The organism is Streptomonospora arabica (assembly GCF_039531585.1).
Taxonomy (GTDB): Bacteria; Actinomycetota; Actinomycetes; order Streptosporangiales; family Streptosporangiaceae; genus Streptomonospora; species Streptomonospora halophila.
In genome coordinates this window covers 628,992-686,397 of record NZ_BAAAQI010000002.1, presented here as the reverse complement: position 1 = coordinate 686,397, position 57,406 = coordinate 628,992, and the positions used below count along the sequence as shown (strand labels likewise).

General features: G+C 71.7%; 51 protein-coding genes, 2 tRNA genes and 1 other RNA gene (1 of these 54 running past the window's edge). 32 read left to right on the top strand and 22 right to left on the bottom strand.

The features are described from left to right. Nucleotides 1-266: 266 nt before the first annotated feature. Nucleotides 267-2,315 (bottom strand): chromosomal replication initiator protein DnaA, encoded by a 2,049-nt coding sequence (gene dnaA, locus ABD284_RS06145; protein WP_344141448.1) that lies wholly within the window; start codon nt 2,313-2,315, stop codon nt 267-269. An 808-nt stretch (nt 2,316-3,123) separates the two neighbouring features. Between dnaA and rpmH the strand changes: the two genes are divergently transcribed. The 8 genes from rpmH (at nt 3,124) to ABD284_RS06105 (ending at nt 8,751) form a co-directional block, all read left to right on the top strand. Further along, entirely contained in the window at nt 3,124-3,267 is a 144-nt protein-coding gene (rpmH, locus tag ABD284_RS06140) for a 50S ribosomal protein L34 (RefSeq protein WP_311544463.1), read from the top strand. 215 nt (nt 3,268-3,482) lie between these two features. Continuing rightward, nucleotides 3,483-3,923, top strand: coding sequence for a ribonuclease P protein component (gene rnpA / locus ABD284_RS06135; RefSeq protein ID WP_344141447.1), 441 nt, complete (start codon nt 3,483-3,485; stop codon nt 3,921-3,923). Further along, nucleotides 3,920-4,228: a membrane protein insertion efficiency factor YidD gene (gene yidD, locus ABD284_RS06130; protein ID WP_344141446.1), complete on the top strand. Its 309-nt coding sequence runs from the start codon at nt 3,920-3,922 to the stop codon at nt 4,226-4,228. Before rnpA ends, yidD begins: the two co-directional genes overlap by 4 nt. A gap of 28 nt (nt 4,229-4,256) precedes the next feature. Continuing rightward, nucleotides 4,257-5,192, top strand: coding sequence for a membrane protein insertase YidC (gene yidC, locus ABD284_RS06125; RefSeq protein WP_344141445.1), 936 nt, complete (start codon nt 4,257-4,259; stop codon nt 5,190-5,192). A gap of 134 nt (nt 5,193-5,326) precedes the next feature. Then, entirely contained in the window at nt 5,327-5,827 is a 501-nt protein-coding gene (locus ABD284_RS06120) for a Jag family protein (RefSeq protein WP_344141505.1), read from the top strand. A 236-nt stretch (nt 5,828-6,063) separates the two neighbouring features. Beyond that, on the top strand, nt 6,064-6,783 hold the full coding sequence (rsmG, locus tag ABD284_RS06115) for a 16S rRNA (guanine(527)-N(7))-methyltransferase RsmG (RefSeq protein ID WP_344141444.1): 720 nt from the start codon (nt 6,064-6,066) through the stop codon (nt 6,781-6,783). A 176-nt stretch (nt 6,784-6,959) separates the two neighbouring features. Then, the gene (locus ABD284_RS06110; RefSeq protein WP_344141503.1) at nt 6,960-7,790 is read left to right on the top strand and encodes a ParA family protein; all 831 of its coding nucleotides are present in this window, start codon (nt 6,960-6,962) and stop codon (nt 7,788-7,790) included. A 25-nt stretch (nt 7,791-7,815) separates the two neighbouring features. After that, complete coding sequence (locus ABD284_RS06105) at nt 7,816-8,751, top strand: ParB/RepB/Spo0J family partition protein (protein ID WP_344141443.1); 936 nt, start codon at nt 7,816-7,818, stop codon at nt 8,749-8,751. A 283-nt stretch (nt 8,752-9,034) separates the two neighbouring features. Here ABD284_RS06105 and trxA read toward each other — a convergent pair whose 3' ends face one another. The 8 genes from trxA to ABD284_RS06065 form a co-directional block, all read right to left on the bottom strand. After that, complete coding sequence (trxA, locus tag ABD284_RS06100) at nt 9,035-9,361, bottom strand: thioredoxin (protein WP_344141442.1); 327 nt, start codon at nt 9,359-9,361, stop codon at nt 9,035-9,037. Between the two features lie 69 nt (nt 9,362-9,430). Further along, a complete protein-coding gene (gene trxB, locus ABD284_RS06095) occupies nt 9,431-10,363 on the bottom strand; it encodes a thioredoxin-disulfide reductase (protein ID WP_344141441.1) in 933 nt (310 codons plus the stop codon). A gap of 240 nt (nt 10,364-10,603) precedes the next feature. Continuing rightward, nucleotides 10,604-11,518 (bottom strand): hypothetical protein, encoded by a 915-nt coding sequence (locus ABD284_RS06090; RefSeq protein WP_344141440.1) that lies wholly within the window; start codon nt 11,516-11,518, stop codon nt 10,604-10,606. Further along, nucleotides 11,515-12,135, bottom strand: a complete 621-nt coding sequence (sigM, locus tag ABD284_RS06085) for an RNA polymerase sigma factor SigM (protein ID WP_344141502.1) — start codon at nt 12,133-12,135, stop codon at nt 11,515-11,517. Before sigM ends, ABD284_RS06090 begins: the two co-directional genes overlap by 4 nt. Before the next feature lie 8 nt (nt 12,136-12,143). Then, on the bottom strand, nt 12,144-13,694 hold the full coding sequence (locus ABD284_RS06080; RefSeq protein ID WP_344141439.1) for a protein kinase family protein: 1,551 nt from the start codon (nt 13,692-13,694) through the stop codon (nt 12,144-12,146). Between the two features lie 248 nt (nt 13,695-13,942). Then, complete coding sequence (murJ, locus tag ABD284_RS06075) at nt 13,943-15,820, bottom strand: murein biosynthesis integral membrane protein MurJ (protein ID WP_386699720.1); 1,878 nt, start codon at nt 15,818-15,820, stop codon at nt 13,943-13,945. 79 nt (nt 15,821-15,899) lie between these two features. Continuing rightward, nucleotides 15,900-17,678 carry a murein biosynthesis integral membrane protein MurJ gene (gene murJ / locus ABD284_RS06070; RefSeq protein ID WP_344141438.1) on the bottom strand — a complete coding sequence of 593 codons (1,779 nt, stop codon included), beginning with the start codon at nt 17,676-17,678 and terminating at the stop codon, nt 15,900-15,902. A gap of 61 nt (nt 17,679-17,739) precedes the next feature. Next, nucleotides 17,740-20,271 carry a DUF6049 family protein gene (locus ABD284_RS06065; protein ID WP_344141437.1) on the bottom strand — a complete coding sequence of 844 codons (2,532 nt, stop codon included), beginning with the start codon at nt 20,269-20,271 and terminating at the stop codon, nt 17,740-17,742. 309 nt (nt 20,272-20,580) lie between these two features. On the opposite strand from ABD284_RS06065, the gene ABD284_RS06060 reads away from it, so the two are divergent. Beyond that, nucleotides 20,581-22,128 (top strand): CCA tRNA nucleotidyltransferase, encoded by a 1,548-nt coding sequence (locus tag ABD284_RS06060; RefSeq protein ID WP_344141436.1) that lies wholly within the window; start codon nt 20,581-20,583, stop codon nt 22,126-22,128. A gap of 80 nt (nt 22,129-22,208) precedes the next feature. Here ABD284_RS06060 and ABD284_RS06055 read toward each other — a convergent pair whose 3' ends face one another. The 4 genes from ABD284_RS06055 to ABD284_RS06040 form a co-directional block, all read right to left on the bottom strand. Next, nucleotides 22,209-23,489, bottom strand: coding sequence for an MFS transporter (locus ABD284_RS06055; RefSeq protein WP_344141435.1), 1,281 nt, complete (start codon nt 23,487-23,489; stop codon nt 22,209-22,211). A 184-nt stretch (nt 23,490-23,673) separates the two neighbouring features. Then, nucleotides 23,674-24,372: a hypothetical protein gene (locus tag ABD284_RS06050; RefSeq protein ID WP_344141434.1), complete on the bottom strand. Its 699-nt coding sequence runs from the start codon at nt 24,370-24,372 to the stop codon at nt 23,674-23,676. A 174-nt stretch (nt 24,373-24,546) separates the two neighbouring features. Next, nucleotides 24,547-25,626 carry an inositol-3-phosphate synthase gene (locus ABD284_RS06045; protein WP_344141433.1) on the bottom strand — a complete coding sequence of 360 codons (1,080 nt, stop codon included), beginning with the start codon at nt 25,624-25,626 and terminating at the stop codon, nt 24,547-24,549. Between the two features lie 87 nt (nt 25,627-25,713). Then, nucleotides 25,714-26,343, bottom strand: a complete 630-nt coding sequence (locus ABD284_RS06040; RefSeq protein WP_344141432.1) for a PadR family transcriptional regulator — start codon at nt 26,341-26,343, stop codon at nt 25,714-25,716. A 776-nt stretch (nt 26,344-27,119) separates the two neighbouring features. Here ABD284_RS06040 and ABD284_RS06035 point away from each other — a divergent pair. The 7 genes from ABD284_RS06035 (at nt 27,120) to ABD284_RS06005 (ending at nt 33,916) form a co-directional block, all read left to right on the top strand. Beyond that, nucleotides 27,120-29,717, top strand: a complete 2,598-nt coding sequence (locus ABD284_RS06035; protein WP_344141430.1) for a transglycosylase domain-containing protein — start codon at nt 27,120-27,122, stop codon at nt 29,715-29,717. 3 nt (nt 29,718-29,720) lie between these two features. Then, nucleotides 29,721-31,079, top strand: a complete 1,359-nt coding sequence (locus tag ABD284_RS06030; protein WP_344141428.1) for a glycosyltransferase family 87 protein — start codon at nt 29,721-29,723, stop codon at nt 31,077-31,079. A 90-nt stretch (nt 31,080-31,169) separates the two neighbouring features. Beyond that, complete coding sequence (gene rpsF / locus ABD284_RS06025) at nt 31,170-31,460, top strand: 30S ribosomal protein S6 (protein ID WP_311544445.1); 291 nt, start codon at nt 31,170-31,172, stop codon at nt 31,458-31,460. A gap of 92 nt (nt 31,461-31,552) precedes the next feature. Then, entirely contained in the window at nt 31,553-32,116 is a 564-nt protein-coding gene (locus ABD284_RS06020; protein WP_344141427.1) for a single-stranded DNA-binding protein, read from the top strand. Nucleotides 32,117-32,223: 107 nt separating this feature from the next. Then, nucleotides 32,224-32,460, top strand: coding sequence for a 30S ribosomal protein S18 (rpsR, locus tag ABD284_RS06015; protein WP_040273181.1), 237 nt, complete (start codon nt 32,224-32,226; stop codon nt 32,458-32,460). Nucleotides 32,461-32,485: 25 nt separating this feature from the next. After that, a complete protein-coding gene (rplI, locus tag ABD284_RS06010) occupies nt 32,486-32,932 on the top strand; it encodes a 50S ribosomal protein L9 (RefSeq protein WP_311544442.1) in 447 nt (148 codons plus the stop codon). A 162-nt stretch (nt 32,933-33,094) separates the two neighbouring features. Further along, complete coding sequence (locus ABD284_RS06005; RefSeq protein WP_344141426.1) at nt 33,095-33,916, top strand: peptidoglycan recognition protein family protein; 822 nt, start codon at nt 33,095-33,097, stop codon at nt 33,914-33,916. A 57-nt stretch (nt 33,917-33,973) separates the two neighbouring features. Here ABD284_RS06005 and ABD284_RS06000 read toward each other — a convergent pair whose 3' ends face one another. Then, nucleotides 33,974-35,323 (bottom strand): MATE family efflux transporter, encoded by a 1,350-nt coding sequence (locus tag ABD284_RS06000; protein WP_344141425.1) that lies wholly within the window; start codon nt 35,321-35,323, stop codon nt 33,974-33,976. Between the two features lie 342 nt (nt 35,324-35,665). Here ABD284_RS06000 and dnaB point away from each other — a divergent pair, with 342 nt between their 5' ends. The 3 genes from dnaB to ABD284_RS05985 all read left to right on the top strand — a co-directional run bounded on the left by dnaB (nt 35,666) and on the right by ABD284_RS05985 (nt 38,977). Then, nucleotides 35,666-37,585, top strand: a complete 1,920-nt coding sequence (gene dnaB / locus ABD284_RS05995) for a replicative DNA helicase (RefSeq protein ID WP_344141424.1) — start codon at nt 35,666-35,668, stop codon at nt 37,583-37,585. Between the two features lie 292 nt (nt 37,586-37,877). After that, nucleotides 37,878-38,414 carry an SRPBCC family protein gene (locus ABD284_RS05990; RefSeq protein ID WP_344141423.1) on the top strand — a complete coding sequence of 179 codons (537 nt, stop codon included), beginning with the start codon at nt 37,878-37,880 and terminating at the stop codon, nt 38,412-38,414. Nucleotides 38,415-38,518: 104 nt separating this feature from the next. Continuing rightward, nucleotides 38,519-38,977 (top strand): pyridoxamine 5'-phosphate oxidase family protein, encoded by a 459-nt coding sequence (locus ABD284_RS05985; RefSeq protein ID WP_344141422.1) that lies wholly within the window; start codon nt 38,519-38,521, stop codon nt 38,975-38,977. A 128-nt stretch (nt 38,978-39,105) separates the two neighbouring features. Here ABD284_RS05985 and ABD284_RS05980 read toward each other — a convergent pair whose 3' ends face one another. The 5 genes from ABD284_RS05980 to upp form a co-directional block, all read right to left on the bottom strand. Then, entirely contained in the window at nt 39,106-39,312 is a 207-nt protein-coding gene (locus ABD284_RS05980; protein WP_344141420.1) for a hypothetical protein, read from the bottom strand. A 395-nt stretch (nt 39,313-39,707) separates the two neighbouring features. Continuing rightward, nucleotides 39,708-40,226 (bottom strand): PH domain-containing protein, encoded by a 519-nt coding sequence (locus ABD284_RS05975; RefSeq protein WP_344141419.1) that lies wholly within the window; start codon nt 40,224-40,226, stop codon nt 39,708-39,710. 13 nt (nt 40,227-40,239) lie between these two features. After that, on the bottom strand, nt 40,240-40,404 hold the full coding sequence (locus tag ABD284_RS05970) for a hypothetical protein (RefSeq protein ID WP_179768322.1): 165 nt from the start codon (nt 40,402-40,404) through the stop codon (nt 40,240-40,242). 155 nt (nt 40,405-40,559) lie between these two features. Continuing rightward, entirely contained in the window at nt 40,560-40,781 is a 222-nt protein-coding gene (locus tag ABD284_RS05965) for a three-helix bundle dimerization domain-containing protein (protein ID WP_344141418.1), read from the bottom strand. Nucleotides 40,782-41,248: 467 nt separating this feature from the next. After that, complete coding sequence (gene upp / locus ABD284_RS05960) at nt 41,249-41,890, bottom strand: uracil phosphoribosyltransferase (RefSeq protein ID WP_344141416.1); 642 nt, start codon at nt 41,888-41,890, stop codon at nt 41,249-41,251. 321 nt (nt 41,891-42,211) lie between these two features. Between upp and ABD284_RS05955 the strand changes: the two genes are divergently transcribed. The 8 genes from ABD284_RS05955 to ABD284_RS05920 all read left to right on the top strand — a co-directional run bounded on the left by ABD284_RS05955 (nt 42,212) and on the right by ABD284_RS05920 (nt 50,943). Then, complete coding sequence (locus tag ABD284_RS05955; RefSeq protein WP_311544430.1) at nt 42,212-42,709, top strand: tRNA adenosine deaminase-associated protein; 498 nt, start codon at nt 42,212-42,214, stop codon at nt 42,707-42,709. A gap of 87 nt (nt 42,710-42,796) precedes the next feature. Beyond that, nucleotides 42,797-43,282 (top strand): tRNA adenosine deaminase-associated protein, encoded by a 486-nt coding sequence (locus ABD284_RS05950; protein ID WP_344141415.1) that lies wholly within the window; start codon nt 42,797-42,799, stop codon nt 43,280-43,282. Between the two features lie 26 nt (nt 43,283-43,308). After that, the gene (locus ABD284_RS05945; protein ID WP_344141500.1) at nt 43,309-43,788 is read left to right on the top strand and encodes a nucleoside deaminase; all 480 of its coding nucleotides are present in this window, start codon (nt 43,309-43,311) and stop codon (nt 43,786-43,788) included. A 10-nt stretch (nt 43,789-43,798) separates the two neighbouring features. Beyond that, a tRNA-Ser gene (locus tag ABD284_RS05940) sits at nt 43,799-43,883 on the top strand. 425 nt (nt 43,884-44,308) lie between these two features. After that, entirely contained in the window at nt 44,309-44,815 is a 507-nt protein-coding gene (locus ABD284_RS05935; RefSeq protein WP_344141414.1) for a hypothetical protein, read from the top strand. Nucleotides 44,816-45,327: 512 nt separating this feature from the next. Beyond that, a complete protein-coding gene (locus ABD284_RS05930; protein WP_344141412.1) occupies nt 45,328-46,023 on the top strand; it encodes a class I SAM-dependent methyltransferase in 696 nt (231 codons plus the stop codon). A 591-nt stretch (nt 46,024-46,614) separates the two neighbouring features. Continuing rightward, the gene (locus ABD284_RS05925; RefSeq protein WP_344141411.1) at nt 46,615-47,886 is read left to right on the top strand and encodes a styrene monooxygenase/indole monooxygenase family protein; all 1,272 of its coding nucleotides are present in this window, start codon (nt 46,615-46,617) and stop codon (nt 47,884-47,886) included. A gap of 189 nt (nt 47,887-48,075) precedes the next feature. Next, nucleotides 48,076-50,943: a beta-ketoacyl synthase N-terminal-like domain-containing protein gene (locus ABD284_RS05920; protein ID WP_344141410.1), complete on the top strand. Its 2,868-nt coding sequence runs from the start codon at nt 48,076-48,078 to the stop codon at nt 50,941-50,943. Nucleotides 50,944-51,229: 286 nt separating this feature from the next. Here ABD284_RS05920 and ABD284_RS05915 read toward each other — a convergent pair whose 3' ends face one another. Next, nucleotides 51,230-51,589: an STAS domain-containing protein gene (locus tag ABD284_RS05915; protein ID WP_344141408.1), complete on the bottom strand. Its 360-nt coding sequence runs from the start codon at nt 51,587-51,589 to the stop codon at nt 51,230-51,232. Nucleotides 51,590-51,923: 334 nt separating this feature from the next. Between ABD284_RS05915 and ABD284_RS05910 the strand changes: the two genes are divergently transcribed. Continuing rightward, nucleotides 51,924-52,370: an STAS domain-containing protein gene (locus ABD284_RS05910; protein WP_344141506.1), complete on the top strand. Its 447-nt coding sequence runs from the start codon at nt 51,924-51,926 to the stop codon at nt 52,368-52,370. Nucleotides 52,371-53,078: 708 nt separating this feature from the next. On the opposite strand, the gene ABD284_RS05905 is transcribed toward ABD284_RS05910, so the two are convergent. Further along, nucleotides 53,079-53,163, bottom strand: a tRNA-Ser gene (locus ABD284_RS05905). Between the two features lie 173 nt (nt 53,164-53,336). Between ABD284_RS05905 and ffs the strand changes: the two genes are divergently transcribed. The 3 genes from ffs (at nt 53,337) to ABD284_RS05890 (ending at nt 56,402) form a co-directional block, all read left to right on the top strand. Further along, an RNA gene (gene ffs / locus ABD284_RS05900) (signal recognition particle sRNA small type) lies at nt 53,337-53,432 on the top strand. A 157-nt stretch (nt 53,433-53,589) separates the two neighbouring features. Beyond that, nucleotides 53,590-55,785, top strand: a complete 2,196-nt coding sequence (locus ABD284_RS05895) for a DNA polymerase III subunit gamma and tau (protein ID WP_344141407.1) — start codon at nt 53,590-53,592, stop codon at nt 55,783-55,785. Nucleotides 55,786-56,039: 254 nt separating this feature from the next. Continuing rightward, nucleotides 56,040-56,402, top strand: coding sequence for a YbaB/EbfC family nucleoid-associated protein (locus ABD284_RS05890; RefSeq protein WP_344141498.1), 363 nt, complete (start codon nt 56,040-56,042; stop codon nt 56,400-56,402). Nucleotides 56,403-56,510: 108 nt separating this feature from the next. Here ABD284_RS05890 and ABD284_RS05885 read toward each other — a convergent pair whose 3' ends face one another. Continuing rightward, complete coding sequence (locus tag ABD284_RS05885; RefSeq protein WP_344141406.1) at nt 56,511-57,254, bottom strand: DUF6882 domain-containing protein; 744 nt, start codon at nt 57,252-57,254, stop codon at nt 56,511-56,513. Between the two features lie 140 nt (nt 57,255-57,394). Here ABD284_RS05885 and recR point away from each other — a divergent pair, with 140 nt between their 5' ends. Further along, on the top strand, nt 57,395-57,406 hold the 5' portion of the coding sequence (recR, locus tag ABD284_RS05880) for a recombination mediator RecR (RefSeq protein WP_344141405.1). Its footprint extends 588 nt past the window's final position; the window shows 12 of its 600 coding nt (coding positions 1-12); the start codon lies at nt 57,395-57,397; its stop codon lies beyond the right edge, outside the window.

Sequence of the window (57,406 nt, the reverse complement as noted above, 5' to 3'; positions counted from 1 at the left end):
CGGCCGATCCACAGGTTTTCCACCGGCTGCGCACAGGGGCGGGGGATGGCCGGAGACCCCGGCGCACCCGGCGCCCACAGCTCATCCCCAGACCGTCCCCAGGTTGTCCACCGGATCGGGGCGGTTATCCGCAGGCTTATCCACTGGTTTTCCACAGACAATCCGGACTACTTGGGGATAACTTCGATGAGACCCCCGTGAAATCGGCGCGCAGAAAAATTCCACGCCGGCTCCGGCCCCGCAGCCGCCCGGCGGCGCGCGGCCGGCTATCCGTTGCGCGACTGCTGCTTGATCCGGTTGGTCAACTCGGTCACCTGGTTGTAGATGGACCGGCGCTCGGCCATGAGCGAGCGGATCTTGCGGTCGGCGTGCATCACCGTGGTGTGGTCGCGGCCGAACTGCTGGCCGATCTTGGGCAGCGAGAGGTCGGTCAGCTCGCGGCAGAGGTACATCGCGATCTGCCGGGCGGTGACCAGCACGCGCGAGCGGGAGGTTCCGCACAGGTCCTCGGTACTCAGCCCGAAGTACGAGGCGGTCTGGGCCATGATCGCCGATGCGGTGATCTCGGGGCCCTCGTCGTCGGGGATCAGGTCCTTGAGCACGATCCCGGTCAGGTGCAGGTCCACCGACTGCCGGTTGAGGCTCGCGAACGCGGTGACGCGGATCAGCGCCCCCTCCAGTTCGCGGATGTTCGTGGAGATCTTGCTGGCGATGAACTCCAGCACCTCGGGGGGTGCGGCGAGGCCCTCCTGGGCGGCCTTCTTGCGCAGGATGGCGATGCGCGTCTCCAACTCCGGCGGCTGGACGTCGGTTATCAGCCCCCACTCGAACCGGTTGCGCAGCCGGTCCTCCAGCGTTACCAGCTGCTTGGGCGGGCGGTCGCTGGAGATCACGATCTGCTTGTTGGAGTTGTGCAGCGTGTTGAAGGTGTGGAAGAACTCCTCCTGCGTCTGCTCCTTGTTCTCCAGGAACTGGATGTCGTCGACGAGCAGGACGTCGATGTCGCGGTAGCGCCGGCGGAAGCCGTCGGCCTTGCCGTCGCGGATGGAGTTGATGAACTCGTTGGTGAACTCCTCCGAGCTCACGTAGCGCACCCGGGCGCCGTCGTAGAGGCGCTGGGAGTAGTGGCCGATGGCGTGCAGCAGGTGGGTCTTGCCCAGCCCGGAACCGCCGTAGATGAACAGCGGGTTGTAGGCCTTGGCCGGGGCCTCGGCCACCGCGACCGCCGCCGCGTGGGCGAACCGGTTGGAGGAGCCGATCACGAAGGTGTCGAAGGTGTACTTGGGGTTCAGCCGCGCGGGCTCGGCCGAGGTGTGCGGCTGGTTGCCCCCCGAGGTGTCGGGTGCGGCGGGCGCCGGGGGCGGGGGAGCGGTGCCCTGGCCGCCGCCCCCGGTGTCGGCACCCCGGGCCTCGGCGGGCGGCGCGTGCGCGTCGTCGCCGGGCCGGTGCGCGGGAGCCGGGCGCTCCCACTGGTCGCGGTGGTCGCGGTGCTGCCAGGCCGGGGAGTCCGCGGCGGCCGACTGCTGCCAGGTTCCCGGGGCCTCGCGGTGCGGGGCGTCCCAGGAAGGGGTCTCCCAGCGGTTGGGCGCGTCCCATTCGGGGCCGGAGGGCTGCTGGGGGCGGCCGCCCTGCTGGTGGTGGTCGGGCTGGGGAGCAGAGGCCGGGTACTCGGGTGCGCCGGGCCCGCCCCGCGGCGCGAGGAGGTCGTCGCCCCCGGAGTAGGCGGGCGCAGCGGGCTCGGGGCGCGGGGGTTCGGGCGGCGGATAGGCGCCGGGCTGCTGCGGCCGCTGCTCACCGCGTGCGGGCGGGCCGTAGTTGCCGGGTTGGCCGTGCTGCGCGTGCCGGCCGGAGGGGTCCTGCCCGGGCTGGCCGAACTGGCCGTCGGGAACCTCTTCGGTGGCGGCCGGGGAACCCGGCAGATCCTCGGGGGCGATGGCCGACTGCTGCCAGGGCGAGGGCCCGGGAGCCGGTGCCGCGGTCCCCGCAGCGGGGTCGGGCGCGGGCGAGCCGTAGCCGCCGGCGGAAGGCGCGGCGGGGGGAGCGGGCTGGACGGCGGTGGGGTCGACCGTGACCGCGACGCGGATCTCCCGGCCCAGCTCACTGGAGAGCGCCTGGCTGATGGCCGGGCGCAGGCGGGTCTCCAGCACCTCCTTGGCGAACTCGTTGGGAGCGGCCAGCAGCGCCGTGTCCTCGATCAGTCCGAGCGGGCGGGTCTGCGGCAGCCAGGCGCGCTGCTGCGGGGGGAGAGTGCTGTTGTCGAGGCTGTTCAGCACGCTCGGCCACACCATTGCGAGGTTGACCTGTGCCTCAGACAAGGTGACCTGCCATGGTTCGTCCCCTTCTCACTGGTCTCCTCAATGCGCCGTAGGGCCGTGTCCGGTGATCGTCCTCAGGTTGCCCTCAGCCGAGCCCGGCGTCCCATTGTCCCGGTTCTGTGGACGGCGGTGGGACCGTGCCGAGCGGCGAGCGGGAGGCGGCGTCCTGTGGGTAACCTGCGGTGGTTCTGTGGATCGGTTGTGTATGGGAGAGCGCGGGGCGGCAGAGACCGGATCGCCCCCGGTGCGGTGTGCTTCCACAGCTTCAGGGCAGGATCCACATGTTGTACACGTGCTTTTACACAGCTTGTCAGACGCGGTCCACGAGAGTGGAGTTATCCACAATCCGCAGATCAGTGGGGTTGCAGCACGTGCACACAGGCTGTGGACGCCGCTCGGGGAGGCGTGCCGGCACAGTCGGCTGCCGCTCGCGCGTTTTCCACAGCTTAGGGGCGGCTCCCCAGGATGCACAGCTTGTGGAGATCGTGTCGGCCCGGTTGTCCACAGGTTTGGGAAAACCGGGCTGCGGACCTGCGGATGTGCGCGTCGTCGCTGGTGGCCGCGGTGATCGATTTGACCGGTGCAGGAGGGGCCCGTATCTTCGATATGCTTAGGTCGCTATCGGTCTGCGCTTGCGGCAGTGTCGCGGCGCATCGATCCGGCGGCCTGCGGCGCCGTCGGCCCGCCCTCGCCGAAGGGCCTTGTGCGGACCTTCGCAACACCCTTCGGCGCCGGAGAGCGCAGACACCGTGCCCCGCTGCCGTGGGGCAGCCGTAGTACTTCGATTACACGCCCCTGGAGCCCTGCAGTGAGCAAGCGTACGTTTCAGCCGAACAACCGGCGCCGCGCCAAGGTTCATGGTTTCCGGCTGCGCATGCGGACCCGTGCCGGACGCGCGATCATCGCAGCGCGCCGCAAGAAGGGGCGCGCGCAGCTGACCGTGCGCCACTAGCGGCCACGGTCGACCGATCGACCTGCGGGCCGGCTGTCCCCTGCGGCAGCCGGCCTTCGTTGTGCGTTAGGGGCTGTTCGACGGGGCCGCCCGCAGTCGGCGGCCCCGTCGAACAGCCCCGCACCCGACGCGCCGAGCACCTGCGCTGTTCGGGGCGCGGCGCCGCAGGACGGCGATCGTTCAGTCACGCCCGAAGCCCGCCGAGGAACGTTCCGATGTTGTCGCCCCAGAACCGAATGCGCCGCAGTGCCGAGTTCACGGCCGTGCTGCGGTCCGGTCGGCGCGCCGGCCGCGAGGCGCTCAGCGTCGCCTACCTGGCGCCCTCGCCCGAGGCGCGGGAGTCCGGGGCGCCGCCGCGCGTGGGGTTCGCCGTCGGCAGGTCCGTCGGAAACGCCGTGGTGCGCAAGCGTGTCCAGCGCCGCCTCCGCCACCTGATGCGGGCGCGGCTCGCGCTTCTTCCTGCGGGTAGCCTGCTAGTAGTGCGGGCCAAACCCCTGTCCGCGTCCCTGGGATACGACACGCTGGCCGCGCAGCTCGACGGTGCCATCACCGCGGCGATGCGCCCCCGCAAGAACGCGACACGCCGTCGCAGGGGGCCTGACGCCCCGCACGCATCGGAGAAGACGCGCGACGGCGGGGATCTGGCGGATTCATGACCGAGGAGATACCGAGCCGAGCGGCGCGAGCGCTGGTGGTGCCCATCCGCGGCTACCAGCGGTTCATCAGTCCGATCCTGCCCCCTGTCTGCCGCTTCTATCCCTCGTGCAGCGCCTACGCCGTTGAAGCGCTCCACGTGCACGGCGCACCGCGCGGCCTGTGGCTCGCCGCGCGCAGGATCGCCCGCTGCCACCCGTTCCATCCCGGCGGACTCGACCCCGTGCCCCCGCGCAAGGGTGCCGCCGGGCAGGAGGACGCGCCGATCGTCGAACCGGGCACCGCACCGGAACCACCGGGGCAGTAGCCGAACCGAAGGAAGAGGGAGTTGGCCGGTGCTGGACTGGCTTTACAACATTGTCGGCTGGGTGCTGATCCAGATCCACTCCGGGCTGACGACTATCGGACTCAACCCCGATAGCGGCTGGGCATGGGGCCTGTCCATCGTCACGCTGACGGTCCTCATGCGGCTGATCATGGTCCCGCTGTTCGTCAAGCAGATGCAGACGCAGCGCAAGGTCCAGGAGATGCAGCCGCAGCTGATGAAGGTGCGGGAGCGCTACAAGAACGACAAGCAGCGCCTCCAGCAGGAGCAGATGAAGCTCTACCAGGAGAGCGGCACCAACCCCCTGATGGGCTGCCTCCCCCTGCTGCTGCAGATGCCGGTGTTCTTCGCGCTGTTCAACGTGCTGCGCAACGTCGCCCAGGGCAAGGCGCAGTACGGATTCACCCCGGACCTCGTCGAGAGCGCCCAGAACGCGGCGATCTTCCACGCACCGCTGGCCGCGCAGTTCCTGATGAGCAACCAGGAGCTGGAGGGCTACGGTGCCAACCCCATCATCGCCAAGGCCGTGATCGTCGTCGCCTGCGTGATCATGGGCGGCACGACCTTCCTGACGATGCGCCAGAGCATGAAGCGCAGCACGGTGCAGATGCCCGACAACCCCATGGCGCAGTCGCAGAAGATCATGATGTACCTGGCGCCGGCCTTCGGCCTCTTCGGTCTGGGCATGCCGATCGGTGTGCTGATCTACTGGGTGACCTCCAACGTGTGGACCATGGGCCAGCAGCACTTCCTCTACCGCAAGCCCGCCGAGGGCAGCGCCGAGAGCTCCGCGGACGCCGCCAAGACCGCCTCGCCCAACGGTTCCGCGAAAGGCCTTCTCGGCAAGCGCAAAGAGAGCGCGCCAGAACCGGTCGAAGAGCCTAAGATCGAGCGTAGGCAGCCGAGGAAGCAGTCGCGGGCCAAGCGCACCGGCGGCAAGGGCTAGGACCATCGGGTGAAGGGTCGCGCAGGCCTATCAAGCCCTGGAAGCGCGTCTCCCGCACCCGCACAGACGTTAGGAGACAGTTCGCTGTGAGTAACGGCAACGAGGACGGGGCGGACGAGCGCGGCAGCGTGGCCGTGGCGGAGGCGCCGGAGAACGAGGACGAGGCCGTCGTCGACGTCGCCGCCCTGGAGCGCGAGGGCGACATCGCGGCCGACTACATCGAGGGCCTGCTGGACATCGCCGACTTCGACGGCGACATCGACATGGACGTCGAGGGCGACCGCGCGCTGGTGTCGGTCGTGGGCGCGACGCTCGACGAGCTCATCGGCGACAACGGCGAGGTGCTGGAAGCGCTGCAGGAGCTGACCCGCCTGGCCGTGCACCGGTCGACCGGCAACCGCAGCCGCCTGATGCTCGACATCGGCGGCTTCCGCGACTCCCGGCGCAAGGCCCTCTCGCGGGTCGGTGCCGACGCCGTCGAGGCGGTCAGGAAGTCGGGCGAGGTCAAGCCGCTGGAGCCGATGACGCCGTTCGAGCGGAAGGTCGTGCACGACGCCGTCGCGGCGGCGGGACTGCGCAGCGAGTCCGAGGGCGAGGAGCCCAACCGCTACGTGGTGGTCTACCCGGCCGGCTGACCCCGCGGTGCGGCCGCTCCATCGGCGAAGATCCGCTGCGACCGCTCGGACCCGGCCACGACGGCGGAAACGGATCTCTACCGCTTCGGTTTCACGTGAAACATAACGTCCGCGCAGGCGCCCCTCACGCATAGGATCGTGGGGGGCGCTTCTGTATCTACTTCCTTGGATATTTCTGTCCATGTCGACCTGTCGATTGATCGCTGACCGGTCTGAAAGGGTCAAGGTGGTGACTGATGGCCTCGGGTGCTGAGGGGATGGTGGCACCGCCCGAACATGCGAAAGACCTGTTCGGCGACACACTCCCGCTCGTGGCCCGGTACGCGGACCTCCTCGCTCACGCCGGAGTTGAACGAGGGCTGATCGGCCCGCGTGAGGTTCCCCGCCTGTGGGAGCGGCATCTGATGAACTGCGCCGTGATCGAGGAGTTGGTCCCGGAGGGAGCGGACGTCGTCGACATCGGTTCGGGCGCCGGTCTTCCCGGAGTGGTACTGGGTATTCTGCGCCCAGACCTGACGGTGACTCTCCTGGAGCCGCTGCTGCGGAGGACCGTCTTCCTGCGCGAGTGCATCGACTATCTCGAACTCCCCAACGTGCAGGTGCGACGTGGACGGGCAGAGGAGATGCGCTCGGAGGTCCGGGCCGACATCGCCACGGCCCGGGCGGTCGCGCCGCTCGCCCGGCTGGGCGTGTGGGCGCTGCCCCTGCTTCGCAAAGGTGGCAGCCTGCTCGCCCTCAAGGGGGAGCAAGCGGAGAGTGAACTTGAGGAAGCGCGCAGGGATTTGTCGGCACAACGCCCATGCGTTGCTGATGTGATCCGGGTTGGGCGCGGTAAAGTCGAACCCGCTACCACGGTTGTTCGCGTGACTGTCACATCTGAGAGCGGTCACTCCAGCGCGTCCAAGGCGCGGCGCTCCTCAGGTGGCTCCAGGAAGAAGCGCGGACGGAAGAGGTGAAGTCATTCGTGCCCCAGAACCAGACCGACGGCGCCTATGTTTCACATGAAACGCCTCGCTGGGAGGACCAAGCCATGCCCGCCGATGTTTCACGTGAAACGGATACCGACGTCATCTCCGCGCCTGACGCCGAGGTGGAATACGACACCCCGATAGCTCGTGCGGCTCGGGTTGCGATGTCGGTGCGCGGACACGGCGACAACTCCTGGCCGCGCCCCGCTGAGTGCCGCGTCATGAGTGTCGCGAACCAGAAGGGCGGTGTCGGCAAGACCACGACGACCGTCAACCTGGCCGCGTCGCTGGCGATGCACGGCAACCGGGTGCTCGTCGTCGACCTCGATCCCCAGGGGAACGCCTCCACCGCGTTGTCGATGGACCGCAGCGCCGACTCGCGCTCGATCTACCACTGCCTCGTCGAGGACGAGGAGATCCGCGACCTCGCGCAGCCGGTACCCGATATCGACAACCTCTGGTGCGTCCCTGCCACCATCGACCTCGCCGGCGCGGAGATCGAACTGGTCTCGCTGGTGGCCCGCGAGTCGCGGCTCAAGCGGGCGTTCTCCGCCTACGACAGCAGCGAGCTGGACTACATCTTCATCGACTGCCCGCCCTCACTCGGCCTCCTCACAGTGAACGCCATGGTCGCCTGCGAAGAGGTGCTCATCCCGATCCAGTGCGAGTACTACGCCCTCGAAGGGCTCGGGCAGTTGCTGCGCAACGTGGAACTGGTGAAGTCGCACCTCAACCCCGCGATGGAGATCTCCACCATTCTGCTCACCATGTACGACGGCCGGACGAGGCTGGCATCCCAGGTTGCGGATGAAGTACGCGGACACTTCGGCGATCTGGTACTCAAGACACTGGTGCCTCGAAGTGTGCGCGTCTCGGAAGCCCCGAGCTACGGGCAGTCCGTGATGACCTACGATCCGGGGTCCACCGGCGCGGTCGCCTACATGGAGGCGGCGCGCGAGATCGCCTACCGGGCGAAGATGAGCGCCGGTAACTGACCATGAGACGTGAAGGGAGACGTCGGTGAGCCAGCAGCGGCGCGGTCTGGGCAAGGGCCTTGGCGCGTTGATACCGCAAGCGCCCGAGGCAGCCAGCCTGGACGCCCCGTCCGACCTCGGTGCGGAGCAGCAGCACCCTGAGGCCATCGGGGGCGCCTACCTCGAGGAGGTCGAGGTAGGCGCCGTTACACCGAACCCGCGGCAGCCCCGCCAGCACTTCGATGAGGAAGCGCTGGAGGAGCTGCGCGCATCGATCGCCGAGGTCGGCCTGCTGCAGCCGATCGTCGTCCGCAAGCTCAGCGCGGGGCGCTACGAGCTCATCATGGGCGAGCGCCGATGGCGCGCGAGCAAGGAGGTGGGCCTCGACCGCATCCCGGCGATCGTCCGCGAGACCACCGACGACGAGCTGCTGCGCGACGCCCTCCTGGAGAACCTGCACCGGCAGCAGCTCAACCCGCTGGAGGAGGCGGCCGCCTATCAGCAGCTGCTGGACGACTTCGGCGCCACACACGACGAGCTCGCCAAGCGCATCGGCCGCTCTCGCCCCCACATCACGAACACCCTGCGCCTGCTGAACCTCTCGCCGTCGGTGCAGCGTCGCGTGGCCGCCGGCGTCCTGAGTGCGGGCCACGCCCGGGCCCTGCTGTCCGTCGAGGACTCCGACACCCAGGACCGCCTCGCCCGGCGCATCGTCGAGGAGGGGCTGTCGGTCCGGGCGCTGGAGGAGGTCATCACGCTCGGCGAGACCGACGAGAAGCGCCCGGCGCCCCGCCGCTCCCCGGCGCGCAGCGGACCGAACCCGGAGATGGAGGAGTGGTCGCGGCGCCTCTCCGACGTGTTCGAGACCCGGGTGAAGATCAACCAGGGGCGCAACAAGGGCAAGATCGTGGTCGAGTTCGCGACGCGCGAGGACCTGGAGCGCATCATCGCCGCCATGGCGCCGGGATCGACCCAGGAGTGAGACGCTCGCCGACCGGGCCGGCGCAGCGCCCGGTCGGCCGTACACCCCCGCGTTGCAGGCGTCGACTCGTCGCCGTGTCGACCGAGAGGCGGAATCCTCCCGTGAGTCGACAAGCGGTGTCGACATGGCGCCGAAGCGACCGGGGACGAAGCGACCGGCGACGAGCAAACGCGAAAGCGCCCCCCGAGACTCGGGGGGCGCTTACGCGTGTGGAGAGGGCGACCGCCCTCGGCTTCCGCGTCAAGCGTTTCACGTGAAACACGCGGCGGCGGAGCCGGGCGACTCAGCCGATGAACTCCTCCAGGTCCTGCAGCAGCTTGCGCTTGGGCTTGGCGCCCTTGATCTGCTTGACGAGCTCGCCGTTCCGGTAGACGTTCATCATCGGGATCGACAGGACGCCCGCATCCCGGGTGGTCTCCGGGTTCTCGTCAGTGTTGAGCTTGACGATCTCCAGCTTGTCGCCGTGGTCGGCCGCGATCTCCTCCAGTATCGGGGCGACCTGGCGGCACGGGCCGCACCACTCCGCCCAGAAGTCGACCAGCACCGGCTTATCGCTCTTCAGTACGTCGGTCTCGAAGGTGCTGTCGGTTACCTTCTTCAGGTCGGACACGGGGAACTCCTCATCGGTCGCAAGTGGTCGCGTGGTCGTTGTAGTCGAGGGTGCGCCGGGCGGCGGGGATCAGCGGCCCTGGTCTGCCAGGTAGCGCTCGGCGTCCAGTGCGGCGGCGCAGCCGGTGCCGGCGGCGGTGACGGCCTGGCGGTAGTTGTGGTCGACGACGTCGCCGGCGGCGAAGACGCCGGGGAGGTTGGTGCGGGTGCTCGGGGCGTCGACGGCCAGGTAGCCCTCGGAGTCGAAGTCCAGTTGGCCCTCGAAGAGCTCCACGCGGGGGTCGTGGCCGATGGCGACGAACAGGCCGGTGACGTCCAGCTTGCTCTCCTCACCCGTGACCGTGTTGCGCAGGTGCACGCCGGAGACCTTGGACTCGCCGACGACCTCGGTGACCTCGGTGTTCCACAGGAATCGGATCTTGTCGTTGGCGAAGGCCCGCTCCTGCATGATCTTGCTCGCGCGCAGCTCGCCGCGGCGGTGGATGACCGTCACCGAGCGGGCGAAGCGGGTGAGGAAGGTCGCCTCCTCCATCGCGGTGTCGCCGCCGCCGACCACGGCGATGTCCTGGTCGCGGAAGAAGAAGCCGTCACACGTGGCGCACCAGGAGGTCCCGCGTCCGGAGAACTCGGTCTCGCCGGGCACGCCCAGCTCGCGGTAGCCGGAGCCGGTCGCGACGATCACCGTGCGGGCCTTGTGGACGTCCTCGCCGACCTTGACGACCTTCGGCGTCGCGCTCAGGTCGACCTCGGTGACGTCGTCGGCCACCAGTTCGGCGCCGAAGCGCTCAGCCTGCTTGCGCAAGTGGTCCATCAGGTCCGGGCCCATGATGCCGTCCGGGAACCCGGGGAAGTTCTCGACGTCGGTCGTGTTCATCAAGGCGCCGCCGGCGGTGATGGAGCCCTCGAACACCAGGGGCTGCAGCTCGGCGCGGGCGGCGTAGACGGCCGCGGTATAGCCCGCGGGTCCCGACCCGATGATGATTACATTGCGGACGTCGCTCACGATCGTCGCCCTCCGGTCGGTCGGCGGGCAGAGCGCTGGCGGCTGCCCGCGGGGAAAGTCGTCTGTCCCAACAGATGGTAGGCGCGTCCAATTCCCATCCGGGCCCGGGGACGTGTCGACGTGTCGACGTGTGGATCCGTCGGCGAATCGGGTGCGCCGCCGAGCCGCGCGGCGGCCACGTGAAACGGCCCCCGCCGCCGGAGGCGGAGGGGGCCGGAAGCCTGTGCGTCGGCGGTCCGCCTAGGGCGCGGGCACCGTGGTCTCGGCGAGCACCGGGTCGGCCCCGCCGGCCGTGCCGCAGTCCGGCGACAGGACGACCACGTCGTAGGACTCCTGCGCCTCGCTGCCGGGCCGGGAACCGTAGTACATCACCCAGGCCGGGCCCGGCGCGCCGTCCGAGGAGTACTCGGCGACGTCGACCAGCACCGGGTTCCTGCCGGAGTCGCTCTCGCGCGCCTGAAGGCAGGAGGAGACGTCGTCGGGGACCTCCGAGGAGTCACTCCGGCCCTCCTGCGCGGAGGCGCCAGCGTCGCCCTCAGCGCCGCCTGGAGCGGTCGGGTCGCTCCGGTCGAGAACGACCCCGGCCTGCTCGGTCAGGCGTTCCTCGGTGTAGACGGTCCCGCTCTCGACGACCACCGGACGGTAGGCCAGCCCCGCGTCCTTGTGCGCGCTGTGCTCGCTCGCGCTGTCGCCGGGCCCGGCGAGCCGGCCGTTCACCGGGTCGGTGAGGAAACCGCGCATGACCGCGGTCCCGCCGCCCACGACCACCACGGCCGCCGCCGCGACGGCGAGGTAGTTGATCCACCGCCGCCGCAGGGGGACGACGTTCGACGGGTGCGAAGGAGGCTGGGGAGGCGGTGGACCGGATTCCGCCGCCGCGGAGCCGTCGCCGGAACCGCCGTCCGAACCGCCGCCTTCGGTGCGGCGGGACTCGGTCTCGGCACGCACTGCGGCGTCGAGCCGCTCGGCCACGGCGTCCGGCAGCGGAGCTGCGGGCACCTCCGCCAAGACCCGAGTGACATCGGCCAGCTCCGAGCGCTGCGCGGCGCACGCGGCGCAGTCCGCGACATGCTGCTGGACGGTGCTCTCGTCGTTGTGCTCCAGCAGGCCTTCGGCCGACAAGGCGAGAGTCTCCGCGTCCACATGAGACGTCACGATGCCCTGTCACCTCCTCTCGGGGATGTGACGTCCCGCGAGTGCTCAGGGTTCCTCAAGTGGGCCAGATATGGCAGAAGTCTCGCGCGTCCCCGCGCACAGCGGCTTTTCACCGTTCCGGGGGCGACTTCGAGGATCTCGGCGGCCTCGTCGACGCGGTAGCCCATCATGTCGACGAGCACCAGCGCGAGGCGCTGCTCCTCGGGCAGCTTTCCCAGCGCGGCGTGGACGTCCATCGCGGAGTCGCTGCTGCCGGTGGGGTCGGGGGTGCTGGCCTTGGTCCGCTCGTTGGAGATGACGTCGAGCGTGGCGTCGTCGGTGGGGACCGCCGGCCGGACCATCTTGCGGCGCATGCGGTCGTGGCAGGCGTTGATCACGATGCGGTGCAGCCAGGTGCTCACCTGGGCTTCGCCGCGGAAGCGGTGTGCGCCGCGGAACGCGGAGAGGAAGGCGTCCTGCAGGGCGTCGGCGGCCTCCTCGGAGTCGCCGAGGACGCGGATCGCGACAGCCCACATGCGCTCGCGGTGGCGCCGGACCAGCTCTCCGAATGCCCGGTCGTCCCCCTGAGCGTGCCTGGACAACAGCTCCTTGTCGGGGAGCTCCTGAACCGCGTCAATCACCGTAGTCACGTTTTCCCGCGCAGCTCGACCTCGTTGACGATGCCCCGATACCTCGCCCCGTCCTGGGGCAGACTAGTGAACCATACGACGACATACTGCGCTTCGGCAGGTTCGGACAACTCGAAGTCGACTTCGCCCTGCGCACCGCTTTCGGACGCCGCCGGCGAACCGCCGGCGCCGAGAGCGGAGGGGTCGGTGGAGTCGCCCACGAGGATCTCCACGTCGTGGGGTCCGTCGCCGAGGTCGAGCGAGACCTCGTGCACCTCGTGGCTCTTGCCGAGGTCGATCCGCAGGCCCACCCCCTGCTTCAGTCCGCCGAGGTCGGCGGACTCGTAGCCCTGGGTGTGCCACTCGGTGGTGGGCTGGCCGTCGACGGCCTGGCCGGCGATCTCGTCGTGCTCCTCGCCGTCGTCGCCCAGCGGGTCGAAGCCGTTGGCCGACTGCGGCGGTATCGCCGAGAGCTCGGCCGGGTCCTGGCCGCCATCGCCCCCGGTGGTCTGGCCGTCGGGGTCCTCGCCGCCGCCGGAGCCGCTCATGCTGGTGCCGATGTTCCAAGCGGCCACCACGACCCCGATGAACACGACCAGGGCGAGCCCGCCGACCAGCATCCGCGTGACCCCGGCGGGCATGCCGCCCTCGCGGCGGCGGCGCTGGCGCGGCGCCGGAGCCTGGCGCTGCGGGGGAGCGGGAGCGTGCGAGGCGTGCGAGGCGGCGGGGAACTCGCCGGAGCGGCGCGAGGTGCCGCGGGCGGGCTCGGGAGCCATCGGCGCGTTCGCCGGGGCGGCGGGCAGCGGGACCATGCGCGGCACCTGGGCCAGCGCGTCGGCGATCTCGCGGGGCGTTGCCAGGGGACCCCCGTGCAGCGGGGCCAGGAACGCCGAGCGGCAGACGAGGTCGTTGAGGTACTGGGAGACACCGGAGTTGAGCTGCACCGGTTGGCACGGAGCGCCGGCGACCGGGGGCGCGGCCGGAATCCCGCTGCGGGCCGCGTCGGGCCAGTGGGCGGTCAGCCCCGCGTACAGCAGCCGCCCGAGCCCTTGGGCGTCGGCCGCGGCGGGCTGCTCGGCAGTGAGGCCGCCCAGCGCGGCGTCCACGCCGATGCCGGTGACCTTGACGGCGCCACCCAGGCTCCAGATCAGCTTGCCGGGGGTCAGGTTCAGGTGGTAAAGGCCGGCCGCGTGCGCGGTGGCCAGGGTCTCGGCGGCCTCCGCCACCAGACCGGCGGCGCGCTCGGGTTCGAGCGGGCCCTGGGAGAGGAGGTCGGCCAGGGACTGCCCGGCCACCCACTCCTCGACGACGTAGGGGGTGGGGCCGCTGTCATCGGCGTCGAACACCTGGGTGACGCGGGAGTCGGCGACGCGGCTGGTGGCCCGCGCGGCGCGGACGACCTCGCTGGTCCTGGGGAAACCCTCCGCGAAGGTCCACACGGCGACGAGCCGGGCCAGGGTCTCGTCGGTCGCCTTCCACAGGGTGGCCCCTGCGGTGTGGCTTACCTGGCTGTCGAGTCGATAACGGCCTGCGAGACGGGCGCCGGGCTCAATCATGAAGGTGCTCATGCCGGGAGTGACGGACGTGACGGCCGACTCGGGCCGCTCCCGCTCGAAGCTGTCTGCGGGGCGGGTCCGGCCGTGTCTGTGCCTGTCCCCAACCTCCCTTCGGGCAGCTCAGAAAACTCATGGGCGGCGGCATAGAACTGCCGTTCCATGCTAGGACGCACAGGCACCGCCTTCGGTGGCCAGGTGTGGGCGGGTGAACGAGCATTTGGGTCCTTTTGTCGACTACGCAGAGTCAGTCGGCCTGGTGATCAGCGGCGCAACAGGCGGCTTCGCACCATTTCCAAGAATGTTGTGACTTCAGTCACACCCAGGCGCTTGGCGACCAGGATGAAGATCAGCGCGCCCACCGTGCCGCCGGTAACCATGGCCAGCAGAGACGGCAGCACGGTGCCCGGAACCAATCCGAAGGACGCCACCATGGCGACTCCGAAGACCGCGCTGGGGACCGCGGCCGCGTACAGCAGCGCCAGGGTCCGCAGAATCCGCCGGCCGTCCAGACCGTTGATCCGACGGCGCAGCCCGCGCCAGGCCAGCACGGACCCGACGATGTAGTAAGTGCCGTAGGCGACCGGCAGCAGCACCACCACCAGCCGCGGCGGCGCGGTCATCAGCAGCGTGACGGCGAGCGCGGCGTGCGCGGCCTCGGCGGGGAGCGCGATCAGCGACGGCGTCCTGGTGTCGCCCAGCGCGTAGTAGACCCGCATCTGCAGCTGGAACATGGTGAAGGGGATGAGCATCGCCGCGAACACCATGAGGATCCGCCCGATGGCCCCCGCGTCCTCGGCCGAGGTGCTCCCGTTGGCGTAGATCAGCACGCAGAACGGGACTGCGAAGACGATCATCGCCACCGACAGCGGCACGATCAGCACCGCCGACAGCCGCAGGCCGCGGGAGAAGTCCGAGCGCACCAGGTCCTTGCGGCCGTCGGCGACGTGCGCGCTCATCCGCGGCAGCAGGGCGGTGATCACCGAGACCGCGATGATGGCGTACGGCAGCTGGAAGAGCATCGACGCGTACTGGTAGGCGGTGATGCCGGCGCCCCCCGCAGCGTCGCCCTCCTGCGCCGCGCGGACGCCCGCGCGTGTGGCCACGTTGGTCGTCACCAGCAGGCCCGCCTGGGCGACCCCGACGTAGAGCATCATCCACGCCGCGGTGCGGACGGCCTCGCCCAGCCCGGAGCCGCGCAGGTCGAGGCGCGGGCGCCAGCGGAACCCCGCGGCGAACAGCGCCCACACCAGCACGAGCGCCTGCAGCACCTGCCCGCCCGTGGTGCCCAGGCCCAGCAGGGTCAGTTGGCCGCCGGTGACCGAACCGGGCGTGGTGCCCGGTCCGGTGATCACCAGGAACATCACGCCGACGCCGATGATCACCAGGTTGTTCAGCACCGGTGCCCACATCGGCGCGCCGAACCGGTTGCGGCTGTTGAGCATGGCGCTTGCGATGCCGCTCGCGCCGATGAAGAAGATCTGGCCCAGCAGGAACCGCGCCAGCAGCGTGGCCGCTTCGTGCTGGGGGGCGGTGAACTCGCCGGCGTAGATGCGGATCAGCCATTCGGCCAGCGCGATCGCCGCGATCGTGATCACGGCCAGCACCAGCAGGATCACGGTGAACAGGCGCTGCTCGGTTGCCGCGCCGCCGTCGGCGTCGCGCTTGTTGCGCTTGACCAGGAACGGGACGAAGACGCTGGCCAGCAGCCCGCCGATGAGCAGGTCGTAGACGGCGAAGGGCACCATGTTCGCCGTCTGGTAGGCGTCGCCGAGCAGCTGCGTGCCCAGGGCCGCGGCGAGCACGATCGTGCGGACGAACCCCGTTGCGCGCGAGACCACGGTGCCGGCGGCCATGATCGCGCTAGAGCGCATCAGGTTGCCCGGCGCGCTGTGCGCGGCGCCGCCGATCTCGTTGCCCTCCTCGCCCGGGCGGTCCGCGGTGCCCAGGTCGCCGTAGTCGGAGGGGTCGTGGTCGGGGTGCAGGCCCGGTTCGGGGTCGGTGTCGGGCTCGGCCTGCTCGACCGCTTCCAGGACCTCGTCGGGCATGGGGATGCGCCGCTTGCGCGCCGCGTCCCGGGCGTCTGCGGGGCCGCCGCCGGGCCGCTCTTCGGGCGGGCCGGCCGCCACCGGTTGCGTCATGGTCCTGGGGCTTCCTCGTAGGGGGGATGCGCGAAGAGGGTGGAGCCGGCGGCCGCGGTGGCAGGGGGCCGCGCCTGGTCTAGCGCCGTAGCCGTGCGCGCACGAGGGCCGCCGCGTCGGACAGCTCGGGAACCAGCAGCCGGGCGCAGAGGAGGAACAGCAGTGCTCCCGCGAGGCAGCCGACGACCGGCGCCCCGATGTTGGTGGCGAGGCCGTCGCCGAAGCGGGTGGTGGCGAACCACAGCACGCCGATGCCGACGGCTGCGCTGGGAAGCGCGGCCGCGTGCAGCCGCAACAATGTGCCACCGATGTGGCGCCCGTCAAGCCCGCCGAGGCGGCGGCTGAGGATGAAGCCGGCGATGGTCAGCCCCGACACGAACGACAGCATGAACCCGGCGGCCACGCCCACGACGACGAGGTTGGGGGGCAGCACGAGGAAGGCGATGTAGGCCAGTACACCGTGCACGGTGACGTTGGCCATGCTGATAAGCGCGGGCGTGCGGGTGTCGCTCATCGCGTAGAACACCCGCAGCATCAGCTGGAAGATCGTGAACGGCACGAGGCCCAGCGCCATCGCGCACAGCACGGCGCCGATGTTGGCCGCGTCGCCGGCGGAGGTGTTGCCGCGCGCGAAGATCAGCGTGGCCAGCGGCACCGAGTAGATCGCCAGCGCCAGGCCCAGCGGAACCAGCACCAGCGCCGAGATCCGCAGGGTCCGGGAGAACCCGTCGCGGACGTCCTGCCAGCGCCGCGCCTCGGCGTCGGCGCTCATCCGCGGCAGCAGCACGGTGATCAGGGAGACCGCGATGACGGCGTAGGGCAGTTGGAAGAGGGTGTAGGCGAAGTTGTAGGCGGTCAGCCCGGCGCCGACGTCGTAGCCTCCGCGCACGCTTGCGGCGCCGGCGCGGTTCACGACGTTGGCGGTGATCAGCAGGCCCAGCTGGGTCATCAGGGTGTAGACGAACATCCAGCCCGCGCTGCGCAGCGCCTCGCCCAGCCCCGAACCGCGCAGGTCCAGCCGGGGGCGCCAGCGGAAGCCGGCCCGCCACAGCGCGACGACCAGCACGACCGCCTGCACCGCCATGCCCGACGAGGTGCCCGCGCCCAGCAGCACCAGTTCGCCCTGGGTCACGGTGTCGACGGTGCGCCCCGCGCCGGCCGCCCACAGGAACAGTCCGCCCACGGCGATGATCACCAGGTTGTTGAGCACGGGCGCCCACACCGGTGCGCCGAACCGGTTGCGGCTGTTGAGCATTCCGCTGATCAGGCCGCTGAGCCCGACGAAGAAGATCTGGGCCAGCAGGAAGCGCGCCAGGTAGACCGATACCTGCACCTGCTCCGGAGAGGAGTCGCCCAGGTAGAGGCCGATGATCGGCTCGGCGGCGGCGATCGCGAGCGCGGTCACGGCCAGCAGCACGATCACCGCGGCGGTGAACAGGCGGCTCTCCGTCTGCACGCCGCCGTCGGCGTCGCGCATGCGCCGCTTGACCAGCAGGGGCACCAGGACACTGGCGATCAGCCCGCCGATGAGCAGGTCGTTGATGATGAAGGGGATGGTCTGGGCGGTCTGATAGGCGTCACCGAGCAGCTGCGTGCCCAGCGCCGCGGCTATGACCAGCGACTTAACGAATCCGGTGACACGCGAGACCATCGTGCCGGAGGCCATGATGGCGCTGGAGCGCATCATGCCGCCGGAGCCGCCGCTGCCCTCGGTCGGCCGCTCCGGCTCCTGCGCGGCGGCCGGAGCCGCCGCCTCGGCCGCGGCAGCGGGGTCGGCTCCGCTGCGTGCGGCCTCGGCCGCCGCCTCCCCGCCGGAGGCGGAGGGGTCGTCGCTGCCGTTGGTGGTCTCGGTGGCCACAGACGGATCCCTTCGAAGTACGTGGCTTTGCAGGGCGGCTCGCCCGCGGCGGAGCGTGCGGCTACCGCCCGGCCGGGGTGTTGCCGGGTCCGCTCTCGTCGTCGTCCTCGTCCTCGTCCTCGGCGGTGTGCGCGGAAGAGGCGGAATCGGCGTTGAAGCCGGTCGGCGCGGGACTCGTGGACCCGTCATCATTGTCCTGCACGCCGGGTCCCCCGGCGGACGCTTCACCGTCGTCGCCGGGCTCGTCGGGCTCGTCGGGCTCGTCGGGCTCGTCGGGCTCCTCGCCGCCGCCGGCGCTCGCGGCCCCCGCGGCCGAGTCGCGGCGGGCCCGGTTGCGCGCCCACTTGCGCAGGGCGCGCGGCGTGAGGGCCACCACGAGAACCAGGGCGCCGATGCCGCTGATGACCAGGGCCTGGCTGCCCATGCCGGTCGCGTTGACCGCCAGCACCTGCTCCTCGGAGATCGGCTCGCCGCTGAGGTTGTGCAGGTTCATCTGGATCATGGTGCGGCCGTTGACCCGCGTGGACAGCTCAACGTAGACGGTGGTCTTGCGGCCCGGCCCGATCTCGATGGCGTCCTCGTAGTTGCCGATGGACAGCCGCTCGGGGTTCTCCGAGAGCAGCGACAGGTTCACCCTGACCGTGTGGTTGTCCAGGTCGTTGGCGATCAGGATCCCGATGGTGCCGGTCGCGCTGGCGAGCGTCACCGGCTCGGTGGGGAGGATGCGGACCTTGTCCATGTCCCGCTCGACCGCCTGCTCGACCAGCACACGCGCCGGGCGCGCCAGATCGAGGTCGTGGCGCCAGGCGGCCGACTCCAGTCGCAGCACGGCCGGGCGGAACGGGTCCTCGCCGTCGACCAGGATGCTGTTGAACAGCCGCACCCGGCCCCGCAGGTCCTTGATCTCGCTCAGATAGTCCTTGCCCAGCTCGGCGCGGGTGCCGCGCTTGGGGTAGGTGAGCTTCTCGCGCTCCTCGCCGGCGTCGGGGCCCGACGGCTCGACCTCGGACAGGTCCACGGGCTCCAGCCAGGGCAGCGATCCGCTGGCCTCCAGCATGCCCGCGGCGTACTCGGCGCCGGGGTTCCAGCCGGAGGTCGGGTAGGCGACGACGGTGCGCTTGGTGTCGGTGTCCTCGCCGGCGATCATCGCGGTCTCGGCGGCGAAGCGCTGCTGTGCCAGTGCGGCCTCGCCGGGGTCCGAGGCGTTTCGGCTCACGACGTCCGTCAGGCTGCTGTCGGCGACCAGCGCGGTGCCCTCCTCGCCCTTGCCGAGCGAGAGGGGGGCCTGGGCGGTCGGCGTGTGCTCCACCCAGGACTGGGCGGGCATGGCGTCGTCGCGCAGCAGGAACGTGCCGGCGCCCTGCCGCTGGTAGAACTCGCGGGTCGCGGTGTTCATCAGCCCGCCCCGGGGCAGCGCCACGGTGTCGTCGGCGGGGCGTTCCAGTACCCGCTCCACGGTCTCGCGGCCCAGGGAGACCGCGGCGTCGGCGTCCTCGGAGAGCCCGTGGCGCAGGAGCGCGGCGATGTCGGCCGAGGCGTAGGGCGTCGACACCACGGAGCCGTCGGCCAGCGCGGCGCGGGCCTGCTCGAGCCAGATCCGGGCGTCGGGGCTCGCCTCCTCGGAGGTGGTGGCGGCGGCGTCGCCCCCGGAGGTGCCCCTGCCGGCCGCGGCCTCGGCCACGGCCTGGGGGTCGTCGGTCACCCGGTACGGGGAGGTCAGGCGTTCGATGTCGGCCAGCAGTCCCGGGTCGACCGCCCAGGTCACGGGCACGTCGGAGCCGGTGCCGTCGGTGGAGTCCTCGGCGCCTCCCGCGGAGCCGCCGGCTTCGCCGGCGGAGGCCGACGGGCTGCCCGACGGGCTCTCCGCGGTCGAGGGCGAGGGCGAGGCCTCCTCCGCGGGCGCCTCGGGTTCCAGGGACACCTCGTCGCTCTGGGCGCCGGCGGTGAGCAGTCGGCCGAGCCGCCCTTCGGGGCCCAGGCTCTGCACCAGCGAGTTGTCCAGGAAGGTGTCCTCGTCGGCGCGCTGAGGGCGGTCCATCAGCGGCCACACCCAGGCGATCTGGACCGACGCGGGCGCGCCGTCGCCGCTGCGGTAGGGCAGGAACGTGCGCTCGGCGCCGATGCCGTCGCCGGAGCCGTCGAAGGCCTGCACGGCGGCGGGGTAGACGCCCCAGGACGAGAGCGCGAGGTCGGAGGCGTCGGCGCGCAGGGTGTAGTCGGCGGACTCGCCGGGTTCGAGCGGGCCGCCCAGCTCGACCTCGGCCGCCTCGACGTCGGGCTGGGCGCCTTCGCCGGAGGAGAAGGCGTCGAGTTCGGACCGCTCGGTGAAGGCGTAGGTCTCGTAGCTGAACCGCACGCTGACGTCGCGAAGCGCGCTGCCGGTGGTGTTGGTGACCTGGCCGGTGATCCGGATCGTGCTGCTGCGGCCGATGGATTTCGGCGTGATCTCCTCGACGATCAGCGGAGCCGTCGTGGAGCCTCCCCCGTCAGGGTCGGCCGGGGCCGGGGCCTGGGCAGGGTTGAAGGCGGCCAGGGCCGGGATGACGGCTGCGGTCGTGGCCACGACCGCGCCGATGTGGACGATTCGACGCACGCCAGAAGGTCTTCCGTGTCAGGTTGACAGTGGCCCGCGGGGGATTGGGTACGAAAGCGCTGGACGCCGCAATCTCGCGACCCGCGCGTGCACCCCCGTCGGGCGCGCGGGAGTCGCGGCGGACTGCTGAGAACGATACCCCCTACCCGGCCGCGCTCCGTTGCATTACGGCCAGGGCGGAATGTAGGGCGGCGCTGTCCCAGACCCCGCCCGCACCTCCCGCAGGCGGTCGGCGCCTCGGCCGGCCCCCCTCCACAGGGGCTCCGGCCGATTCGCATGACCGGGGGAGGCCCCCTAGTCTCTGGTGGTGTGCCGAACACAGCGTTTCCCGGTGAGTCCCCACGCGAACCCGCGGGCGGGACTGCGCCGACCGTCCCGGGCGACCTCACCGACCAGCAGCGCGCGGCGATAACCGACCTCTTCGGTTCCATCGACTCCGTCGTCCAGGAGCTGGGCGAGCTGTTCTCCGCGGGCGGGCACGAGCTCGCGATGGTGGGCGGACCCGTGCGCGACGCCCTGCTCGGCCGCGAGGTCCACGACTTCGACCTCACCACCGACGCCGTGCCGCAGACCATCCTCGCCCTGGTCGAGGGCTGGGCCGACGCCGTGTGGACGGTGGGTATCGACTTCGGCACCGTCGGGCTGCGCAAGGACGGCCTGCAACTGGAGATCACCACCTACCGCAGCGAGTCCTACCAGCCCAAGTCCCGCAAGCCCGAGGTCCACTACGGCACCTCCCTGCACGACGACCTGCTCCGCCGCGACTTCACCGTCAACGCCATGGCCGTCCGGCTGCCCGAGCGGGAGTTCGTCGACCCCTTCGGGGGCCTGGCCGACCTCAAGGACGCCCGGCTGCGCACACCGGGCCTGCCCGAGGACTCCTTCAGCGACGACCCGCTGCGCATCATGCGCGCCGTGCGCTTCGCCGCCCAACTCGCCATGACCCCGGCACCCGAGGTCCGCGAGGCCGCTTCGGCCATGGCCGACCGGCTGGCCATCGTCTCCGCCGAGCGCGTCCGCGACGAGCTCGTCAAGCTGATGCTCAGCCGCGACCCGCGCACAGGCGTCGAGCTGATGGTCGACTTCGGCATCGCCGACCACGTGCTGCCGGAGATCCCGCGCATGCGGCTGGAGATCGACGAGCACCACCGGCACAAGGACGTCTACGACCACTCGCTGACCGTGCTGGACCAGGCCATCGAGCTGGAGCGCAGGCGCGGCATGCAGCCCGACCTCGTGCTGCGCCTGGCCGCCCTGCTGCACGACATCGGCAAGCCCAAGACCCGCGCGTTCGAGTCGGGCGGCCGGGTCACATTCCACCACCACGAGGTGGTGGGCGCGTCCATGAGCAAGAGCCGGCTCAGCGCGCTCCGGTTCCCCAAGGACGTCATCGCCGCCGTGGGCAAGCTGGTGGCACTGCACCTGCGCTTCCACGGCTACGGCAAGGGCGAGTGGACCGACTCCGCGGTGCGGCGCTACGCGCGCGACGCCGGCGACCAGCTGCAGCGGCTGCACGTGCTCACCCGGGCCGACTGCACCACCCGCAACCGCCGCAAGGCCGCCGCGCTCGCCCGTGCCTACGACGACATCGAGCGCCGCATCGACCGCCTCGCCGAGGAGGAGGAGCTCAACAAGGTCCGCCCCGACCTCGACGGCAACGAGATCCAGCAGATCCTCGACATCGGGCCGGGACCGATGATCGGCAAGGCCTGGCGGTTCCTGCTGGAGCTGCGGTTGGAGAACGGCCCGATGGACAAGGAGGCCGCCGCCGAGGAGCTGCGCTCGTGGGCGCGGCGCCATCTCGAGGAGTCCGGCGGAGCGGGCGGCGGCGAGCAGCACGCGGAGGGCTCCGAGTAGCGCGCCGCCGCTACCGGCACCGCCGGACTCCCTTCGGCGACCGCCGGCCTCGCACGTCGACATGTCGACGAGTCCGCATGTCACCGCCTGCGGCGCAGGGCGCGGGCGCGCACCGTCCAGCAGGCGGCCATCAGCGCGTATCCCGCCGCGAGGGCGGCGACCGCCGCGGCGCTGGTGCCCGAACGCGGCACGGCGCCCGCCGCGAGCCCGGCTCCCGCCACGAAGGCCGCGTTGAACAGCATGTCGTAGACCGAGAACACGCGGCCCCGGAAGGCGTCGTCGACATGTCGCTGAACCAGGGTGTCGACGCTGACCTTCACCCCTTGGGGGACCAGCCCCAGCGCGAAGCCCGCGGCCGGGAACAGAGGGGGTGCGAACGGCAGCCCGAACACCAGCAGCGCCGCGCCCCCGGCTCCCAGCAGCAGCGCGATCCAGGCGTCGGCGGAGATGCGCGCGGTGGCCCACGGCGTCGCCACGGCCCCGGCGAAGTACCCGGCCGCCGAGGCCGCCAGCGCCACCGAGAAGCCGGCGAACCCGGCGACGCCTCCGGAGGTGAAGGTGTTGTTGTACAGCAGCAGGGTCACCAGCGTCGCGACCCCGTAGGCGACCCGGTGCCCGGCGATGGTTGCCAGCCCGTAGCGGGCCGGGCGCCGGCTCCAGATGTGGCGTGCACCGTCGGCCAGTCCGGCGGCGACGTTGCGCACGGCGGCGCGAACGCGGTCCGCCTGCTCGTCGAGATCGGGACCGATCTCGGCGCGGCCGAGCGTGAGCGCGGCGGGTGCGGCCAGGGCCATGGCCGCGCCGGCGCCCAGCAGGATCAGCGCCGTGCCCGCGGCGCCGTCGCCGCCGAGGAGGCGCAGTCCGGCCCCGGCACCCGCCCCTGCAAAGGCGGCGAAGGTGCCGCACGTCGGCGTGACCGCGTTGGCCATCATCAGCTTGTGCCGGGGGACGACGTGCGGCAGGGCGGCCGACAGTGCGGCCAGGAGGAAGCGGTTGACGCTGAGCAGCACGAGCGCGGTCGCGAAGAACACGGCGCCGTCCGAGCCCGACCACACGAGGGCGGCGGTGGCGGCCGCCACCGCTCCCTTGGCGAGGGCGGAGACCACGAGGACTTGTCGACGTGACCACCTGTCGATAAGGACACCCGCGAACGGCCCCACGGCCGAGAACGGCAGCAGCAGCACCGCGAAGGCCACCGCCACCTGGCCCGCGGTGGTGTGCTGCTCGGGTGCGAAGAAGATGTATCCCGCCAGACCGGCCTGGTACACGCCGTCGCCGAACTGCGAGATCAGCCGAGTGGCGAACAGGCGGCGGAACCGCGGACCCCGGAGCACGTCGCGCAGATCGCGGTAGAAGGACACCGGCCAAGCCTATGGCTGCAGCCTGGGGACACGGCCGGCGGAGCGCGCCAGGACGGATGTTCCACGTGAAACCCGCGCACGGCACGGCCGACCGGATGGGCACGGCACCCGGGCCGCGGCGCCCGGCGGCGGAACCGCTGCACGCGGACCGGCCACCGGGCGGTCGGAGGGCCGGGGGCCGCCGCTACTGCCGCTGCAGCGTGCCCTCGGAGTCGCTCTCGCTGCCGTCCTCGAGGACGCTGGTGACCTTGACGTCGAGCGCGTCGCCGCCCGCGGGCTCCAGGGTGACCTGCCCGTTGTTCACGCAGTCGGGGTCGTTCGCGACCGAGTAGGTGAAGGTGAGCGAGGACTCGGTGCCCTGGGCGTCGGAGATCTCCCAGGTGCAGCGGCCGTCGTCGGTACCGCCGAGGCCGTACTCCTCGGCCGAGATCTTTTCGCCGCTGATCTCGACGGTCAGCGACCAGGTGCCCATGGTGTTGCCGGCACTGTCGTACTGGTCGAGCGTGCCGTCCCAGGTGCCCTCGTAGGTCTCCTGGACGCTGCCGCCCGCCCCCTGCCCGCCCGAGCCGCCCGAAGAGCTCAGCAGGACGAACGCGATCCCGCCCACGACGACGAGCACGGCCAGGCAGACGGAGATGACCACGAGGATGAGTCCCACGTTGCCGCCGCCTCCCGGCGGGCGGCCGCCCGGGGGCGGGGGATAGGGGCTGCCGGGCATGCCCGGGCTGCCGCCGGGCGGCGGGCCCGGGGGTGTTCCGTAGCCCGGACCGGAATCGCCCGGGGGACCGGGGTAGTGGGGGCCGCCGGGCCCCGGCGCCGGCTGCTGCCACGGTCCCTGCGGCCCCGACTGCGGGGGCCAGCCGGGGTCCTGGGGGTAGCTCATCGAGGCTCCTTGCCCTGCACGGGCGAAATGCCCGGGTCGGCTTCAGGTGGGAAGGACCATTATGGCCCGACCGGAGAGCGGGACATCGCGGACGGCCGACCTCGGCCGCGTGCGCGCACGGCCGCGGCGGCCGGTCGCCCCCGGATCGGTGCCGGGCGGCGCCGCGGCCGTTCCTCAGCGGTCGATCTCGCCCGCGATGAACCGTTCGACCAGGGTGTGGCCGTCACTGTCGCTGTGCTGCTCGGGCGGCGACTTCATGAAGTAGGAGGAGGCGGAGAGGATGGGGCCGCCGATCCCGCGGTCCTTGGCGATCTTGGCGGCGCGGATCGCGTCGATGATGATGCCGGCGGAGTTGGGGGAGTCCCACACCTCCAGCTTGTACTCCAGGTTCAACGGCGCGTCGCCGAAGGCGCGCCCCTCCAGGCGGATGTAGGCCCACTTGCGGTCGTCCAGCCACGGCACGTGGTCGGAGGGGCCGATGTGCACCGAACCGGCGTTGAGCTCGTGGGGGATCTGCGAGGTGACCGAGCGCGTCTTGGAGACCTTCTTGGACTCCAGCCGCTCCCGCTCCAGCATGTTCATGAAGTCCATGTTCCCGCCGAAGTTGAGCTGGTAGGTGCGGTCCACGACCACACCGCGGTCCTCGAACAGCTTCGACAGGACGCGGTGCGTTATGGTCGCCCCCACCTGGGACTTGATGTCGTCGCCCACGATCGGCACCCCGGCCCGGGTGAACTTTTCGGCCCATTCCGGGTCGGAGGCGATGAAGACCGGAAGGGCGTTGACGAAGGCCACCCCGGCGTCGAGTGCGCACTGGGCGTAGAAGTGGTCGGCTTCCTCCGAGCCCACCGGCAGGTAGGACACGAGCACGTCGACGCCGGCCGCCTTGAGTGCGGCGACCACGTCGACCGCGTCCTCGGTGGACTCCTCTATGGTCTCGCGGTAATAGCGGCCGAGCCCGTCGAAGGTGGGCCCGCGCTGCACCGTCACGCCGGTGGGCGGCACGTCGCAGATCTTGAGCGTGTTGTTCTCGCTCGCGCTGATGGCGTCGGCGAGGTCGTGGCCGACCTTCTTGGCGTCGACGTCGAACGCGGCGACGACCTCGACGTCGCCCACGTGGTAGGAGCCGAACTGCACATGCATGAGGCCGGGCACCCGTGCCTCGGGGTCGGCATCAGAGTAGTAGTGGACGCCCTGGACGAGCGACGCCGCGCAGTTTCCAACACCGACGACGGCTACACGTACCGAACCCATTGGTCCTTGCTCCTTTTTCGTTGCTGACTGGGATTGTCGCGGCGCGCCGGGGAGAACGCGCCCAGCGGCGGCTCGTGCCGCCTCCGGCTAGCGCCGGTTGCCGGTGTGCGGCGGATCCGCCCCGTCGGGCGAAGCGCTCCCGCCGATGCTCGCATCGGCCCCCGCCGGCCTTTCAGCGCACCGCCGCTCCCGGCGGATGAGGGCGTCGAGCCAGTCGACCTCGCTCTCGATGGCCGCTGCCCGATGGCGGTGCAATTCAACGGCGTAGGGATCCTGCAACCGCTCGTTCAGGCGCTCCCGCAGCGCGGACAGCCGTTCCAGCAGCCGTGCGCGCCGACCGTCGAGGATACGCAGCCGCACCTCGGAGCGGGTGCGGCCGAACAGGGTGAAGTGCACACCGAAGCACTCGTCGTCGGTGGCCGCGGGGGTGCAGTCGGAGAGGAGCTCGTGCAGCCGGTCGCGGCCCCGGTCGGTGAGCCGGTAGACGATCCGCGAACGCCGTCCGCGCGCCGCGCCGGGCTCGCCCGAGTCGGACTGGGCCACCAGGTCCCGGCGCAGCATCGACTTCAGGCAGGGGTAGAGGGACCCGTAGGAGAAGGCGTGGAACGCGCCGAGCTCGGAGTTGAGACGCTTGCGCAGTTCGTAGCCGTGCATAGGGGTCGCGGCGAGGTGCCCGAGGACGGCGAGCTCCAACACGCGCGCCCGTCCGTTGCTCATCCCTCGCACCTCCTGGTTCGTCGCGCCTATGGGGGTCAGCCGCACGCGGGCCTGTTCTGTTCCCGCCCTCGCGCGGCCGTCGGTGCCAAGCGGCCGACAGCGAGGGCCCGGTCGCGGACTTCTCCGCAGCGATGGGGCCAATGTGTGGTTTATATACGTATGACTATATCGCTTCGATATAACGCAACCCTATGTTGGCTATCTAACACCGTCGGCGAACGCCTTCTCGTGCGGCGCGTCCGAGAGAGAACCGGGACGAGCTGCGGGTTCGTTCCGTCGGGGACACCGCGGGCGCCCTTTTCGGTGAAACTCCGTGCGCGCTCTGTGTATTCGGTCGCGGACACGCCGTATCGCCTTCGGCATACGGCGATCGCGGCGGGCCGGTACGCTCCCGCCCGGGTTGTGCTATACGGCGGCATCGCTCTACCGTGACGGGTGCTTTACCCGTGAGGCCCGATGCGCCTGTGGCCCGCCCCCCGACGGGCCCGGGAAAGCGGGGCCCGGGTCGGCCACAGCGGAACGTGTCGCTGCCCCGGCCGTGCTGCGCCACGGGATGCTTGCCTAGAGGTCGCCGACAGGAGGAAGCAGAGGACGAGGTTTCCGGAGGATCGAAAACCATCCGCGCCGATCGCGCGTCCCATGAAGCGGACGTGTGAACCCCCGAATCGACTGGTGCGGTTCGATCCACAGGCCGGATTCTCCTTCGCGCGGGGCCCATCCCCCTCCCTTACCCGAGTCGCAAGGCCGATCGGCCGCTGAACAGCAATCGAGGACGCGTGAGTACCGAAAGACGACGGAATGCCGGCGGGCGCCGCCGGGCCTCCAACGGCCCGGCCGAAGGCGCGCGCGGCAACGGCGGCAGGCGTCGGGCCGGCGGCCCGGCGGGGGACGAACGCGCCGGCGGTCGGCGCAACCCGGCGAACGACGACGCCGGCCACTGGGACGACGGCGGACGAGGCCGCGGCGGCGGAGACGGTTTCTGGGACGACGACCGTCCTGCGCGGCGCGGGCGCGCCGCAGGTGCGGCCGCGGGCGCGGCGGCCGACGACGGCCGCAGGCGCCGTCCCGAGCCCGGCAGGCAGGGCGGCGCCAGGCGCGCCGCCGGTGCCCGCTCGGAGTCCGGGCCCGGACGCAGGGCCGCGCACGGCAGCGGAGGCGGCGGCGGGCGCCGCCGCGGCGCCAGGGACGACCACGACGAGTACGACGACCGCGGCCCGATCAAGCGCTTCTTCGCGAAGGCGTGGAAGCCCGCGCTGATCGCCTGCGCGCTGATGTTCGTCACCGGTGTCGCGGTGCTCGGGATCGCCTACGCCAACACCCCCGACCCGCGCACGCTCGACCAGCAGGACAGCGCGACCCTCGCGGCCACGAGCATCAACTACGGCAACGGCAAGGAGGCCGTGACCACCGGCGAGATCAACCGGGTCATGGTCCAGCGCAAGGACATCCCCCAGACCGTGGTCAACGGCGTCCTCGCGGCCGAGCAGCGCAACTTCTACGAGGAGCCGGGGATCTCGATCACCGGCACCATGCGTGCCGTGCTCACCGGCGGCTCCGCGGGCGGCGGCTCGACCATCACCCAGCAGATGGCGCGCAACTACTACGACACCCTCTCCCAGGAGCGCACCTACACCCGCAAGCTGCGGGAGATCCTGATCGCCATCAAGGCGGGCCAGGTCATGGACCCCGACGACATCCTGGTGAAGTACCTCAACACCATCTACTTCGGCCGGCAGGCCTACGGAGTGCAGGCCGCCGCCCAGGCCTACTTCGGCAAGGACGTCCAGGACCTCAACGCCGCCGAGGGCATCTTCATCGGCACCATCATCCAGCAGCCCGGCAACTTCGAGAACATCGAAAAGGGTTCGGAGATGGAGGAGATCCTCAGGGAGCGCTGGGACTACGCGCGCGACGGACTCGTCGAGATGCACGCGAACAACCCCGAGCTGGGGATGACCAAGGCCGAGGCCAACAAGCTGGAGTTCCCCAAGGTCGACAAGTACGACGTCGGCCAGGACATCGAGGGCCAGGAGGGCTACATCCGCCAGGCCGTGATCAACGAGCTCGCCAACCGGTACGGGCTGGAGCCCAGCCAGGTGACCACCGGCGGCTACACGGTCGAGACCTCGCTGGATCCCAAGCTGATGAAGCGGGCCGGCGAGGCCTTCAGCGAGACCCTGCCCGACATGCCCAAGCAGACCGTGCAGCACCTGGTCTCGATCGAGCCGCAGACCGGCGAGATCAAGGCGTTCTACGGCGGTACGGATTTCACCGAGGACCCGAACAACTCGCTCGTCCTCGACGCCCAGGCCGGTTCGGCGTTCAAGCCCTACGTGCTGGCGACCGGCCTGGAGCAGGGGATCGGGCTGAAGAGCACCTTCAACGGCGACTCCCCTCAGGAGTTCCCGGGCGTGGGCGAGCCGATCCAGAACGACAGCAACCGCTCCTGGGGCGAGGTCGACCTCGTCGAGTCGACGGCCCACTCGATCAACACCAGCTTCGTGCAGCTGGCGATCGAGACCACGCCGGCCGCGGTCGTCGAGACCGCCGGGGCCGCCGGTGTCTCCGAGGACCAGTTCGAGACCGCCGAGATGGGGCCCAACATCGCACTGGGCACCTACCGGGTCTCGGCGCTGGACCAGGCCGCCGGGTTCGCCACCTTCGCCAACGGCGGCGTGCACGTGCCCCAGCACATGATCACCAAGGTGACCAACGCCGAGGGCGAGGTCGTCGAGCCCAACGACCAGGCCAAGCTGGAGTCGGGCACCCGGGCCTTCAGCGAGGAAACCGCCGCCGACGCCACCTACGCGATGACCCAGGTGGTCGAGAACGGCGGCGGCGACGCGGCGGCGCTGCCCGACGGCCGCCCCGTGGCGGGCAAGACCGGTACCTCCAACAGCGCCAAGTCGGCCTGGTTCGTCGGGTTCACTCCGCAGCTCGCCACATCGGTGGGTCTGAGCCGCGACGACGGCGAGGAGCTGGTCATCCCGGGCGTGAGCGCGATCTACGGTGGTACCACCTCCGCCAAGATCTGGAAGGCGTTCATGACCGAGGCGATGAAGGGCAAGGAGGTCAAGGAGTTCCCCGAGCCCGTCTACGGGGGCTCCTCCAAGCGCTACGGCCCGACGCCTGAGCCCACGGTCACGCCGACGCCGACGCAGACCGAGGAGTCGGAGGAGCCGGAACCCACCGAGACGCCGACCTCCCCGACTCCGGAGGTCCCGGAGACCACTCCGCCGGGGGGCGCCACCGAACAGCCCTGCCGTCCCGTGTGGGAGTGCGAGACGACGGAAACGCCGACCGAGACCCCCACCAACGGTGACGGCGGCGACGGCGGCGGTGGTGGCGGCTGGCCGATCGCCAACAGCGGATAGCCGATGAGTATGGCTCTCGGATCGCGGGCCGGCGGCGCGGCAGCCGCCGGCCCGCGGCGTGTATTCCAGGAACCGGGGCGGACCGGACTCTGGCTGGTCGCCCTCGGCACAGCGGGCGCGGTCCTGGCCTACCTCGCCAAATGGCCGTGCCGGTTCGGCGGCGCGTGGATCGACGGCGGCCAGTACACCTACGCCTGCTACAGCGACGTCTTCCCGCTGTACTACCGCGACGGGCTCGGCAGCGGCCAGGTCCCCTACCTCGACGTGCCCACCGAGTACCCGGTGCTGACCGGCGGCCTGATGTACGCCGCATCGCGTGCGGTCTCCTGGCTGCCGGAGGGCGTCGGCCGCGCGTTCGCCTACTTCGACCTGACCGCGGTGGTGCTCGGCTGCTGCCTGGTCGCCGCCGTGGTGGCCACCGGCCGCATCGCGGGCCGCGGCGGGCTGGAGCCCGCAGACACGGCGTTCCGGCCGCGTGCGGCGCTGCTCGCCGGCGGCTTCGTCGCGCTGGCCCCGTCGGCTGTCCTGGCCGGGCTGATCAACTGGGACCTGCTCGCGGTGGCGCTGCTGGCGGGCGGGCTCGCGTTCTACTCCCGGGGGCGCATGTGGGCCGCGGGCGCGCTGATCGGCCTGGCCACCGCCGCGAAGTTCTACCCGTTCCTGGTGTTCGGGCCGATGTTCGTGCTGATGGTGCGCGAGCTGTGGCGCAAGGAGGGCGGGCCGCCGGCGGCGGACTTCCTGCGCACACTCGCCGGAGCCGTCCTCGCCTGGACGGCGGTGAACCTGCCCGTCTATCTGGCGGCGCCGCACAACTGGGCCACGTTCTTCACGTTCAGCCGGGAGCGCGGTACCGACTGGGGTTCGGTCTACTACGCCCTGGGCGGCTACGGGGTCTTCGACTCCGGCGACCTGGACCTGGTCAACGCCACGGGGACGGGTGCGCTCCTGGTCGCCTGCGCCGGGATCGCCCTGCTCGGGCTCCTGGCCCGCCGTAGGCCGCCGCTGGAGCAGCTGGTGTTCCTGGTGGTCGCGGCGTTCTTAATGACCAACAAGGTGTGGTCGCCGCAGTTCGTGCTGTGGCTGCTGCCGCTGGCGGCCCTGGCCTGGCCGCGTACGGTGCGCCCGGGTGCCGCGCTGGCCGTCTTCGGCCTCTGGCAGCTGGCCGAGGCCTGCTACTTCTTCGGTATCTGGCAGCACCTGCTGTACGTGTCCCAGCAGAGCGATCCCGCGACGGCGGGCGCGCCCGCCGGCCTGCCGTTCGCGGGCTATGCGCTGGTGCTCCTGGGGCGGCTGGCCGCGGTCGCGGCGATGTGCGCGCTGACGGTTGTGGATTGCCTGCGGAAGGGCGATCAGCGGGCTTGACTGCTGGTAACCTTGGCTCTCGTCTGGCTCAATGCCCTCCTGCCATGGAGAGACCATGGCCGCGACAGTCCAGAGGAGGTACGAACGCCCATGCGTCGTTACGAAGTTATGGTCATCCTCGACCCCAGCCTCGACGAGCGTACGGTTTCCCCGTCGCTGGAGCAGTTCCTCGGGGTCGTCCGCAACGACGGCGGAACGGTCGAGAAGGTCGACGTCTGGGGCAAGCGCCGCCTGTCCTACGACATCGCCAAGAACACCGACGGCATCTACGCGGTGATCGACCTGCAGGCCGAGCCCGCGACCGTCAAGGAGCTGGACCGCCAGCTCAACCTGACCGAGGCCGTCCTGCGCACGAAGATCCTGCGTCCCGCGGCCCACTAGGCGCGACCGAGTTCCCGCGGCCACCGGCGCCCGACCGCCCGGCGTTCCCCGCCCGCACGCCTGATCCGAACTAGTCGAACCGGAGCCGATCCATGGCAGGCGAAACCCAGATCACGCTCGTCGGCAACCTCGTCGACGACCCGGAACTGCGATTCACCCCCAGCGGGGCCGCGGTCGCCAACTTCCGCGTGGCCTCGACCCCGCGCATCTTCGACCGGCAGAGCAGCGAGTGGCGCGACGGCGAGTCGATGTTCCTCACCTGCTCCGTATGGCGGCAGTACGCGGAGAACGTGGCCGAGAGCCTGCAGCGAGGCATGCGCGTCATCGTGCAGGGCCGCCTCAAGCAGCGCTCCTTCGAAACCAAGGAAGGCGAGAAGCGCACCGTCTTCGAGATCGACGTCGACGAGGTCGGCCCCGCGCTGCGCAGTGCCACCGCAAAGGTGACCAAGGTGCAGCGCCAGGGCGGCCAGGGCGGCGGCTTCGGCGGCGGTGGCGGCCAGGGAGGCCAGGGCGGTGGCGGAGGCTACGGCAACCAGGGGGGCGGCTTCGGCGGTCCCCAGGGCGGCCGCTCCGGTCCTCCGGCCGAGGACCCCTGGGCCACCGGCGGCGGTTTCGGCGGCGGTGGCGGAGGCTACTCCGACGAGCCCCCGTTCTGATCGCTGTTCCACTCGCGGACACGCGCGGCCGACGCCGCGCGCGCCCGCGATCCTGTCCGAATGACCATCCCCGGGATACCCGGGGCTCTTGCTAAAGGAGCACCACGATGGCGAAGCCGGCAGCGCGCAAGCCCAAGAAGAAGGTTTGCCTGTTCTGTCAGGAAAAGCTGACCTACATCGACTACAAGGACACGACCCTGCTGCGGAAGTTCATCTCCGACCGGGGCAAGATCCGCGCCCGCCGGGTGACCGGCAACTGCACGCAACATCAGCGCGACGTCGCGACCGCGATCAAGAACGCCCGCGAGATGGCGCTGCTGCCCTACACCAGCACCGCTCGCTAACGGGGATTTTCGAGGGAGGTTTGTCGTGAAGCTGATTCTGACCCAAGAGGTCACCGGCCTCGGCGCCCCGGGCGACGTCGTCGAGGTGAAGGACGGCTACGGCCGTAACTACCTGCTGCCCCGCGGTTTCGCCATCCGGTGGACCCGCGGCGGGCAGAAGCAGATCGACTCGATCCGCCGCGCCCGTTCGGCCCGGGAGATCCGCAGCCTTGAGGACGCCCAGCAGGTCGCGGGCCGACTCAACTCCATGCGCGTGAAGCTGAACCAGCGCGCCGGCGACGGCGGCCGGCTGTTCGGCTCGGTCACCGCGGGCGACGTCGCCGAGGCCGTGAAGTCGGCCGGCGGCCCCGAGGTCGACAAGCGCCGGATCGAGATCCGCAACCCGATCAAGTCGGTGGGCGACCACAAGGTGCAGATCCGCCTGCACCCTGAGATCAGCGCCACCATCGCCGTTCAGGTCGTCGGCGTCTGATCGACCGACTGCCTGACCAGGCCCCGGCCCCGCGACGGGCCGGGGCCTTTTCGTGCGTCGGAGGACCTCTGCGACACGCCGACATCATGTAACGCTTTAACGACAAAGAGTGACTTACCTTGTCCTGTGGGCCAGCTGCTCCACAGGAAGGGTGAGGCCGTTATGTCCAGTCGGGATGCGGAGAGAACGGACGCGGGCGTCGAGCGCCGCAGCGTCCTGCACGGAGCCGCACTGGCGGCCGGGGGAGTGCTGCTCGGCGGCGCCGTCGACCTCGCCGCGGCCGGCGAGGCGTTCGCGGGAGTGCGGCCGCGGGTGTACACCCGCGGCGACTGGAACGCCCGCAAGCCCAAGAACTGGGCCGTGGTGCGCTCGTCCCCGCCGGACCGGATCGTGGTACACCACACCGCCACCGCCAACAGCTCGAACCGCAGCAAGAGCCACGCCTTCGCGCTGTCCCGGTCGATACAGAACTTCCACATGGACACCAACGGCTGGAGCGACACCGGGCAGCAGCTCACCATCAGCCGGGGCGGGCACGTCATGGAGGGCCGCAACCGCTCCCTGAAGGCGATCGCCGCCGACAACCACGTCGTGGGAGCGCACACGGCCAACCACAACAAGCACACCATCGGCATCGAGAACGAGGGCAACTACGTGTCGGCGACGCCGCCGCGGGACCTGATGAGAGCGCTCACCGATACCTGCGCGTGGCTGTGCCTGTCCTACGGCCTCGACCCCGCCACCGCGATCGTCGGCCACCGCGACTACAACGCCACCGCCTGCCCGGGCGACCGGCTCTACGCGATGCTGCCGCAGCTGCGCAGCGACGTGCGGGCGCGGCTGCGCAGCCTGGAGGCGCGGGTCGTGCTGCGCGAGGACTCCGCCGTGCCCGAGGAGCACCTGCCCACCTATCCCGACGTCCCGGCCGACGAGCGCCGGGCGCCCTTCTACCACGGCCCGGCCGTGGGTCCCCGGGACGGCTGAGGACGCCGCTCCCGTGCCGCCTCCCGACCGCCGGCTCCGGCGGCCGGGAGGCGGCGGTCACGGGCGCGCGGCCCCGCTCACGAGCCAGGCGTCGCCGCGCGCCCGCAGTGCCAGGGTGGCGCCGCGGGCCGCCATCCACACGGCGAACGCGCACCACAGCCCCACCAGACCCTGCGGTGCGTCGGCCAGGCCGATCCGCACCGCGGCGGCGCAGGGCAGGAACACCAGCATCGTCCAGAAGCTCGCCCAGGCGAGGTAGCGCTGGTCGCCCGCGCCCATCAGGATGCCGTCGAGCACCATCACCACCCCGCTCAGCGGCTGCATGAGGGCCACCACCACGAGCGCGCCCAGCAGCAGGCTGCGCACCTGCGGGTCGTCGGTGAACAGCAGCGGGGCCCACGGTCGCGCGGCGAAGACCGCGAGGGTGAACAGCAGGCCGGCGAGGACGCCCCACTCGACCATGCGGCGGGTGGCCGCGCGGGCGCCCCCGGGGTCGGAGGCCCCCAGGTAGCGGCCGATGATGGCCTGCCCGGCGATCGCGATCGCGTCCATGGCGAACACCAGAAGCGACCAGATCTGGGTGGCGACCTGGTGCGCGGCGATCTCGGGGTCGCCCAGCCGCGCGGCCACGGCGGTGCACACCACCAGCACGACGCGCAGCGACACGGTGCGTACGAACAGCGCGGCCCCGGCGCCCGCGGCCGCGCGCAGGCCCTCCAGGCTGGGGGCGGCGGAGACGCCGTGGCGGCGGGCCGCCCGCAGGACGACGGCGACGTAGAGGGCGGCTCCGGCGGTCTGGGCGGCGACGGTGGCCCAGGCCGAGCCTCCGATTCCCCAGTCCAGCGCGAGCACCAGCAGCGCGGCCAGCCCGATGTTGGCCAGGTTGGCCCCCACGGCCACGACGAGCGGGGTCGTGGCGTCCTGCAGCCCTCTCAGGACCCCGGTGCCCGCCATGATGATCAGCAGTCCGGGCGTGCTGAGCAGGCTGATGCGCAGGTAGACGAGCGCGTGCGGGGCGACCTCGGGCGATGCGCCCAGCGCCGCTACCAGCCACGGTGCGGTCGGGTAGCCCAGAGCGAGGACGGCCGCGCCGATCAGCAGCGCCAGCCACAGCCCGTCGATGCCGCTGCGCAGCCCGGCGGCGATCTCGCCCGCGCCGAAGCGGCGGGCGACGGCCGACGTGGTCCCGTAGGCGAGGAAGATGCACAGGTTGGCCAGCGTCATCAGCACCTGGCCGGCCACACCCAGGCCGCCCAGCTGCGCCGTTCCCAGCGTGCCCACGATGGCGGTGTCGCTGAGCAGGAACAGCGGCTCGGACACCAGTGCGAAGAAGGTCGGCACGGCGAGCCGGAAGATCTCGCGGTCGTGGGCGTGGCGGAAGGGCGGCGCCGAGAGGAGAGCGGGCATGTCCGTGCAACGGTAGGGGATAACGGACACACGTTCGAGTTGCAGGGCGGAGTTGTCCACCAAACCAGGGGGAGCTTGTGGATAACTTGTGGACAGCTTCTGGGGAAATTTCTTTCACGCACAACCGGTGCACAACGTAAACGCAGGTCACTAGGGATATCGGCACGGCAGTCCGAAGTTATCCACAGGCGCTGTGCACAAGCTATCCGCAGATTCACCCCAGTCGTCCACAGGATCTCCCCAAGCGTGTCCACAGGCTGCTTTGCGCTGCGGGTCCCGCAGTCGCGAGAATCCAGGCTCGGGCATGCTCGTCATGCCGATCGTGAAGCAGGGGGAATCCACGTGAGCGTCGCCGAACACCCGCCGGACGGCACCGGCACCGGATTCGAGCGCACACCGCCGCACGACATCATGGCCGAGCAGAGCGTGCTCGGCGGCATGCTGCTGTCCAAAGAGGCCATCACCCAGGTGGTCGAGATCGTGCGGTCCGCCGACTTCTACCGGCCGGCGCACCAGACGGTCTTCGACGTCGTCGTCGACCTGTTCTCCCGCGGCGAGCCGGTCGACGCGATCTCGGTCAACGCCGAGCTGACCAAGCGCGGCGAGATCACGCGGGTGGGAGGAGCGCCCTACCTGCACACCCTCACCGAGGCGATCCCCACTGCCGCCAACGCCGGCTACTACGCCCGCATCGTGGCCGACCGCGCTGTACTGCGCCGCCTGGTCGAGGCCGGCACCCGCATCGCCCAGATCGGCTACTCGGGCGACGGCGAGGTCGACGACCTCGTCGACCACGCCCAGGCCGAGATCTACCGTGTCGCCGAGAAGCGCACCGGCGAGGACTACCTGCCGCTGAGCGACGTCATGCCCGGGGCCCTGGACGAGATCGAGGCGATCTCCGCGCACGACGGCTCGATGACCGGCGTGCCCACCGGGTTCACCGACTTCGACCAGCTCTCCAACGGGTTGCACCCGGGGCAGATGGTCATCATCGCGGCGCGTCCGGCGGTCGGCAAGGCGCTCGCGCTGGACACCCCCCTGCCCACGCCCGGCGGCTGGACCACCATGGGCGAGGTCGCGGTGGGCGAGGACCTCGTGGCCGCGGACGGCACCCCCGCGCGCGTCGTCGCCGCCACCGACGTGATGTACCGCAGGCCCTGCTACGAGCTGGTGTTCGCCGACGGCACCGCGGTCGTGGCAGACGCCCGGCACCAGTGGCCCACGCTGCGCCGCGACGCCGCGGGGCTGCCGGCGCACGTGCTGTCCACGACCGGCGAGATCGCCGCCGAGTTGGAGTGCGGGGGCGGCGTCGATCCGGTCGGCGTCGCCATCGGTGCGCCGGGCATGAGACCCGGCGGGCGGGGGGCGCCGGCCACCGCCCCCCGGGCGGCGCCCGGCGGTCCGGCCGCGACCGCCCTGCTCGATCCCCAGCCTGTGGACAACGCCGCGGCGCGCAGCGGAGAACCCCACCGGGTGGTCGCGGCCCGGAAGGTGCCCAGCGTTCCGGTGCGCTGTGTCCAGGTCGACCACCCCGACCACCTGTACCTGGCCACCCGTGCGCGGATCCCCACCCACAACTCCACCCTCGCTCTCGACTTCGCCCGGGCCGCCTCGATCAAGAACCAGCTGACCAGTGTCTTCTTCAGCCTGGAGATGGGCCGCAACGAGATCGTCATGCGCCTGCTCTCCGCCGAGGCCCGGGTGCCGCTGCACACCATGCGGTCGGGCCTGATGACCGACGACGACTGGGCCCGCCTGGCCCGCCGGATGGGCGAGGTCGCCGGCGCACCGCTGTTCATCGACGATTCGCCGAACCTGTCGATGATGGAGATCCGCGCGAAGTGCCGCCGTCTAAAGCAGCAGCACGACCTCAAGCTGGTGGTCGTCGACTACCTTCAGCTGATGAGCTCGGCCGGGCGGGTCGAGAGCCGCCAGCAGGAGGTCTCCGAGATGTCGCGTTCGCTGAAGCTCCTGGCCAAGGAGCTGGAGGTCCCGGTCATCGCCCTGTCCCAGCTCAACCGTGGTCCCGAGCAGCGAACGGACAAGAAACCCCAGGTCAGCGACCTCCGTGAGTCCGGGTCGATCGAACAGGACGCGGACATGGTCATCCTGCTCTACCGGGAGGACGTGCACGAGAAGGAGTCCCCCCGCGCGGGCGAGGCCGACCTCATCGTCGCCAAGCACCGCAACGGCCCCACGGCCACGGTCACCGTCGCGTTCCAGGGCCACTACAGCCGATTCGTCGACATGGCGCCGGGGTGACATGTCGACCCGCACCGCCGCGGCCTCGACGGCGGGGCACGGTACGTCGGTCGTGAGCCGCGGATGTCGTGCGGCACAGGGCGGCGTTCGCGGAGGAGTGCGGCGGGCGCCTTCGGGAGAAGGGCCGTTCGCCGAGCAGGTGCGGGTTTCGGTTGTGCCGGGAAGGCTTTAGCCACGGGCCGATTTGTCGACAAAGCGATCTGCGCGGCGGCCGGGGGGAGGGCTGGGCGGCGGCTCCGGCGCCTTTGGCAGACTGGGCGGTCGGACGGTCTGCGGTGCGGGAGGTAGCGCCATGCGGTTAGCGGACGGGCCCCGGACCGAGTGCGAGAGGCTGGTCGCGGCGCCGTCGGCACGGGTCTGGGAACTGGTGACCGACATCGGGCTTCCGGCCGAGCACAGCCCGGAGCTGATGCGGGCCGAGTGGCTGGGCGGCGACGGGGTTCCGGCCCTGGGTGCGCGGTTCGCCGGATACAACCGGAACCGCCGCCTCGGCGACTGGCGGACCGTATCGGAAGTGGTCGAGCTTGTGCCCGAGCAGGTCTTCGCGTGGGCCGTGCTCGATGCCGACGGCCGGTTCGGCCCGCCGGCGGACGACCCGGAGCACCCCATGGCGGTGTGGCGCTACACGCTGCGGCCGCGCGCGGGCGGCACGCTCCTGCGCCACGAGGTCCGGCTGGGCCCGGGCCGCTCCGGGCTGACCGTGGCCGTCGACCGCATGCCCGACCTGGAGGAGCCGCTGGTGCTGGGCCGCCTCGACGAGCTGCGCGCCGGAATGGAGACCACTCTGCGCGGCCTCGCGTCCCGCGCCGAGGACGGCTCCGCGGCGTAGCCTGTGCACAGCCGTTGCCGAGACGCCGATGCGCGGCCCGGGACGGCCCTGGGATACACGCCCGGCGTCGCGCCGGGCGCCGCACCGAACGCGAGGTGAACACCGTGTCCGCCCTGTCCGGCGAGCAGCGCAGGGCCTTCCTGGCCGAACCGCGCGTCGCCGCCTTCTCGGTCAGCGCAGGCGAGGGCCGAGCCCCGCTCACCGTCCCGATCTGGTATGCCTGCGAACCGGGCGGCGACCCGTGGATCATCACCGGGCGCCGGTCGCGCAAGGGCCGCCTCATCGACGAGCACGGACGGTTCTCGCTGATGGTGGAGTCCGTCCAGCCGCGGGTGCGCTACGTCTCGGTCGAGGGCCCCGCCGAGCGGCAGCCGCTGACCGAGGATCGGCTGCGGACCATGACCGAGCGCTACATGCTGCCCGAGGCCGTCGAGGGCTACTTCGCGGCGGCCTGGGCGGCTCGCAGCGAGCTCGACGACGCGGTCTACGTGCTGCGGCCCGAGCGCTGGCTTTCGGCGGACCTCTCCGACCACGGGGGCACGACCGGGCACCGGGTCGTGTAGGGCGCCGAGCCGGCGGGGGCGGAGCTGCCCCCGCTTGCGGGAGGAGCGCGTCGGCGGGCCGCAGAGCGCTGAGGGGCCGGCCGCGTCGTGCGGCCGGCCCCTCAGCGGCGACGGAGACCCCCGTCGCGTCAGATCCAGCGGGCCTCGGGGTGGGTCCGTCCGCTGTCGTCGGTCACCAGCACCCAGCTCAGCAGCGGGCGGTCGGAAGCGACGGACTCCGCGGCCTCGCGCTGCTGCGGAGCGGCGGGCGCCGGAGCGGAGCTCCGCAACCGCGCCGCGTTGCGCGCGCGGCGGCGGGCCGGAGCGGTACGGCTGGTCTGTGGCGCCGGGCTCACCGGTCGGTTCATTGCGGCACCCCCTTGTTCGCCTCTATGAAGACTACAGTTAACCCTTCGTTCACCTGGAAGTCAATCTGGATACCCCGGGGTGTCCCTCGGGTCGTGCGGTGACAGGGGGCTCCAGCTGGAGCTCGATCGCCAAAGTGAACAAAAGGTGAACAGACGAGAAGTCCGGACTGAACCGGAGGCGGGGGTGGCGCGCGCCGCCGGGCGGATCAGCACGGCCCCGGCGGCGGAGGGACGGCGCGGGGCGCCTGCCCTCCGCCGCACCGGTCGGGGCAAAAAGACGGCGAGGGCCCGGCCGCGCGGCCGGGCCCTCGCCGGTGTCGAGTCGCGGGTACCAGGACCCGGTCACCGGGAAGGCGTGCGCACACCCCGCCCGGAAGCGCGGATCACTCGTTCGGGTCCTTGAAGATCAGGCCGACGACCTCCAGGTAGAGCTGTTCCGGATAGGGCACGAAGTTGATCCGGCTCAGGGCCTGGTCCTGACCGGCGGACTCCATGACGAACGTGCCGTATCCGAGGAAGCGGCCCATGATCGAGCGCTCGAAGCGCATGTCCGTGACCTTGCCCAGGGGCATCATGTTGACCTGGCGGGTGATGAGTCCCTGGGTCAGCAGCAGGCGCTGCGACGTGATGACGAAGTAGTCGACCGACCACTCGGCCACGCGCCAGACGAACCAGACGAGGATCAGCAGCCACACCCACCAGATCACCGCCAGCGCGGCGGGGCTCGCCGCGATGACGGTGTTGCTGAGGATGCCCGCGAAGATCAGTGCACCGAGCACGGCTGCAACGGGTCCGATCAGCACCGCCGGGTGCCGCCGGATGGTGACGACGTCCTGTTCGTAGGGCAGCAGGTAGCGGTTGACAGATGCCGGTGCCCGGTTCGGCGGTGCGACGAGCCTCATGGCCGGGCGACCCCTATGCGCTCAGGGTGTTCACGAATCGGGACAGTGATTCGGCGGCCGACATGAGTCCCCCGACCCCGGTCTGAATGACCCCGGCAGCGCTTTCCGGTTGAGTGAGCAGATAGAACGCGACGAAAGCGATGAGGGCGTACCCCAGCCACTTCTTCAACCTCGCCATGACCGACTCCCCACGAATGCTGATGACCCACTGACCCAAGGTGATTGTTACACCGACATACGGGCCCGTAAAGCCAGATGCCCGTTTCGGGCGTGGCGTTCCCGGTGCGGGGTGTGGTGCTGGTCACCCGGCTGCCGGCCGGGTGGCCGGACCGGTCAGCGGCGTTCGGCGAAGGCGAGTGCGAGGACCTGCAGGTGCTGTCGCGCGATGCGTTCCACGAGCTCGGGGGTCGCCCGTCCGGTGACGTCGAGGGCGCCCTGGCGCGCCGCGTCCACACATCGGGTGATGGTGGCGGCGTCGTGTACTCCGGTGAACTCGGAGTTCAGGCGCTCGACGACGGGGGAGAGGTCGCGCGGCGTAGTGGTCTTCTCGGGCATCTCACTCCTTCGAGGGAAAAGGGTGACCGGTTGCGCTGTGTACCCGCAAGCAGGCGCTTGGTAACGGCCCTCGGGGTCAATATTACGGGTCGGGCATATGGCCGATGGTTGTCGGAGTTCGGCTATCGGGGATGGGGGGAGGGTGTCTGCGGTTGTGGTCTGTCGGTGAGTCGGGGGCGACTGTTGCCCATGATCGACCCTGAGTGTCACGACTCCATATCAGTCTGAATTCGGCCTACGTAAATCGTCGTGTTCCGGGTGCTCAGAACGCGGTCACCAATCCAGCGCGGATGATCGTCCGAGCGCCTGTTCGAACCAACCGGGGTCTTCCCTGATTTCGGATGTCCAATCATCTTTATTCGGATTGATACAAAAAAGGCGGACCCGTCGCCGGTCCGTACGGCCGGCCGACGGCGCCCCGCGGCAACCGCGTTCACGGGGTCCGATGCCGCCGGACCGGAATCGGTTCAGACAGATCCGTACAACCGGTCGCCCGCGTCTCCCAGGCCCGGCAGGATGAAGCCCTTGTCGTTCAACCGCTCGTCGACGGCGGCCGTGACCACGCGCAGCGTCGCCCCGTTCTGCTCGCCCAGGTTTTCGGTCAGGGTTTGCAGCCCTTCGGGGGCGGCCAGTAGGCAGATGGCGGTGACATGGTCGGCGCCGCGCTCGACGAGCAGGCGCAGCGCCGCCGCCAGCGTTCCTCCGGTGGCCAGCATCGGGTCGAGCACGTAGCACTGCCGGCCGGAGAGGTCGTTGGGCAGCCGGTCGGCGTAGGTGGCCGGGCGCAGGGTCTCCTCATCGCGGGCCATACCCAGAAAGCCGACCTTCGCTGTCGGCAGCAGCCGGGTCATCCCGTCGAGCATGCCCAGCCCCGCCCGGAGGATGGGCACGACGAGCGGTGTGGGCCGGGTCAGCTGGGTACCGGTCATCGGCGTCAGCGGAGTCTCCACGGTCACGTCGGCCACGCGCACGTCGCGGGTCGCCTCGTAGGCGAGCAGCGTCACGAGCTCGTCGGTCAGCCTGCGAAACGTGGGCGAGTCGGTGCGCACGTCGCGCAGCGTGGTGAGTTTGTGCGCGACCAGCGGGTGGTCGACGACCAGGGTCTCCATTGAACACTCCGGTTGAGCTGGGCAAACGATGGGAAATCGGCGCCGAGTCTATCCGCGCGAAGGCGGACCGCCGCCCCTGCGCGGCCTGGGATTCGGTGCGGAGGACGGAGCGGAGGAGTATCCGTAACCCGATCGCGTCGGCCGTAACGTTCTGCTGGGGGGCGGTTGTCCGTTGTAATAGAGGTTGTGAGCGCCGACTTCTATCACGAGGCAGATTCCCTCTGGGGAAACCGGGTCGCGGGCGACCGCGACCGCTACGATGACGCCGCGCCGGACGATCTGCGATCCTGGCCCGATCACAGCAGGGCTGGTGGGGTGACGATGACGGAACTCGACGACGACGATGACGGCGGCGATTTCGCCGCGGTCGCGTACCGCGAGGAGGACTACTGGGATGTCTACCTGCTCCCGGTGGCCCTCACGCAGGACTTCAAGGGGCTGCTGCACGCCTTGCGGCAGCAGCCCAGCATCAGCGGCGCGATCGGCATGCTCGCCATCGGCGACGACTTCTTCGTGATCGTGCGCCTCTACGGCGACGACGTGAGCCTGTTCCTCTCCGACGTCACGGCGTCCGTGGACTGGCAGGTGGCGCGCGACGTCCTGGAGTACCTCGACATCGACGTGCCCGACGACGAGGACCTGGACCAGGTGCTGCCCGCTGGCGACATGTCGGTGCTCGCCGATCTCGGCCTGGACGAGATGGAGCTGGGCGCCCTCGCCGGCGACCTCGACCTCTACCCCGACGAGGTCCTGGCCAGCATCGCCGAGCGCATCGGATTCCACCAGGCGTTCCAGCGTGCGGTGGACTCGATGGGGTAAGGGACTCTGGATCGATCAGTGGATCGGTCATCGACGGCAGGTCAGGCCCCCGGCCGGCGCCCGCGAGAGAGGACTGGAGAGCGTGCGGTGTCGATCTTCTCAGCGGTCTTCTGCAGTGTCGCCGACGAATGGACGGGCGTAGAGACCGACCTCGACGACGCGGCGAGCATCGACGACGTCGCCGACATCATGCGCGACGCCGCCGGCTCCGCCTCCGAAGGCACGATGGTCCTGCTGATGGAGGCGGACGACGAGTGGTTCGCCGTGGTGCGTGTGGAGGACCACTCCGACCCCCGCGTCTTCCTCTCCGACGTGCGGGTCGTCCACGAGCACTCCGTCGCGGCACTGCTGCTGGACAGCGGCGAGATCGAGGCGCCCGAGCAGGTCGAGGGGACCGGCCAGAAGCCCTATCCGCAACCCGGCGGGGACACCCTCCTGCTCGACGACCTCGGCACGCCCTCCGGCGAGCTCGTCTCGCTGACCACCGGCAAGGGGCTGCTGCCCAGCGACGTCCTCGCCGAGATCGCCGACCGCGCCGGGTTCGGCGAACCGCTGGAGGCGCTGCGGCTGTGACCGGAACCGGGGGCGCCCCGGTGCCCATGGACCGCGCCGGGATCGACGCGGCGCTGCGCCTGGCGCTGGACGAAAGCGGGCGCACCGCCGACAGCGGCGACGTCCCGGTGGGCGCGGTCGTGCTCGACGCCGCGGGCGAGGTGGTCGGCGCCGGGCACAACGAGCGCGAGGCGGGCGGCGACCCCACGGCCCATGCCGAGGTCCTCGCCCTGCGCTCCGCGGCCCGCCGCCGCGGCGGGTGGCGCCTGAGCGGCTGCACGCTCGCGGTCACCCTGGAACCGTGCACCATGTGCGCCGGCGCCCTCGTGCAGGCCCGAGTCGACCGCCTGGTCTACGGCGCCCGCGACCCCAAGGCGGGAGCGGTCGGGTCCCTGTGGGACGTGGTCCGCGACCCCCGCCTCAACCACCGCCCCGAAGTGGTGCCGCCCGACCTCGTCGCGCCCGAGCTGGCCGAGCGGTGCGGTGCGGTCCTTTCCGAGTTCTTCTCACTGCGCCGTATCCGGTAGAGTACCGAGCGGTGGAGTCGCCTAGTGGCCGATGGCGCTCGCCTCGAAAGCGAGTGTAGGGAGACCTACCGTGGGTTCGAATCCCACCTCCACCGCCGCCGGAGGAGTCGGCCGCCCGATGCGGGCGGTCGGCTCCTCTCGTGTGTGCGCGTGCCCGAGGTGCACGGGTGCGGTCACCCGGGCCGCTCAAGCACGACGGCCGCGGCCGGATGCGGCAACGCGGGACTCTGCCGTTCATCCGGGGCGGCGGCGTCCGGTGAGTGCGGGCGGGCCCGGACCCGGGCGGCAGGCGGTTTCCCCGGACGGCGGGGCGCATGCGGGCGGCGGCCCCGAGTTCTCGGCAGGCTCCCGCGGCTACCTGTGGGAGCGTGTCCTGATCCTCCGGTGGAACAGCCCGCGGCTGTTCAAGGCGTGCATCGCTCTGCCTGCCGGAACCCTTGTCGGCGCGCTGGTCCCGCGCATGGTGCTCGGACCCGGGAGGGCCTCCCCCGTCCCGCAGGACGCCGTATGGATCGCTTCCGTGGCGGGAGGGCTGTGCGGCGCCGTCCTGCTGGCGGTGGTCGGCTGGGCCGCCGGCGGAATGGATGCGGCGAAGGGCGCGGACCGGATCCTCGACCGCAGCGCGGATCCGCGGCGGGTGCGCGCGGCGCGGTCGGTCCTGCGGAGCGGAGAGCCGGCGGGCGACGCGGAGACCGACCGGATCGCCGCGGCGATGGCGGGGGTCCTCGGGCAGGGCCCGTCGAGCGCGCGGCGCTCCCGCTTCCTGATGATCGTCTCCGGGGCCCTCGCCGCTTGGCAGGCGGTCGCCACCGTCTTCGCGGCCGTCCACGGTGACGTGGCCACCGCTCTGGTCTCCGGGGCCGCGGCCTTGATCATGGTCGCGGCCGTCGTCGGCAGGCCGGCGGAGCAGCGGGCTCGCCTGCGCCGAGAGCGCGTACTGGCACTGTACGCCGCCGAGGTCTGGTCCGGCCGGGTCGACGAGGCCGTCGTCCGAGGGCTCCAGGGACGATCCCCATCGGAGGCGTGAGTCGCACAGCCGGGCCCGCGTGCGCGGCCGTCGGCCCCTCGGCGGACCGGGCCGCGGGAGCACTCGCTCTGGGACACGGCGCTCGGAAGGCCGGGCGCTCTCGGGCTCCTCTGCGCCCGTCGGCATACGTGCAGTTCATGCGGCTGCCCAGCCTGCGGTGCCACCGTGACCAGGTACAACGCAGCGGGGACTCGGCGGGCCGGCGCGGTCGCCTCGGCGGAGAGGGGGAGGGGGCCGGTGCGTCGATTTGAGGCCTGGCGGAGTCCCCGGTTTCGGGTGTCCCCATGTGGAGGGCTCTGTCGTGACCTGCACCCCACATCCTCCGAGCGGGAAAAAGTCGCCAGTGCGGTGACCTGGTCGTGTGGCACCAAGCGGTGAGACGCCCCAGTTGGGGCAGCACTGCATCAGAGATGTCCGTTTCGGGGTTTATGCGTGCCTCATGTGGCTGCGGGGTATCAGGCCGCGGCGCCCGCACGGGCGCGCCTGCTGACCCGAACCCCCGAAGGACAAGCATGGACGACTCTCCCGTGAGTACCGGCTATGACCAACCCTCCGCCAGCGTCTACACCCCCAAATGGATGCGCACCTACGACCGGATCGTGTTCGGCGGAACCTGCCGGTGGTACGGCTGGGGTCCCACCGCAGCACGCCTGGTGGAGTTCTACCGGGAGCACTTGGGGCGGCGCCACCTCGACGTCGGTGTGGGCACCGGGCTGCTGCTGGACCGCGCGGGCATGCCCGCGGACTACGAGAAGCTCCACCTCCTCGATCGCAACCAGGTGCCGCTGGAGATGACCGCCCGCCGGCTGCAGCGGTTCTCGCCGACCACGACTGCAGCCGACGCGCAGGAGCCGTGGCCGCTGCCCGACGACCGGTTCTCCTCGGTGGGGTGCTCGTTCACCATCCACTGCCTGGCGGATGAGCAGGGGCGCGGAATCGCCGCCAAGGCCTCCTTCTTCGACGAGGTCGCCCGCGTGCTGGAGCCCGGCGGAACCTTCTTCGGCACCACTCTGCTGAGCCGCGGCGACTGGAAGGGGTGGCGCCCCGTGGCCGGCCCGCTCATGGCGGTCTATCGCCGCAAGGGGTGGTTCGACAACTCCCACGACACCGCCGGCGATCTGCGGCGGGAACTCGACGCCCGCTTCGACGCCGTCCAGGTTCACGTCGAGGGGTGCACCGCGTTCTGGACCGCCCGCGCCCGCGCGTGAACCGCATCGCCCCCGTGCCCGCCGCGCCCGCGCATTGAGCGGGCGCGCCGTCCGACCGGTGCCGACCAGGCCGATCGGGCGGATGCCTCGGGGCGCGGCGCACCCGCCGCGCCCCGGGCGGTTCTTCCCACGCCCCGAGAGTCATGCTGAGAGAGGCCATGGACCCCACGGACGACGGTTTCGCCCCCCGGATCGCCGCAGCACACGAGCGGATCGAGGTCCGGCGGCGCCGGTGGGCGCGCGGGCCGCTGAGCGTGCACCGCACGCTCGCCCCGTTGCGCGCCGTGGACCGGCCGCCGCCCCGTGATGTGCCCGCCGATCGCGCGTCGGGTCCGGCCCGTGTCCGTCGCCCGCTCACCTGCGCCGTCGGCGCCCGCCGCAAGTTGCCCGGGCGCGGCAACGCCTGCCATGCGGGCGATGTCGCGCGCAGCCCGGCTGGACTCCCATGATCACGCGGTGGAATAATCCCGCTCGAGCGCGGCATTCCGCCACACCGCACCGGACATCAGGACAGGGATTGAGCGGTCCTCGCGGGGCGGCAAAGGAACCTGTCCGCCGCCGCAGCAACGACCCCGACCCGAGGACCCCCCAATGACCATGCGTCGCATCACGATCGTCGGAACCGGCCAGGCCGGCCTGACGCTGGGCAACCTGCTGCGCAACGCCGGCCACCAGGTGCGCATGACCGGATCCATGACCAGCACCGAACTGCGCAAGGGGCGTCCCGACCTCACTCAGATGTCGTTTCCCTCCACCCGCCGCATCGAGGAGGAGGCCGGTCTCTACAACCGGCTCGACTGGCTGGACGCCGCGCCGCGGCTGCGCGGTGTCGACCTGTCGCTGCGCCCGGGCGGCGGCGAGGACATGACCATCGCCAGCGACTGGAGCGGCGGCTGGGGGCTGTCCGTCGACCGCAGCGTCAAGATCGCCGACTGGCTGGACCGCTACGAGGACGACTGGGGATCGACCACGATCCACGCCATGACCACCGGCGACCTGGACTACATGCTGCAGACCGGCATGACCGAGCTGATCGTGGTGGCCACCGGCGACAGCCAGTTGGGCCGCGTCTTCCCGATCGACGCCGAGCACACCGCCGGAGCGCGGCGCCGCGCCTACGCGCAGGCGTTCGTGGTGGGCGCGGACCACCCGGGTGACCGCATCCTGGCGGCCTCGCTGCCCGAGGGGGAGGTCTACCTGATCCCGGTGCTGACCACCGCCGGGCCGGTGACCAGTGTCCTCATCGGGGCCCGGGCCGGGGCCTCCGCGCTGGACTGCCACGAGAACGACGAGCGCACCGTGCCCGACGACCAGGTGTGGGAGCGCATGATGCTGCGCCTGGTCCAGCACGTCCCCGACTTCGCCGGCCTGTGCAAGGACGCCGTCCTGGCCGACGTCGACGGCCCCGCGACGGTGCTCACCCACGTCGACCCGGTCGTGCGCCGGCCGGTGGGCTACCTGGCGTCGGACCTGCCGGTCCTGGGCATGGCCGACGCGGTGCTGACCTCGGACCCGGTGAGCTGCCAGGGGTGGGGCAACTCCACCCGCTCGGCCCACATCATCGCCGACGAGATCGCCAAGCGCGGCGACGCGCCCTTCGACGCCCCCTGGATGCAGCAGGTCCACGACCGGTTCTGGCACGAGGCCGGGCGCCACGCGGCCGCCTTCTCGGAGATGATCGACCAGTTCTACGCCGGCACCCTGCCGGCGCACTACCTGGAGGTGGCCGGGGCCGCAACGGCCTACCCCGAGGTCGCCAAGCGGTGGAACGACGCCTTCGACAACCCCTCCGACTTCGCGAACTTCCTCTACAGCCAGGACGAGGCGCGCGCCTACCTCGCCGAGGTCGCCGCCCGCGCCTGAGCCTGCGCCCACCCATACGCCTATCCCAGCCCTCCCAGAGACCCGGTCCCCGTTTCCTCATCACCGTCCCTTGGAGGTTGGCTTGGCCTGCCCTGCAGCCCCCCGTCCCCTTCACGAACCCGCCCCCGGCCGCGCCGCCGCGGCCGCCGACCGCGGCGACCGCGGCCGCCGCAGAGCGGGGGCGCCGCGATGACCCGCCCGGTGATCGTCGGCATGTCCTGCCGCCTGCCCGGCGGCGTCGACTCCCCCGAATCCCTGTGGGCGGCGCTGTATGACGGCGCCGACCTCATCACCGACCCCTCCGACGACCACCCCCACCAGCGCGAGGACGTCCTGCCCGGCGGTCTGCTCGACGACGCCGACATGGACCTCGACGCCGACCACTTCGGCCTGTCGCCGCTGGAGACCCGCACCCTCGACCCGCAGCAGGCCCTGCTGCTGGAGGGGGTCGACGAGGCGCTGCAGGACGCCGGGATCGCCCCGGGTGACCTGCGCCGCACACCGGTGGGTGTCTGGGTGGGCTCCTCCTGCCTGGACCAGTCCATCACCCACCTCGGAACCGACCACGGCGGCACCATGGTCGAGACGGCCGGAGCGCTGCCGAGTATGCTCGCCGGCCGCCTCGCCCGCGCCTTCGACCTGAGGGGGGCGGCCGAGGTGGTCAACACCGCCTGCTCGGCGTCGATGGTGGCGCTGCACCGCGCCCGCCAGGCGCTGCTGCTGGGCGAGGTCGACACCGCCGTGGTCGCCGGGGTCCAGCACCTCGGCCTCGACACCCACACCCGCATGTTCCGCAACTCCGGTACGTATTCGCCCACCGGCCGGTGCCGCCCGTTCGACGTCGACGCCGACGGGTTCGTGCGCGGCGAAGGGGTCGCGGTGCTCGTGCTGACCACGGCCGAGCGCGCGTCCGCGACGGGTGCGCGGGTGCGCGCCGAGCTGCTGGGCAGCCACACGAACGCCGACGGGTTCGTGCCCCACGGGCTGGCTTCACCGAGCCGGGGCGCCCAGACGGATCTGCTGCGCCACGTCTACGAGCGGTCCGGGGTCGACCCGTACGCGGTGGGCTACGTGCACGCCCACGGCACCGCCACCCGCGCGGGAGACGCGGCCGAGTCCATGGCATTGGCCAACGTGATGGGCCGCGGCCGCGCCGAGGGCGAGCGGCTGGTGCTGGGCTCGGTCAAGGCCAACCTCGGCCACCTGGAGGGCGCCGCCGGCGTCGTCTCCGTCGTGTCCACTGTGCTGGCGCTGGAGCACGGCCTGATCCCGCCCACCCCGCACCACACCGAGCCGCTGCCGCGCATGGCCGAACTGGGGCTGGAGGTCGCCACCGCTCCGCGGCCCTGGCCGGGTCCGCCCGATCGGCGCCGCCTGGCGGGGGTATCGGCGTTCGGGTTCGGCGGCACCAACTCCCATGTCATCCTCGCGCTGCCCGAGGCGGCGCACCCGGAGACCGGCGCGCAGGAGGAGCCCGCAGAACCGGTCGCGCGCCTGCTGCCGGTCTCGGCCGCCGGTCCGGCGCCGCTGGCCGAAACGGCCGACCGCTGGGCCGGCCACCTGCACGGGGCCCCGCACGCCGCCTGGGAGGCGATCACCCGCACCGCCGCCACCGGCCGAGACCACCTCGCCCAGCGCGCCGCCGTCGTCGCCGAGGACCCCACAGGCGCCGCCGCGGCGCTGGAGGCGCTGGCGGCCGGGCGCGGCCACCCGGCGCTGATCCCTCCGCGCCGCGCGCCTGCGCGGCCGCCGCGGGTCGTGTTCGTCTTCCCCGGCCACGGCTCCCACAGGCCGGGAATGGGTGAGCTGCTGGCCCGGCGCGAGCCGGTGTACGCCGCTGCGCTGCAGGAGGCGCGCGCGGCTCTGGACGCCCACCGGCCGCAGACTCCACTGGAGGAGGCCGACCTGCGGGCGGTGCAGCCGGCCGCCGTGGCCCACCAGATCGCGCTCAGCGCACTGCTGGCCCACTGGGGCGTCCGGCCCGACGCGGTCGTGGGCCACTCCTTGGGCGAGGCGGCGGCCGCCCGCGCGGCCGGCGCGCTCAGCCTGGAGGACACCGCACGCCTGGTGGCCGAGCGCAGCGCGCTGCTGGCCGAATCCGCCGCGTTGGGCGGCATGCTGGCCACCGATCTGGACGCCGACCGGGCCGTTGCGGCCGCGCGGGCGAGCGGCACCAGCCTGGCCGCTGTCAACGGCCCCGCGTCGACGGTGCTCTCCGGCACCCACGCCGCACTCGCGGCGCTGCGGGAGCACCTGGAGGCCCATCATCCGCGGGCCCGCTTCTGGGAGGTGGACCAGGCGCCGCCGGCGCACTCGCCGCTGCTGGATGCGGCCGCCGACCGCCTGGCCGCGGCCCTGGGCGAGCTGGCGCCCCGGGAGTCGGAGGTGCCCATGGTCTCCACCGCCACCGGTGCCGGGATCGGCGGAACGGAGCTGACGGGCGACTACTGGGGCCGCCAGCTCCGCGCGCCGGTCCAGCTGGCCGCGGCGGTGGCCGCGGCTGTCGGCGATCCCGGAGCGCCGGCGGTGCTGGTGGAGGTCAGCGCCCGAAGCGTGCTGGCACCGGCCCTGACCGACGATGTGCTGGCGTGTGCCGAAGAGGCCCACGACGAGCACACCGCGCTGCTGCGTCTGGCGGGCGGGCTGTATTCCCGGGGCGTGCCGCGCGCCTGGGACGAGGCACGGCCCGCGGCGGCGGTACCGCTGCCGGCGCGCGCCTGGGCCCGTCCGAGCGACCGTCCCGAGGCCCCGGAGCGCGGTGACGACCTGGCGCGGCGCCGCGCCGAGCTGGAGGCGGCCGCCGACGAGGCGCAGCGTCGCGACGTTCTGGCGCGGGCACTGCAGGCGTGGGTGGCCGAGCAGGTGCCCGGTCAGGCCGGAGCCGAGCCGGTGGGGCTGGATACCGACCTGGCGGCGCTGGGGCTGGGGTCGCTGGTACTGATGGGTCTGCGCACCCGCCTGCACCAGCTGACCGGCCGGCAGGTCGAGATCGCCGACTTCTACGGCGAGGCGGGTGTGGCCACGCTCGGTGCGGTGCTGGCGCCCCGTTCCCGCTGACGGCCTTTCCTCCGCATCAGCGGCAAAGGGGGCTCGGTCCGACCGCCGGTCGGACCGAGCCCCCTACCCGATTCGCCGGAGCCGGAGACCGGCCACGGCGCGACGCATCTCCCCGATCCCCTGATCCGACGTCCCCACGCCGGTGCAACGCGCGTGCGCGCGGGGATTGTCGACTTATCGGCCAATCTGTTTTCGCGGTTCACGCGCGGCCGATATCGACGATAACGCGGCCGTGACCGCAATGCGGGAATGGGGGCGTCTCGCAATCCCCGGTTCGGAGCCGGACTTACACGGCTGTCGGCGGCCGGTGGGAAAGGGCTTCCTCCAGACTGCCGTCGATCGGCATCAGCCTGCCGATCCCGCAGATCTCCAGAACGCGCCGGACGTTGCGTCGAGGCGCGACGACGCGGATGGTCTTCCCGCGCGAGAGGGCCCTGCGTCGGGCTGTGAGCAGGGCGTGCACGCCCGAGGAGTCGCAGAAGACGGTCTCGGACATGTCGACGACGAGAACGCCGGCGTTGGAGTCGAGCACCTCGAACATGCTCTGCACCAGGCCGTCGCGATTGTGGATGTCGATTTCCGCGGGCATCGCGGCGACGGCGTTCCGTTCGTTCGAGTCGGCCGGCGGAGAGAAGGCTGTATGCATAAGCTTCGCCCTTCGGACCCAAGGCTGCGAGGTGGCCCTTGGCCGGACCGGGAGCCCTCGGCGGTCTCCACCATGTCTACCAACCTGCCTCCCAAATCCGGGCAAACCACGGTTATACATCGGCCATTTTGCGCAACTCGCCCATATAGCCACATTCTGGTGGGCGTATTGGTCGCAAGAATCCAACGTTTGCGGCGCGCAGTGACGGGGCAGCGAAAGGGTGGGTCCGGAGGCGCGGCCCGAGGGTGCCCCCGCTCACTCGCCAGAGCCGGCGGGGACATCCGTTCACGCGGAGGTCCCACGAGGAGGGGACCGGGCTTCCGGTCAGGTGATTATGAAACAGCCCACGCAGATCGTCGCCAAGACCGACTACATCGGACGCGGCGCCGTCGTGACAGTGCCGCAGAGCATCGAACCCTGGCACACTCGCTGCCTGCGCGAGCAGCTTCTGTGGCTTCTCAACGAGCGCCTCGATGAGGTCGTGATCGATTTCACGCCCACGATCTCCTGCACGTCCGCGATGAGTGAGGCGCTCGAACGCGTCTACACCCGCACCCGGGCGCGGGGGATCGGGTTGTCGCTGGTACTCGACCAGGACTCCCCGCCGGCGAAGGCGCTCGAGGAGTCCGGGCTGACGCGGATGCTGCCCGTCCACGCCGACCGCGCCGAGGCGGAGCGCGGCCTGCGGGAGCGCGCCGCCTCGCCCGCCCGCCGCAGGCGCGGGCAGGAGTCGAGCACCGTGCCTCCGCCGCGAAGCGGGCCGGTCGCGCAGGCGTCCTGAACCGTACGCCGGCGGTGGCCGGAACCGCCGGGCGGACGGCCGCGGCGGTTCGTGTCGACACGTCGCCACATCGACCGGTCGCCGTGTCGACCCGGTCCGCTGCGCGCACGCACTCGGTGGCGGGAAGCCCCAGCGCGGTCCCGTAGAGGTGCGACACCCGGAGCCTGAGGACCACGCGCTCTCGGCCACCTGCCGTTCGAGGAACGCCGCCGCTCTCGGGGTCTTGGAACCGGTCTCGGGAGCCGGGCCCAGCAGGTCCCGGCCGACGGCGTCGCCGGGCGCGCTTGCGGGTTCGGACACCTCCGCTTCCCCTCGGCGACGGCGAAGGACCAGGGAGCGGGGCCCGTGTGCAGCGCGGCGCGCGTTCCGCCGGAACCGGCGCTGACTCGCTCGGCGGTCGACGGGACGCGGACGGTGCGCTCGACGGGGGCCCGGCTGCAGAGCACCGCGGACAGGTGCGGACGGCCGTCGGCGCGCACGCTCGCGAGCACACCGAAGCGCTGCCCGCTGAGCAGGGACGACGGTTCCGGTTCGGTCAGCACGCGGGCGATCCGCGCGCGCCGCGTCCCGACACGCCGCAGAGCGGCTTCCGGGCCGCCGCCGTGTCCCGCCCGCCGGGCCCGAGAACCGGCCGACCGAGACGGACGAACGACGAAGGCCCCGACCGCGCACCCGGTCGGGGCCTTCGTACTGCCTGCATAGAGGCGGCGGAGGATACGAGATTCGAACTCGTGAGGGGTTGCCCCCAACACGCTTTCCAAGCGTGCGCCCTAGGCCTCTAGGCGAATCCTCCGCGGACAACTTTACCAGCCTGTACGGCGTGCTGTGACACGTCGGGCGCGCGCCCGACGCCCGACCCGCCGGCGCGGCCGCGCGCGAGCGGGCGGATCAGGGCCGCGTGAGGACGGCCACCCGGCATCGCGCCGGAACGGTTCGCCGGGGCGCGCGTGTCGGATACAGTTGGGGGCAGACCCCTCGTGCGGCGTCACCTTATGAACCTCCCCAGGGCCGGAAGGCAGCAAGGATAAGTAAGCTCTGGCGGGTGCGCGGGGGGTCCTTTCTCTTTCCCGGGAGGCCGTTTCGCCCCCGCCTCACCGGCGCCGCCCCGTGCGGTCTGTCGCAGGTACAGGGTTGAATGGACCCGCGGACACGGCCGGGGGCGATCGGTCGCCCCGGATGGCCGGCAGTGCCGATCCGCGGAGGGAGCAGTGAGCGCGCCGTGAGCATCGCGCTGTATCGCAAGTACCGCCCTGCGACGTTCGGCGAGGTTCGCGGGCAGGAGCACGTCACCGACCCGCTGCGCCAGGCGCTGCGCAACGGCCGCGTGAACCACGCCTACCTCTTCAGCGGCCCCCGCGGCTGCGGCAAGACCTCCAGCGCGCGCATCCTGGCCCGGTCGCTCAACTGCGACCAGGGGCCCACGCCCGATCCCTGCGGCACCTGCGACGCCTGTGTGGCGCTGGCCCCCGACGGCCCGGGCAGCATCGACGTCATCGAGATCGACGCCGCCTCCCACGGCGGTGTCGACGACGCCCGCGACCTGCGCGAGCGCGCCTTCTTCGCGCCGGTGAGCTCGCGCTACAAGGTCTACATCATCGACGAGGCGCACATGGTGACCCGCGAGGGCTTCAACGCGCTGCTCAAGCTCGTCGAAGAACCCCCGCCGCACCTGAAGTTCGTCTTCGCCACCACCGAGCCGGACAAGGTCATCGGCACCATCCGCTCGCGCACGCACCACTACCCGTTCCGGCTGATCCCGCCGAGCACGCTGCGCGAGCTGATGGAGGAGATCCTCACCGACGAGGGAGTGCCGTTCGACGCCGCCGCCCTGCCGCTGGTGGTGCGCGCCGGTGCCGGTTCCGCCCGCGACTCGCTGTCCATCCTGGACCAGCTGCTGGCCGGCTCCGACGAGAACGGCATCACCCGCGAGGGCGCGGTGGCGCTGCTGGGCTACACCGACTCCAGCCTGCTGGGCGACATGGTCGACGCGCTGGGCGCGGCCGACGGAGCCGCGGTCTTCGGCCTGATCGACCGGGTGATGGAGGGCGGCCACGATCCCCGCCGGTTCACCGCCGACCTCCTGGAGCGCACCCGCGACCTGGTGGTGCTGGCGGCGGTGCCCGACGCCCTGGACAAGGGGCTGATCAACGTCGCGCCGGACACCGTGGACCGGATGCGGGAACAGGCCGAGCGCCTCGGCCCGGCCCGGCTCACCCGGGCCGCCGACATCCTCAACCAGGGCCTGACCGAGATGCGCGGCGCCACCTCCCCGCGGCTGCTGCTGGAGCTGATGTGCGCGCGGGTCCTGCTTCCGGGCTCCGCCGGCGGTGGCGACTCCGGCGCGCTGCTCGCGCGCCTGGAGCAGCTGGAGCAGCGGATGGCCTCCGGGCAGGCGGCGCCCGCACCCGCTCCCGCGCCGTCCCGGCCCGCTGCGGGGGCGCCGGTCTCGCCGCCGGCCGCGGCCTCCAGCGTTCCCGCGGCCCGGGACTCTCCTCCGGCGCGTCCCGAGCCCGCTCCGGCGCCGGATCCCGCACCCGCTGCGGAGCCGGCGGCTCCCGCACGGTCCGCGGCGCCGGCCGCCGACTCCCGGCCGGCCCCGGCCGCGGACGACTGGGGCATCTCCGGCGGCGACGGCGCGTCGGCGCCCCCGCGCGCTCCGGCTCCGGCGGCGCCGGGCGGCACCGGTACCGCCGACCTCGGCGGCATCCAGGCCGCGTGGGGCCAGATCATGGAGGCCGTCAAGGGCATCCGCCGGTTCACCTGGATGGTGCTCAGCGGCAGCGACGTCCGCCCGGTGGGGGTCGAGGGCAACCTGGTGCAGCTCGGGTTCACCCGGCCCAACGAGGCCAAGGGGTTCTCCAACAGCGGCAGCGACAAGGTCGTCTCCCAGGCCATCCGGCAGGTGCTCGGCACGGAGGTCCGGGTGGCGGCCGTGCCCGCCAACGGGTCGGGCCCGGCGTCCGCGGGCCCGCCCGCGCCGCCGCGCCCGCCGGCCGCGCCTCCCGCCGCGCCGTCGGGCGGCGAGCCGGCGGGATGGGAGGCTCCTCCGGCCCCGCAGCCGCCGGATGACCCCGGCGCCGCCGCGGTCCCCGGTCCCGGCCCCGATGCGGAGTCCGCACCGCCCGCCGGGCGCGGGGACGGCGCCGCAGCCCCGCGCGGCCTTCCGGCGCCGGCGCACCAGCAGGAGCCGCCTCCCGACCCCTACGAGGACGCGGCCGAAGCGCCGCCGCCCGAACCCGGCCCCGCTCCCGAGCCCGCGCCCGCCACCGCGCAGCCGGCTCCCGCGCCGCAGGCCCGCGAGGCCGACACCCCCGCCCCGAAAGCGGCCGGCAGCGGCCCGCACTCGGGATTCGCGCTGATCGAGGCCGAGCTCGGCGGCAAGATCATCAGCGAGATCGACCACACGGCCGAGTGAGCCGGCGCCCGCGCCGCCGCGCGCGGGTCCGCTGCGGCCGCGTCCGCTTGTCGCCGAGTCGCCGAGTCGCCGAGTCGCCGAGTCGCCATGTCGACACACCGGCCCGCGCCCCCGGGCGGCGTGCGCCGAGCACGCCCGTCGCCCCGCATGCGCACAGGGCCTTCGGCGCGCGCGGTCCAAGGCGCGATGAGCGGATACGCTCGCAAGCACGGACAGCGCAGGCAAGGAGAGATGCAGTGAACCCTGGCGGCGGAATGGACATGCAGGCCCTCCTCCAGCAGGCCCAGCAGATGCAGCAGCAGCTCATGGAGGCCCAGCAGCAGCTCGACGAGGCCCAGGTCGAGGGCACCTCGGGCGGAGGGCTGGTGAAGGTCACGGTGAGCGGCCGCGGCTCGGTGGAGGAGATCAACATCGATCCCCAGGCCATCGACACCGACGACGCCGACGAGACCGCGCAGACGGTCGCGGACATGGTGCTGGCCGCCATCCGCGACGCCGAGTCCTCGGTGGAGGAGCTCCAGCAGGAGAAGATGGGCCCGCTCGCCGAAGGCCTCGGCGGCGGCATGCCCGGCGGAGGGATGCCGGGCGGCGGCATGCCGGGCCTTCCGGGCTTCTAGGCGCGGTTCCGCCCGCGGTCGGCCCGCGGGCGGAATCCGCGTGCCCCGCCGCCCTCAGCGGCGGGGTGGAGGGCGGCGCGCAGCCGCGCCTTCCGGCTCCCGGCGGGCTCAGCCCGAAGCGCCGGCGTTGGCCACGGAGAGGTCGGCGAGGCGGCCGTGCTCGTCGAACGCGGCGCTCACCGTGTGGCTGCCGCGGACTCCGCGCAGCCCCCCGTCGGGCCCGGTCTCGACTGCGGCACCGTGCCGCTCCAGATAGCCGCCTACCGTGGCGCGCGGGTCGTGCGGGAACACCTCGATACCCTGCATGATCCGCCGCGGCAGGGTGATCAGGTCGAACTCGGCCCGCGGGATCGCCTCGTCGACCATGACCATGGCGACCCGGGCGCCGGTACCGGCCGTCACGCTGCCGTACCCGCGCCCCGAGACCGCTCCCGTCGACACGAGCAGGAGCCGTTCCAGCGCCATCCGCGCGTCGGCGAACTCCGACAGCTCCAGCCGCGGCGCCACGAGCTCGGGGATCCCGTACTCCTCCCCGATGCGGTGCAGGTCCAGCGACAGCGACAGCCGCTCGGAACCCGGCGGATGCATGTGCGGGTTCGCCCACGCCCACACCCAGCTCCCGTCCGTGCCGAACGTCCCGAGCGGAGCCATCCGCACCGTGACCGAGCCCTGCCGGAAGGTGCACGCCTCGATGTCCACGTGCCACTCGGCGGCGGGGTGGTAGGCGTTGTAGGCCTCGGTCTGCTCGATCGCCCAGGCCGCGCAGGCGGCGCCCATCCGCTCCAGGCCGGGGCTGAACCACCGGCGGGTTCCGTCCGCCGCGGCGCCGCCGGGTCCGTCGGGTTCTGCCATGCTCGTCGCTCCCTCTTCTCCGCCGGTCCGGTCGAGGTTCGACGCAGGCGGGGCGCAGACGGATCCCGCCTCCGGTGGCGGCGCCGGGCGGCCGACTGGGCTACGGTGGGAGGCGTAGCGATGACTCACCTGGATGGGCTATGTACGAGGGC

Bases quoted from the DNA above. Each gene is read 5' to 3' on its own strand.
- rnpA (WP_344141447.1), top strand. From the start codon at position 3,483: ATGTTGTCGCCCCAGAACCGAATGCGCCGCAGTGCCGAGTTCACGGCC.
- yidD (WP_344141446.1), top strand. From the start codon at position 3,920: ATGACCGAGGAGATACCGAGCCGAGCGGCGCGAGCGCTGGTGGTGCCC.
- rsmG (WP_344141444.1), top strand. From the start codon at position 6,064: ATGGCCTCGGGTGCTGAGGGGATGGTGGCACCGCCCGAACATGCGAAA.
- ABD284_RS06110 (WP_344141503.1), top strand. From the start codon at position 6,960: ATGTCGGTGCGCGGACACGGCGACAACTCCTGGCCGCGCCCCGCTGAG.
- ABD284_RS06080 (WP_344141439.1), bottom strand. From the start codon at position 13,694: ATGAGCACCTTCATGATTGAGCCCGGCGCCCGTCTCGCAGGCCGTTAT.
- murJ (WP_386699720.1), bottom strand. From the start codon at position 15,820: ATGACGCAACCGGTGGCGGCCGGCCCGCCCGAAGAGCGGCCCGGCGGC.
- ABD284_RS06050 (WP_344141434.1), bottom strand. From the start codon at position 24,372: ATGAGCTACCCCCAGGACCCCGGCTGGCCCCCGCAGTCGGGGCCGCAG.
- ABD284_RS06045 (WP_344141433.1), bottom strand. From the start codon at position 25,626: ATGGGTTCGGTACGTGTAGCCGTCGTCGGTGTTGGAAACTGCGCGGCG.
- ABD284_RS06040 (WP_344141432.1), bottom strand. From the start codon at position 26,343: ATGAGCAACGGACGGGCGCGCGTGTTGGAGCTCGCCGTCCTCGGGCAC.
- ABD284_RS06030 (WP_344141428.1), top strand. From the start codon at position 29,721: ATGAGTATGGCTCTCGGATCGCGGGCCGGCGGCGCGGCAGCCGCCGGC.
- rpsF (WP_311544445.1), top strand. From the start codon at position 31,170: ATGCGTCGTTACGAAGTTATGGTCATCCTCGACCCCAGCCTCGACGAG.
- ABD284_RS06020 (WP_344141427.1), top strand. From the start codon at position 31,553: ATGGCAGGCGAAACCCAGATCACGCTCGTCGGCAACCTCGTCGACGAC.
- rpsR (WP_040273181.1), top strand. From the start codon at position 32,224: ATGGCGAAGCCGGCAGCGCGCAAGCCCAAGAAGAAGGTTTGCCTGTTC.
- ABD284_RS06005 (WP_344141426.1), top strand. From the start codon at position 33,095: ATGTCCAGTCGGGATGCGGAGAGAACGGACGCGGGCGTCGAGCGCCGC.
- ABD284_RS06000 (WP_344141425.1), bottom strand. From the start codon at position 35,323: ATGCCCGCTCTCCTCTCGGCGCCGCCCTTCCGCCACGCCCACGACCGC.
- ABD284_RS05990 (WP_344141423.1), top strand. From the start codon at position 37,878: ATGCGGTTAGCGGACGGGCCCCGGACCGAGTGCGAGAGGCTGGTCGCG.
- ABD284_RS05975 (WP_344141419.1), bottom strand. From the start codon at position 40,226: ATGAGGCTCGTCGCACCGCCGAACCGGGCACCGGCATCTGTCAACCGC.
- ABD284_RS05970 (WP_179768322.1), bottom strand. From the start codon at position 40,404: ATGGCGAGGTTGAAGAAGTGGCTGGGGTACGCCCTCATCGCTTTCGTC.
- ABD284_RS05965 (WP_344141418.1), bottom strand. From the start codon at position 40,781: ATGCCCGAGAAGACCACTACGCCGCGCGACCTCTCCCCCGTCGTCGAG.
- upp (WP_344141416.1), bottom strand. From the start codon at position 41,890: ATGGAGACCCTGGTCGTCGACCACCCGCTGGTCGCGCACAAACTCACC.
- ABD284_RS05955 (WP_311544430.1), top strand. From the start codon at position 42,212: ATGACGGAACTCGACGACGACGATGACGGCGGCGATTTCGCCGCGGTC.
- ABD284_RS05945 (WP_344141500.1), top strand. From the start codon at position 43,309: ATGGACCGCGCCGGGATCGACGCGGCGCTGCGCCTGGCGCTGGACGAA.
- ABD284_RS05930 (WP_344141412.1), top strand. From the start codon at position 45,328: ATGGACGACTCTCCCGTGAGTACCGGCTATGACCAACCCTCCGCCAGC.
- ABD284_RS05925 (WP_344141411.1), top strand. From the start codon at position 46,615: ATGACCATGCGTCGCATCACGATCGTCGGAACCGGCCAGGCCGGCCTG.
- ABD284_RS05920 (WP_344141410.1), top strand. From the start codon at position 48,076: ATGACCCGCCCGGTGATCGTCGGCATGTCCTGCCGCCTGCCCGGCGGC.
- ABD284_RS05915 (WP_344141408.1), bottom strand. From the start codon at position 51,589: ATGCATACAGCCTTCTCTCCGCCGGCCGACTCGAACGAACGGAACGCC.
- ABD284_RS05910 (WP_344141506.1), top strand. From the start codon at position 51,924: ATGAAACAGCCCACGCAGATCGTCGCCAAGACCGACTACATCGGACGC.
- ABD284_RS05890 (WP_344141498.1), top strand. From the start codon at position 56,040: ATGGACATGCAGGCCCTCCTCCAGCAGGCCCAGCAGATGCAGCAGCAG.
- ABD284_RS05885 (WP_344141406.1), bottom strand. From the start codon at position 57,254: ATGGCAGAACCCGACGGACCCGGCGGCGCCGCGGCGGACGGAACCCGC.